The organism is Aliamphritea spongicola (assembly GCF_017051665.1).
GTDB classification, from domain to species: Bacteria; Pseudomonadota; Gammaproteobacteria; order Pseudomonadales; family Balneatricaceae; genus Amphritea; species Amphritea spongicola.
In genome coordinates, this window is record NZ_JAFIDL010000001.1 from 1277476 (window position 1) to 1335146 (window position 57671).

Annotated in this window: 55 protein-coding genes and 1 riboswitch (2 of these 56 only partly in view); of the genes, 16 read left to right on the forward strand and 39 right to left on the reverse strand. The window is 52.0% G+C overall.

Going from position 1 to position 57671, the window contains the following annotated elements; translation table 11 throughout:
* The 12 genes from JYB63_RS05920 to JYB63_RS05975 form a co-directional block, all read right to left on the reverse strand.
* Nucleotides 1-264: the beginning of a precorrin-6A/cobalt-precorrin-6A reductase gene (locus JYB63_RS05920; RefSeq protein ID WP_205656852.1), read on the reverse strand. 510 nt of this gene lie to the left of the window's left edge; only the first 264 of its 774 coding nucleotides appear in the window; the start codon lies at nt 262-264; its stop codon lies beyond the left edge, outside the window.
* The gene (locus JYB63_RS05925; RefSeq protein ID WP_205656853.1) at nt 261-1415 is read right to left on the reverse strand and encodes a cobalt-precorrin-5B (C(1))-methyltransferase; all 1155 of its coding nucleotides are present in this window, start codon (nt 1413-1415) and stop codon (nt 261-263) included. The genes JYB63_RS05920 and JYB63_RS05925 overlap by 4 nt, the downstream gene beginning before the upstream one ends.
* A 30-nt stretch (nt 1416-1445) precedes the next feature.
* A complete protein-coding gene (locus tag JYB63_RS05930; RefSeq protein ID WP_205656854.1) occupies nt 1446-2753 on the reverse strand; it encodes a cobyrinic acid a,c-diamide synthase CobB in 1308 nt (435 codons plus the stop codon).
* 14 nt (nt 2754-2767) lie between these two features.
* Nucleotides 2768-3376, reverse strand: coding sequence for a cob(I)yrinic acid a,c-diamide adenosyltransferase (cobO, locus tag JYB63_RS05935; protein ID WP_205656855.1), 609 nt, complete (start codon nt 3374-3376; stop codon nt 2768-2770).
* Nucleotides 3377-3413: 37 nt separating this feature from the next.
* Entirely contained in the window at nt 3414-5189 is a 1776-nt protein-coding gene (locus JYB63_RS05940; protein WP_205656856.1) for an ATP-binding protein, read from the reverse strand.
* 34 nt (nt 5190-5223) lie between these two features.
* Entirely contained in the window at nt 5224-6606 is a 1383-nt protein-coding gene (locus JYB63_RS05945) for an MFS transporter (RefSeq protein ID WP_205656857.1), read from the reverse strand.
* 41 nt (nt 6607-6647) lie between these two features.
* The gene (locus JYB63_RS05950; RefSeq protein WP_205656858.1) at nt 6648-7334 is read right to left on the reverse strand and encodes an energy-coupling factor ABC transporter ATP-binding protein; all 687 of its coding nucleotides are present in this window, start codon (nt 7332-7334) and stop codon (nt 6648-6650) included.
* 59 nt (nt 7335-7393) lie between these two features.
* On the reverse strand, nt 7394-8176 hold the full coding sequence (gene cbiQ / locus JYB63_RS05955; RefSeq protein ID WP_205656859.1) for a cobalt ECF transporter T component CbiQ: 783 nt from the start codon (nt 8174-8176) through the stop codon (nt 7394-7396).
* A gap of 23 nt (nt 8177-8199) precedes the next feature.
* The gene (locus tag JYB63_RS05960; RefSeq protein WP_205656860.1) at nt 8200-8781 is read right to left on the reverse strand and encodes a NikL family nickel/cobalt ECF transporter subunit; all 582 of its coding nucleotides are present in this window, start codon (nt 8779-8781) and stop codon (nt 8200-8202) included.
* On the reverse strand, nt 8774-9394 hold the full coding sequence (gene cbiM, locus JYB63_RS05965) for a cobalt transporter CbiM (protein ID WP_205656861.1): 621 nt from the start codon (nt 9392-9394) through the stop codon (nt 8774-8776). The genes JYB63_RS05960 and cbiM overlap by 8 nt, the downstream gene beginning before the upstream one ends.
* 56 nt (nt 9395-9450) lie before the next feature.
* Nucleotides 9451-10257: a DUF4198 domain-containing protein gene (locus JYB63_RS05970; RefSeq protein WP_205656862.1), complete on the reverse strand. Its 807-nt coding sequence runs from the start codon at nt 10255-10257 to the stop codon at nt 9451-9453.
* A 110-nt stretch (nt 10258-10367) separates the two neighbouring features.
* Nucleotides 10368-10657: riboswitch (cobalamin riboswitch) on the reverse strand.
* Between the two features lie 127 nt (nt 10658-10784).
* Nucleotides 10785-12641, reverse strand: a complete 1857-nt coding sequence (locus tag JYB63_RS05975) for a methyl-accepting chemotaxis protein (protein ID WP_205656863.1) — start codon at nt 12639-12641, stop codon at nt 10785-10787.
* 317 nt (nt 12642-12958) lie between these two features.
* On the opposite strand from JYB63_RS05975, the gene queE reads away from it, so the two are divergent.
* Nucleotides 12959-13600 carry a 7-carboxy-7-deazaguanine synthase gene (gene queE, locus JYB63_RS05980; protein ID WP_205656864.1) on the forward strand — a complete coding sequence of 214 codons (642 nt, stop codon included), beginning with the start codon at nt 12959-12961 and terminating at the stop codon, nt 13598-13600.
* A gap of 478 nt (nt 13601-14078) precedes the next feature.
* Nucleotides 14079-15146, forward strand: coding sequence for a histidinol-phosphate transaminase (hisC, locus tag JYB63_RS05985; RefSeq protein ID WP_205656865.1), 1068 nt, complete (start codon nt 14079-14081; stop codon nt 15144-15146).
* 67 nt (nt 15147-15213) lie between these two features.
* Here hisC and JYB63_RS05990 read toward each other — a convergent pair whose 3' ends face one another.
* The 8 genes from JYB63_RS05990 to JYB63_RS06025 all read right to left on the reverse strand — a co-directional run bounded on the left by JYB63_RS05990 (nt 15214) and on the right by JYB63_RS06025 (nt 23048).
* Nucleotides 15214-16122 carry a sensor domain-containing diguanylate cyclase gene (locus JYB63_RS05990; protein ID WP_205656866.1) on the reverse strand — a complete coding sequence of 303 codons (909 nt, stop codon included), beginning with the start codon at nt 16120-16122 and terminating at the stop codon, nt 15214-15216.
* A 241-nt stretch (nt 16123-16363) separates the two neighbouring features.
* Nucleotides 16364-17353, reverse strand: a complete 990-nt coding sequence (rlmF, locus tag JYB63_RS05995) for a 23S rRNA (adenine(1618)-N(6))-methyltransferase RlmF (RefSeq protein WP_336510854.1) — start codon at nt 17351-17353, stop codon at nt 16364-16366.
* Nucleotides 17354-17516: 163 nt separating this feature from the next.
* Complete coding sequence (locus JYB63_RS06000) at nt 17517-18464, reverse strand: alpha-L-glutamate ligase-like protein (RefSeq protein WP_205656868.1); 948 nt, start codon at nt 18462-18464, stop codon at nt 17517-17519.
* On the reverse strand, nt 18461-20005 hold the full coding sequence (locus tag JYB63_RS06005) for an inactive transglutaminase family protein (protein WP_205656869.1): 1545 nt from the start codon (nt 20003-20005) through the stop codon (nt 18461-18463). Before JYB63_RS06005 ends, JYB63_RS06000 begins: the two co-directional genes overlap by 4 nt.
* A gap of 8 nt (nt 20006-20013) precedes the next feature.
* Nucleotides 20014-20736 carry an ATP-dependent zinc protease family protein gene (locus JYB63_RS06010; RefSeq protein WP_205656870.1) on the reverse strand — a complete coding sequence of 241 codons (723 nt, stop codon included), beginning with the start codon at nt 20734-20736 and terminating at the stop codon, nt 20014-20016.
* 225 nt (nt 20737-20961) lie between these two features.
* Nucleotides 20962-21414, reverse strand: a complete 453-nt coding sequence (locus JYB63_RS06015) for an NfeD family protein (protein ID WP_205656871.1) — start codon at nt 21412-21414, stop codon at nt 20962-20964.
* Between the two features lie 9 nt (nt 21415-21423).
* Nucleotides 21424-22356: an SPFH domain-containing protein gene (locus JYB63_RS06020; protein WP_205656872.1), complete on the reverse strand. Its 933-nt coding sequence runs from the start codon at nt 22354-22356 to the stop codon at nt 21424-21426.
* Nucleotides 22357-22508: 152 nt separating this feature from the next.
* Complete coding sequence (locus JYB63_RS06025; RefSeq protein ID WP_205656873.1) at nt 22509-23048, reverse strand: hydrolase; 540 nt, start codon at nt 23046-23048, stop codon at nt 22509-22511.
* Between the two features lie 210 nt (nt 23049-23258).
* Between JYB63_RS06025 and JYB63_RS06030 the strand changes: the two genes are divergently transcribed.
* The 5 genes from JYB63_RS06030 to JYB63_RS06050 all read left to right on the forward strand — a co-directional run bounded on the left by JYB63_RS06030 (nt 23259) and on the right by JYB63_RS06050 (nt 30490).
* Nucleotides 23259-24107, forward strand: coding sequence for a DMT family transporter (locus tag JYB63_RS06030; protein ID WP_205656874.1), 849 nt, complete (start codon nt 23259-23261; stop codon nt 24105-24107).
* A 279-nt stretch (nt 24108-24386) separates the two neighbouring features.
* Complete coding sequence (locus JYB63_RS06035; RefSeq protein WP_205656875.1) at nt 24387-25010, forward strand: TetR/AcrR family transcriptional regulator; 624 nt, start codon at nt 24387-24389, stop codon at nt 25008-25010.
* Nucleotides 25007-26068 (forward strand): efflux RND transporter periplasmic adaptor subunit, encoded by a 1062-nt coding sequence (locus tag JYB63_RS06040; RefSeq protein WP_205656876.1) that lies wholly within the window; start codon nt 25007-25009, stop codon nt 26066-26068. Before JYB63_RS06035 ends, JYB63_RS06040 begins: the two co-directional genes overlap by 4 nt.
* Entirely contained in the window at nt 26068-29157 is a 3090-nt protein-coding gene (locus JYB63_RS06045; RefSeq protein WP_205656877.1) for an efflux RND transporter permease subunit, read from the forward strand. Before JYB63_RS06040 ends, JYB63_RS06045 begins: the two co-directional genes overlap by 1 nt.
* A 31-nt stretch (nt 29158-29188) precedes the next feature.
* Nucleotides 29189-30490, forward strand: coding sequence for a TolC family outer membrane protein (locus JYB63_RS06050; protein WP_205657045.1), 1302 nt, complete (start codon nt 29189-29191; stop codon nt 30488-30490).
* A 174-nt stretch (nt 30491-30664) separates the two neighbouring features.
* On the opposite strand, the gene fabV is transcribed toward JYB63_RS06050, so the two are convergent.
* The 4 genes from fabV to JYB63_RS06070 all read right to left on the reverse strand — a co-directional run bounded on the left by fabV (nt 30665) and on the right by JYB63_RS06070 (nt 34564).
* The gene (fabV, locus tag JYB63_RS06055; RefSeq protein WP_205656878.1) at nt 30665-31858 is read right to left on the reverse strand and encodes an enoyl-ACP reductase FabV; all 1194 of its coding nucleotides are present in this window, start codon (nt 31856-31858) and stop codon (nt 30665-30667) included.
* Nucleotides 31859-32180: 322 nt separating this feature from the next.
* Nucleotides 32181-33110: an FAD-binding protein gene (locus JYB63_RS06060; RefSeq protein ID WP_205656879.1), complete on the reverse strand. Its 930-nt coding sequence runs from the start codon at nt 33108-33110 to the stop codon at nt 32181-32183.
* Between the two features lies 1 nt (nt 33111).
* Entirely contained in the window at nt 33112-33861 is a 750-nt protein-coding gene (locus JYB63_RS06065; RefSeq protein WP_205656880.1) for an electron transfer flavoprotein subunit beta/FixA family protein, read from the reverse strand.
* A gap of 442 nt (nt 33862-34303) precedes the next feature.
* Complete coding sequence (locus JYB63_RS06070; RefSeq protein ID WP_205656881.1) at nt 34304-34564, reverse strand: DUF1127 domain-containing protein; 261 nt, start codon at nt 34562-34564, stop codon at nt 34304-34306.
* 158 nt (nt 34565-34722) lie between these two features.
* On the opposite strand from JYB63_RS06070, the gene JYB63_RS06075 reads away from it, so the two are divergent.
* A complete protein-coding gene (locus JYB63_RS06075) occupies nt 34723-35664 on the forward strand; it encodes a LysR family transcriptional regulator (RefSeq protein WP_205656882.1) in 942 nt (313 codons plus the stop codon).
* Here JYB63_RS06075 and JYB63_RS06080 read toward each other — a convergent pair.
* Entirely contained in the window at nt 35661-37217 is a 1557-nt protein-coding gene (locus JYB63_RS06080) for a methyl-accepting chemotaxis protein (RefSeq protein ID WP_205656883.1), read from the reverse strand. The two genes, JYB63_RS06075 and JYB63_RS06080, sit on opposite strands and share 4 nt — an antisense overlap.
* Before the next feature lie 622 nt (nt 37218-37839).
* On the opposite strand from JYB63_RS06080, the gene JYB63_RS06085 reads away from it, so the two are divergent.
* The 3 genes from JYB63_RS06085 to JYB63_RS06095 are packed head-to-tail and all read left to right on the forward strand — an operon-like array spanning nt 37840 to nt 40533.
* Complete coding sequence (locus JYB63_RS06085) at nt 37840-38802, forward strand: ABC transporter substrate-binding protein (RefSeq protein ID WP_205656884.1); 963 nt, start codon at nt 37840-37842, stop codon at nt 38800-38802.
* Between the two features lie 16 nt (nt 38803-38818).
* Nucleotides 38819-39733 (forward strand): ABC transporter permease, encoded by a 915-nt coding sequence (locus JYB63_RS06090; RefSeq protein ID WP_205656885.1) that lies wholly within the window; start codon nt 38819-38821, stop codon nt 39731-39733.
* Nucleotides 39730-40533 carry an ABC transporter ATP-binding protein gene (locus JYB63_RS06095; protein WP_205656886.1) on the forward strand — a complete coding sequence of 268 codons (804 nt, stop codon included), beginning with the start codon at nt 39730-39732 and terminating at the stop codon, nt 40531-40533. Before JYB63_RS06090 ends, JYB63_RS06095 begins: the two co-directional genes overlap by 4 nt.
* 77 nt (nt 40534-40610) lie before the next feature.
* Here the strand turns inward: JYB63_RS06095 and JYB63_RS06100 are convergent, their stop codons facing one another.
* Entirely contained in the window at nt 40611-41039 is a 429-nt protein-coding gene (locus tag JYB63_RS06100) for a GNAT family N-acetyltransferase (RefSeq protein ID WP_336510860.1), read from the reverse strand.
* A gap of 187 nt (nt 41040-41226) precedes the next feature.
* Between JYB63_RS06100 and JYB63_RS06105 the strand changes: the two genes are divergently transcribed.
* Nucleotides 41227-41514 (forward strand): TfoX/Sxy family DNA transformation protein, encoded by a 288-nt coding sequence (locus JYB63_RS06105; protein WP_205656888.1) that lies wholly within the window; start codon nt 41227-41229, stop codon nt 41512-41514.
* A 199-nt stretch (nt 41515-41713) separates the two neighbouring features.
* Here the strand turns inward: JYB63_RS06105 and JYB63_RS06110 are convergent, their stop codons facing one another.
* Together JYB63_RS06110 and JYB63_RS06115 are read right to left on the reverse strand one after the other, a co-directional pair.
* Nucleotides 41714-42055, reverse strand: a complete 342-nt coding sequence (locus tag JYB63_RS06110) for a hypothetical protein (RefSeq protein WP_205656889.1) — start codon at nt 42053-42055, stop codon at nt 41714-41716.
* Between the two features lie 151 nt (nt 42056-42206).
* Nucleotides 42207-42683 carry a GNAT family N-acetyltransferase gene (locus JYB63_RS06115; RefSeq protein ID WP_205656890.1) on the reverse strand — a complete coding sequence of 159 codons (477 nt, stop codon included), beginning with the start codon at nt 42681-42683 and terminating at the stop codon, nt 42207-42209.
* A gap of 275 nt (nt 42684-42958) precedes the next feature.
* Here JYB63_RS06115 and JYB63_RS06120 point away from each other — a divergent pair, with 275 nt between their 5' ends.
* From JYB63_RS06120 to JYB63_RS06130, 3 genes are all read left to right on the forward strand, one after another.
* Entirely contained in the window at nt 42959-43495 is a 537-nt protein-coding gene (locus JYB63_RS06120) for a TetR/AcrR family transcriptional regulator (protein WP_205656891.1), read from the forward strand.
* 159 nt (nt 43496-43654) lie between these two features.
* Entirely contained in the window at nt 43655-43912 is a 258-nt protein-coding gene (locus tag JYB63_RS06125; RefSeq protein ID WP_205656892.1) for a YjhX family toxin, read from the forward strand.
* Nucleotides 43913-43969: 57 nt separating this feature from the next.
* Entirely contained in the window at nt 43970-44476 is a 507-nt protein-coding gene (locus tag JYB63_RS06130; protein ID WP_205656893.1) for a GNAT family N-acetyltransferase, read from the forward strand.
* A 173-nt stretch (nt 44477-44649) separates the two neighbouring features.
* On the opposite strand, the gene JYB63_RS06135 is transcribed toward JYB63_RS06130, so the two are convergent.
* The 9 genes from JYB63_RS06135 to JYB63_RS06175 form a co-directional block, all read right to left on the reverse strand.
* Nucleotides 44650-45141: a hypothetical protein gene (locus JYB63_RS06135; protein ID WP_205656894.1), complete on the reverse strand. Its 492-nt coding sequence runs from the start codon at nt 45139-45141 to the stop codon at nt 44650-44652.
* Between the two features lie 272 nt (nt 45142-45413).
* On the reverse strand, nt 45414-45731 hold the full coding sequence (locus tag JYB63_RS06140; protein ID WP_205656895.1) for a hypothetical protein: 318 nt from the start codon (nt 45729-45731) through the stop codon (nt 45414-45416).
* A gap of 309 nt (nt 45732-46040) precedes the next feature.
* Nucleotides 46041-46802 (reverse strand): SDR family oxidoreductase, encoded by a 762-nt coding sequence (locus JYB63_RS06145; protein ID WP_205656896.1) that lies wholly within the window; start codon nt 46800-46802, stop codon nt 46041-46043.
* A 46-nt stretch (nt 46803-46848) separates the two neighbouring features.
* Nucleotides 46849-48750 carry an AMP-binding protein gene (locus JYB63_RS06150; protein ID WP_205656897.1) on the reverse strand — a complete coding sequence of 634 codons (1902 nt, stop codon included), beginning with the start codon at nt 48748-48750 and terminating at the stop codon, nt 46849-46851.
* Nucleotides 48751-48878: 128 nt separating this feature from the next.
* Nucleotides 48879-49769, reverse strand: coding sequence for a 3-hydroxyisobutyrate dehydrogenase (mmsB, locus tag JYB63_RS06155; protein ID WP_205656898.1), 891 nt, complete (start codon nt 49767-49769; stop codon nt 48879-48881).
* A 63-nt stretch (nt 49770-49832) separates the two neighbouring features.
* The gene (locus tag JYB63_RS06160; protein WP_205656899.1) at nt 49833-50942 is read right to left on the reverse strand and encodes an enoyl-CoA hydratase/isomerase family protein; all 1110 of its coding nucleotides are present in this window, start codon (nt 50940-50942) and stop codon (nt 49833-49835) included.
* Nucleotides 50943-50951: 9 nt separating this feature from the next.
* The gene (locus JYB63_RS06165; RefSeq protein WP_205657046.1) at nt 50952-51728 is read right to left on the reverse strand and encodes an enoyl-CoA hydratase; all 777 of its coding nucleotides are present in this window, start codon (nt 51726-51728) and stop codon (nt 50952-50954) included.
* Between the two features lie 31 nt (nt 51729-51759).
* Entirely contained in the window at nt 51760-52917 is a 1158-nt protein-coding gene (locus JYB63_RS06170) for an acyl-CoA dehydrogenase family protein (protein ID WP_205656900.1), read from the reverse strand.
* A gap of 97 nt (nt 52918-53014) precedes the next feature.
* On the reverse strand, nt 53015-54508 hold the full coding sequence (locus tag JYB63_RS06175; RefSeq protein ID WP_205656901.1) for a CoA-acylating methylmalonate-semialdehyde dehydrogenase: 1494 nt from the start codon (nt 54506-54508) through the stop codon (nt 53015-53017).
* Nucleotides 54509-54711: 203 nt separating this feature from the next.
* On the opposite strand from JYB63_RS06175, the gene JYB63_RS06180 reads away from it, so the two are divergent.
* Nucleotides 54712-55638 carry an AraC family transcriptional regulator gene (locus JYB63_RS06180; protein WP_205656902.1) on the forward strand — a complete coding sequence of 309 codons (927 nt, stop codon included), beginning with the start codon at nt 54712-54714 and terminating at the stop codon, nt 55636-55638.
* A gap of 8 nt (nt 55639-55646) precedes the next feature.
* Here JYB63_RS06180 and JYB63_RS06185 read toward each other — a convergent pair whose 3' ends face one another.
* Together JYB63_RS06185 and nhaA are read right to left on the reverse strand one after the other, a co-directional pair.
* Nucleotides 55647-56588 (reverse strand): GGDEF domain-containing response regulator, encoded by a 942-nt coding sequence (locus tag JYB63_RS06185; RefSeq protein WP_205656903.1) that lies wholly within the window; start codon nt 56586-56588, stop codon nt 55647-55649.
* A gap of 473 nt (nt 56589-57061) precedes the next feature.
* A protein-coding gene (nhaA, locus tag JYB63_RS06190; RefSeq protein WP_205656904.1) for a Na+/H+ antiporter NhaA crosses the window boundary here: on the reverse strand, nt 57062-57671 show its 3' portion. It continues 608 nt past the right edge of the window; 610 of the gene's 1218 nt are visible here — the last part of the coding sequence; its start codon lies off the right edge, out of view; it ends in the stop codon at nt 57062-57064.

Below are 57671 nucleotides of genomic sequence, written 5' to 3' on the forward strand. Positions count from 1 at the left end.
TGCCGTGCGGCTCATGTTTGCCGCAAAAGGATGTGTCACATCGAACACACCGCTGATCTGCTGATCCTGCAAATAATTTTTCAAACCGCCGAACTGGGTAAAACCGCCGCTGATCACTTCACAATCCAGCTTCGGAATACGCACCAGACCCGCAACGCTGTATACCAGCGATAACGGCCCGGCCGGAGCCAGTAATCCGGCATCTGCCAGCGCACCGACTAAATGACGGGCATCAGCAGTACCGCCGAGAATCAGCCACTTCACGACAGCTCTCCACGGTTCATGTCGGCTTGCAGGTTTGCCGGATAACAGCCGACAAAACCGCCTTTACGGTCTACCGCAAAGATATCCAGCTGCAGATTTTCCAGCGCCGGTACGTTCATTACATCTCTGGCCTTTTTCCAGGCTTCTTCACACACCCGGGAGGCCAGATCAACACCGGCATCCTGACAGGCTTTCAGCGCCTGCATACTGGTGTTGGCTGCTTTGATTTCCTGCTGCAGGGCTTCATCCGCTCCCACTTCAGCCGCCAGCCCCGCCAAATGTTCCAGATCAATACTGGAGGCACGGCTGTTCAGATCAAGATGGCCATTCGCCAGCTTGGTTAATTTGCCGAAACCGCCGCAAATGGTCAGTCGTTCAACCGGCACCTTTTTCAGGTACTTGAGTACCGCACCGACAAAGTCTCCCATTTCGATCAGGCCCATTTCCGGAATGTCGTAAATGCCGGTAATCGCCCCTTCACTGGTACTGCCTGTGGTCGCTGCAATATGAAACACACCGTTGGTGGTGGCTACATCAATCCCCTGATGGATTGACGCAATATACGCTGCACAGGAATACGGGCGTACTATGCCGGTCGTCCCCAGAATCGACAGGCCGCCAAGAATCCCCAACCGGGAGTTCATGGTTTTGAGGGCTATAACCTCACCCCGCTCGACTCCGACAGATACTTCAAAACCACCGCCGTAACCATACACTTCAGCGGCGTTCAGCAAATGATCGGTCATCATTTTGCGGGGCACCCGGTTAATTGCCGGCTCACCCACAGGTAATGCCAGCCCTTCCCGAGTCACAGTGCCGACCCCTTCAGCTGCCTTAAAGCGAACCCCAGGTTCACTTTCCAGGCGCAATTCCACATAAATGGTCGCGCCGTGGGTGGCATCAGGATCGTCACCGGCATCCTTAATGGTGGCGGTGCGCATACCCTTGCCGGCTGCCTTATCATCCAGTGGCTGATAGCCCTTAATGGTCATGTTGACCACCTTGCCCTTCGGCAGGGTAATTTCAACAGACTCAGGCTGACGGCCGGCCAGTAATGCCTGTGCGGCCGCTACACTGCAGGCAGTCGCACAGGAGCCTGTGGTTAAACCACTGCGTAATGGCTGAGGCGTTTCACTGGTTTCCGGCCACATATTTCTCTGCTCGCTACTGGGTCAGTCTGCTCAGCACTCTGCGCCAAACACCCGGGCAACGGCCTCAGGGTTGGATGCAAAGAACAGATGCAGATAACTGGCGGTTAAACCGCGGGACTGATAAATCGCTTCGCCCGGTGCCGGGTGACGCTGACGGCGACCATGACCCACAGGCTCAGGGGTGCTTTCACTGCGGGAACGGTGGTGGGCATGAGCGCGCACTTCACCTTCCGGCAGTACTGCCGTTTGCATGCCCTGACAACCGCGCTTACCGCGCATTGCCCCGGTGCCCTGCAGAATGCCCAGCATCGGGTGGGACTCCCCTTCCAGGTCAACCAGATCATTCAGGCTGTACAGGAAGCCACCGCATTCCGCCAGAATGGACTTGCCGGCATCGAAAAAACCACGGATCTGATTGTGCATATCGACATTGGCCGACAGCGCTTTACAGTGCAGCTCCGGATAACCGCCCGGCAACCACATGGCATCCGCTTCCGGCAGCTCAGAGTCATGCAGCGGTGAGAAGAACACACAACGGGCGCCCATCTCTTCCAGCAAACGGATATTGGCATCATAAATAAAACTGAAGGCTTCATCTTTAGCTACCGCGATGGTCTTGCCTTCCAGCAGGACAGGAACTTGTGGCGTTTCAGCGCTGTAGAACGTCACCGGTGCCGGTAACTCGGTAATCAGCTGGCCATCTACCCATTCTGCACCGGCGGTGAATCGCTGCTCCAGTTCTTCAGATACTTCAGAGGCCTGTACCAACCCCAGATGACGCTCCGGCAGCGCCACTTCTTCTGAGCGCGGCAGGGTTGCCAGCAACGGCAGATTTTCCGGCAGTGCATTGCGGATCAGCTCAGCATGGCGCTCAGTGCCACAGTGGTTGGCAATCAGACCGGCAACCTTCACGTCATCACGGAAATTCGCCAGACCACCGGCAATGGCAGCAGCGGTCTGGGCCATGCCCTTAACACTCATCACAATGGCAATCGGGATATTAAACCGGGCCGCCAGATCCGCACTGGAAGGATCACCGTCAAACATGCCCATGGCACCTTCTACAATGATCAGGTCAGCCACCTGAGCCGCTTCAAACAATTTCTGCTGGCAATACTCTTCGCCGGCCATCCACATATCCAGCTGCTCAACATCTTCACCGGATGCCTGCGCCAGAATTTGTGGATCCAGATAATCCGGACCGGTTTTGAAAACCCGCACCACTTTGCCCTGATTACGGAAATTCCGTGCGATCGCGGCAGTAATGGTTGTTTTACCTTCACCGGAGCTGGGTGCCGACAGGAAAATTGCCGGGCAGCTGACACTCTGAGTGGTCATATCGACGTTGTCTCCTAGTACTCAATACCTTCCTGAGCTTTGACACCCAGACGGAAAGCGTGGCGTTCATCACGGATGCTGCTAATAGTGTCAGCAATGTCTTCCAGCCCTTCAGGCATTACCCGGCCGGTAATCATCACGTTCTGCTTCTCAGGACGGTTCTGCAGCGCCTTAATAACCGGCTCAAGCTCCAGATACTTGTACTTGAACATGTAGCTCATTTCGTCAAAGATCAGAATGTCGTAAGTGTCATCCTGCAACAGCTTTTCCGCCAGTTCCCAGGCTTTTTCCGCTGCCGCGATATCCTGGCTTTTATCCTGAGTTTCCCAGGTGAAGCCATGCCCCATAACATGCCAGTCAATCTGAGGATGATCTTTAAACAACTTGAATTCACCGGTCTCTGTACGGCCTTTAATAAACTGAATAACCGCCGCACGCTGACCGTGCCCCACGGAACGGGCCATGGTGCCGAATGCTGAGCTGCTCTTACCTTTACCGTTACCTTTCAGCAGGATCAGAACGCCGCGTTCTTCAGTCGCTTTAGCAATTTTCTGATCAACCACAGCCTTTTTACGGGCCATTCGCTCTTCATGGGTTAGCTTCGGTTTTTCCTGATCTGTCATGGTGCTGCCCTCTTGTTTAGCCCTGCTTTTGTGTAAGCTACAGAGCAATATATTCTGCGTGTAACTGCTGCGCCAAAGCCTCACCCCGGCCCCGCTTTACACTTGCCTGTTCGGTATCCAGCCAGAAAGTTTTTCCCGGCAGGCTGATATCGTTTAACTGTGCCTGACTGCGGCCATCAGTTAACACATAAGTATGGATTTCCAGTGCCGGAAACTGCCGCTGGACCTGCTGCAGGTAACCGGCCACATGGCTGAAAACCTGACGCATCGGTGTACCGCCGCCGGCGCTCAGATTTTCCAGCCAGCGCTGTAATTCTTTAGGTGCCCGGATTTGCGGCAGCAGGTTTTCCACCCGGTTATTGCCAAATCCGAAAATGGCCAGTTGCTGGCGTTCCAGATATGCCCGGCGGGCAATTTCCACCATTGCACCTTTTGCCCGGGCAAATACGCCTTCCGCCAATGTTGAGGCAGAGGTATCTAACAGCAGACAGTGCAGCTGGCTGCGCCCTTCCGGCTGGCGCTTAAACACCAGCTGAGGGGGCCATTCCCCAAGGCTTTTACCCAGGGTGGCAAACCAGTCCGGCCGGTTTGTTTTCGTATTCCCGCGAGCCGCTCCGCTATGAGCCGCCGCATTCCCCTGACGGCTGGCCGATGGCGCTGCCAGTGTATTACCTTTCAGCGGCACTGCCTGCTCAAGCTGAGCCGGCAATGCCACATCAATCTGCTGATCAGCCGCATAGGCCTGCGGCGCCATACTGCCCCAGTCCCCCTGCTGATCTTTATCTGACTGACTTTGCTGATCCTGCTGTGATGACTGCTCTGCAGATTGCCGCTGGCTGTCATCCGGACGCTTAAAGCCATTATTACGCGGGGGTTTTGGCGGCAGCTTTGGCTGCTGATCTGAATTCTGTTCTGCCGGCGGCGGATTGCTGTTATGTCCGCCATCGTCCTTACGGCGGTGAGCCAGTACCAGCTCTGCAACCGCATCAATATCCTCACGGATAACCGCATTACGCCCCTGTAAAGCAGCATGGGCAACCGCCGCACGGAACCAGACAATGTCACCGCGCAAACCGTCAACGCCGGCAGCATTACAGGCTTCAGCAATCACAATCCGCAGCTCATCGCTGCAGGTTACGTTGGTGAGGATTTGCCGTGCAGTCACTATCTGTGCCAACAGGCTAGCCTGAGTGCCACGGTACTGCTCGCAGAACCCTTCAGGGTCCGCATCAAAGGCTTCCCGGTGACGGACAATTTCCACCCGCTCAGCAACCGGATACTGGTTACTCAGATTCACCGCCAGACCAAACCGGTCCTGTAACTGTGGCCGCAGCGCCCCTTCATCCGGGTTCATGGTGCCCAGCAACAGAAAACTGGCAGCATGCTGATGGCTGATACCATCACGTTCAATACGGTTCACACCGCTGGCAGCCACATCCAGTAACTGATCCACCAGATGGTCGTTAAGCAGATTCACTTCATCCACATACAGCACACCCTGATGGGCCTTGCTCAGCAAACCTGGCCGGAAACTGACCTGCTTGTCATTCAGCACCTGTTGTAAATCCAGCGACCCCAGCAACATTTCCTCACTGGCACCCAGTGGCAGGGTCACAAATGGTGCAGTGGCATCGTCCGTTTCCCGGTGCGGCAGGATATCCACCAGACCCCGTGCCAGAGTAGACTTCGCGCAGCCCCGTGGCCCGCTGACCAGCACCCCGCCAATGGCAGGGTTAACGGCAGCCAGCATCAGCGCCAGCTTAAGGTTTTGCTGACCGGTGACTGCTGCAAATGGAAACTGCTGTTCATTCATTGTCTGTGTTTTTCCTGTTTGCCACTCGGGCTGTTTATTGCTTCGGCCAGTGTGCATGGTGCTCATCAATCACAAACCGGTGCCGGTGCCGGTGCTTGGCGTGGTAGTGAGGATGTACATGGGGTTCCGGGCCTTCCCAACCTTCATGTTCATGCTGATGATGTTCATCATGGGTATGGGGATGCAAATGTTCCTGCGCCGGATGCACATGCCAGATATCTTCCTGATCATCATGCCGCCACAGTTTAGCCGCCAGTACCGTTGCCAGCAGCGCGACCACACCCAGTGCAGCAAAGCAGGCTTGCATGCCCCATGCACTGCCGATACTACCAGCCAGTAAATATCCCACCAGCCACATACCATGCGTTAGCGCAAAGTTTGCTGAAAAATAATCGTTGCGGTCCCCGGCATTGCAGGAATCACGCACTACCCGGCCGGTGGGTATCAGCACCATTGAGGTTGCCCCGCCAATTAAAAACCAGATTGGGAACAAACCGACATACCCCGGTCCGCTCAGCCCGGCAAACAGCGCCACACTGAATAACACGCCACCGGTCAGCATTACCGAACGGTTAGAAAAGTGATCCAGCATTTTCGGCAGCATAAATGCCGCAACCATTGAGCCAACACCGGCCGCAGCCATCAGTGTCGGTACTGCCGACTCACTCATACTAAGTACGTGCCGTACATACACCACGGTGTTTACAATGATCATCGCACCGGCGGCAGAAAGTGCCAGATTCAGTGCCAGAACGCCCCGTAAGCGCGGCGTTTTCAGATAACTGATGATGCCAAAACTGACATGCTGCCAAACACCTCCGGTACGTTCGCTGGCCGCAGCAGCAGGTACTTTCACCAGGAAAATACAGCCCGCCGCCAGCGCAAAGGCAACCGCGTTCAGCTGAAACAATAATTCATAAGAGGTGATCAGCAGCAGACCGGCTGCCAGTGCCGGACTGAGGAGACTTTCCAACTCCATCGCCAGACGGGACAGCGACAGTGCTCGGGTATACTCATCTTCATCCGGCAGGACATCCGGTAACAGCGCCTGATACACAGGGGTGTAACCGGCAGCCAGTGCATTGAGGAAAAAAATCAGTACAAAAATCTGCCAGATCTCGGTAGCAAACGGCAGCAGGATAACAATCACTGCCCGCCCCAGGTTCAGACCCGCCAGCCAGCTTCGACGGGGAAATGCATGGCTGTAGCCACCAACAACCGGGGCAACGCCCAGATACGCCACCATTTTTACCGCCAGCGCAGATCCCAGCACCAGCCCGGCCTGTAAAGGACTCAGTTCATAAACCATCAGCGCCAGCGCGACCGTCGCCAGCCCGGTCCCCAGCAGGGAAACGACCTGACCAAAAAACAACCAGCGAAAAACCGGATGGGCTAACGGACTGAAAAAACTGCTCATAGCGTATCTGTTTTACCTTTACTTAAAAGGTGCCTCCACAGTTAAGCTGAAACGGCGCTCAGGCTGGTCTGGTAATCCACCAGGCTGGCATCCTGCAGACGTACCCAGCGGGTAGCCAGTTGCTCAAGGAAACTATCGTCATGGGAAATAATAATCATCGCCTGAGGCAGGTTCTGCAAGGTTGTCAGCAGTCGCTCCCGGGCTTTGGAATCCAGTGCGTTACTTGGCTCATCCAGCAACAGCACCTCCGGCTCCATCGCTAACACCGACGCCAGCGTGATCATGCGTTTTTCACCGCCGGATAACTGATGGGTCACCCGCTCTTCAAAACCGGCCATCCCCAGTGACTCCAGGGTTTTGCTGGCGATTGCCATCGCTTCTTCACGGCTCTTACCGAGATTAAGCGGGCCAAAGGCAACATCTTCAATAACCGTCGGGCAAAACAGTTGATCATCAGGATCCTGAAACAGAAACCCCACCTTACCGCGAACTTCTACAAAATCAGGCTCTTCGCGGCGGGCTTCACCAAAAGCAAGAATGTCGCCCTGCTTGGCTTTTTTCAGCCCCATCAGCAAATGGAACAGCGTAGTTTTACCGGCACCGTTTGCACCGGTCAGGGCAACCCGCTCACCGCTATGCAAACTGAAATCAACTGCATCCAGTACCACACCCCGGCGGGGGTAGCGGTAGCTGAGACCACTGACTTCAAGTAATGCGGTCTTATTCATGTTTGTCATAGCTTTTTTCAACCCGTATTTCATTTCTCAGCCAGCTGAACACACCGGCCTTAATAAAAGTTCAGCCCAACCAGTATGGCTAAACAGAAGCCGCTGAGCACCATGAAGTAATAGTCATGGCGCACGATCTCCATGTTATCCAGCAGATACAGCTTGCCCTGATAACCCCGGCACTTCATAGCCGCCATAATTCGCTCGGAACGTTCCAGTGAATGCACCAGCAACATGCCCACCAGATACCCGATAGAACGCCAGGTGTGCATATTGCTGCGTAATACAAATGCCCTGGCCTGCATGGCCCGGCGCATACGTTTATATTCTTGCCCGATGACATCCAGATAACGCACGGTAAACATCAGCAGATGCACCAGTTTCTCCGGCACTTTCAGATGCGCCATTGCATGCCCGAGGGTCGTCGCTCCCATGGTGCCCACCAGCGCCAGCAGAGCCAGCACAACCGCGTTAGCCTTCAGAGCAATTTTGCAGGCATGCAGTAAGCCTTCAATGCTGGCAGCAAAGCCAAACACACTGAACATTTCCCGCCCCGGCGTAGTAAAAGGCAACATGATCACCAGGAAGATCATGAACATGTCCATGGCGATCACCCGTCGCAGGGTGCGCTTAAAGTTCAGCTTGGCCAGCGCTGCGACCAGTAATGCCAGCAACAGTCCGAAGATCAGCACGGCAAAGTTATGGGACAGTACAACGGCAAAAGCGAACAGCATTGCCGCCGCAACCCGCACCCGGGGATCGAGGATATCGATCACCGAGCGGTGGTGCTTAAGCTGCTGTCCTTTCCAGGACGTACCGCTATGTTCCAGATTCTGAGGCAAAACTGTCTCCTTGCCGTTTCAGATCAGACCGCTTTCGCAGCCTGAGCCTGTTTACGCTGACGCCACCACATACCAATGCCACACAGGCCAAAGATATAGCCAATACCGCCCAGAATATCCTGCAAGCCGGCTTTTTCCTGATAGGCCCGCAACTCTTTACGTAACGGCTTTACCTGTTTGGCAACTGCCTTTTCAATCATGCCCTGCATGGCAGCTTCGTCATACTGAACTGCAGTACCGCCTGCTGCCTTTGCTGCGGGCGCTGCTGTAGTTACTGCCCCAGCCGCCAGTGAAGACGGCAGCTCATCTGCTGACAAAACCATTTCCAGAACATGACCACTGCCCATTTCCATCCGGAAAAGATGATCAACACGGGTCGTGGCTTCAAACGTAAAGAAACCTTCTTCATCGGTTTCAGTTTCCATCAGCACATTACCTGCCGGATCCGTCACCAGTACCTTAGTCCCGGCCTGAGCCATATCGCCGTTTGAAAAACCCGCTTCACCTTCAATGGTGCTGCCAATTGCGTATACACCGCCCACAACGTTGTGAGCACTGGCCGGCAATGCAAACAGCATCGCCAGTAAAATCATATACTTACGCATTATCCCAATCCTCCGCGAGGTGCAGAAACTCCGGTTTAACCTTACGGATCAGCAATACCGCCGCAGCAGTGACGAAACCTTCCACCAGCATCACCGGAATGTGCGCAATCAGGGTTGCTTTAGCCGCCAGCCAGAACGCTTCTCCGGATAACGCCAGGGAACCCGCAACCATCACCGTAGTCACGGCCACCGCTCCGGCACCGCCGATTGCGCCCCAGATTGCAGCCACCCGTGGTGAAGATGCCGCAATGCCATGCCTGCAGAGGAAATACACCATCACCGCCGGCAAGGCTATATTGAAAGTATTCACCCCCAATACCAGAAAGCCGCCGAAACCAAAGAAAACCGCCTGCAGAATCAGCGCAACCAGTAACGCCGGAAACGCCGCCCAGCCCAGTGCCAGGCCAATCAGGCCATTAAGAATAAGGTGAACACTGGAGAAGCCGATGGGTAAGTGAATATAAGAAGCAATGAAGAACGCAGCGGACAGAACCCCCACCTGTGGCAGATGCTCGTAGTCCATCTTTTTCAGACCGTATGCCACACCGGCCAGCGCCAGTAATGCACCACCGGCCAGAACCGGTTCGGAAAGCGCGCCGTCTACTATATGCATAGCTGTTCCTGATCTGTTAAACCGGCAACCCTGTACAGAGTTGCCGGTTTAAGTGTTTATTTAACTTCGTGAGCCTGAACCCAGATAACCGCATCCTGAGACAACTCTTTACCTTCGTACTCAGTATCCGGACCTACACCCAGAGCAGCAAAGCCCCAGTGGCCAGCTTTAGGGATACCGAAAGTGAAGGTACCGTTAGCATCTGCAAAGATAGTCATGGTGACAAACGCTTCTGCCGGCGGTGTAATTTCGCCTTCAGCTGCAAAGCGGTTATTTTCCATATCCGGCTCGTAGTTCATGTATTCAACTTCGATTTCCGCAAACGGAACCGGCTCGCCATTACCTTTAACTACACCGGTAAAGGTACCGCCTTCATAAATTGCATATGGCTTGGTCAGCGGCACGATTTCCGCCTTCAGACCCAGCTCTTCATTCCAGTCCGTTGGCAGGCTGCCAACGTTCACAATGTTCTTGGTGATTTGCTGAATGTAGATATCTTCTTCCGCCTCCAGGTACGGTTCCGGCGTCATGACAAATACATTGTCACCCAGGCCACGCAACTTAACAGTTGCTTCATATGCCGGGCCGGTATCCACTTCGCTGGTCCACTCAATCGCTTCCAGCTTATCCATCAGATCAGTCTTCTTGCCCTTACGGACCATGAAAAACTCCTGAGGCTCGCCCATTTTCATGACGTGACCGCTGGCAGCAGGGTGAGTAAATGGCATTTTCAAAACCACTTCACCACCTTTTTCGCGCAAGGACTCAGGGGTATAGATCAGTTGGAAATGCGCCTGCGCTGTGCCGGCAACCAGGGAAGAACCTAAAACTAAAGCGGCAGATAACTGCTTGAAATTGAACACGTTTGATTTGCTCCGTCTGAAAAAAAATACAGCCAGAGTTGGGAGGAATCAGCGCAGCACCCTGTGGGAAGAAATAAACTGCACCTCGGTGAAGCCCTCCGCAACACCCAGTTATTACAAGTTACCAAGCCGGTATCCGGACTCATCGACGGATTCTCATCCCCTGTTTCGCCTTCCCACTCATCTGATTCACGGGAATCATTTGCTCGCAGTGGCCAATGAAACAGTTTTATCGATTTACCGTTGCGGGGGCAGTGTTGGGATTGTCTTAACCAGGGGCTGTAATATTTGGCAATACTGCAACAGCTTCAAAGCCTTAACGCACCAACTTCCCGGAGAGCGCTTAAAATCAGCACTTTCCTGCGTGGTTTAACACGCAACTCAATAACGTGAACGCACAATACCTGCACCGCTCAAAGCTTGTCAATCAGCGCCTGTTAAATGTCGCAATTTAATAAAATAAGGTCTTTAGAAGGGAAAAAAACAGCCGCAGAACAGCGGCTGTACAGATAACTTAAGGGAACACTTCAGGTAACAAACTGCCCCACCGCCAGCTTCAGCTGCTGAGCCTGAGCGGCTACTTCATCGCTGGCGGTAACATTCAGTTGTGTCTGGGCACTGGCATCATCAATAATCAGGCGGATTTTATCGACATTCTGATTGATTTCCCCTGCCACATTCGCCTGCTCTTCTGTTGCAGCCGCCACCTGGGCAGTCATATCCACAATGGTTTCAGCATCCTGAGTGATCGTATCAAGCATATCAATGCTGGCCTCCGCATGCTCAGCGCTTTGCTGGCTCCGGCTGAGACTCACCGACATCAGTTCAGTGGCACGGTTGGTACGGGTCTGTAACTGAGAAATCATCCCTTCAATTTCACTGGCCGAATCCTGAGTCCGTTCTGCCAGAGAACGTACTTCATCAGCAACAACTGCAAATCCCCGCCCTTGCTCACCGGCCCGGGCAGCCTCAATAGATGCATTCAGCGCCAGCAGGTTTGTTTGCTCAGCAATTGACTTAATGACTCCCAGCACTGAGCCGATCTCTTCACTTTCTTTCTGCAGTGTCTGAACCTCGGTGTCAGTTTCACTGGCCTGATCCGCCAGACTTCTGATACTGCCAATCAGCTCGCCGTTGCTGGTTTTACTCTGCTCTGCCTGCTGCAAAGAATTCCGGGCGGTTGCCGAAGTATTCTCAGTATTGCCGGCAATTTCGGCCATGGCGGCTTCCATCTCGTGAACTGCACTGGCAATCTGCACGACTTCATCCTGCTGATTCTGAAGATCTACTGCGGCAGAGTTAGCACTCCTGGCCAGCTGTTCTGAGGAGGACTGCAAATGCCCGATAGCTTTAACCACATCCCCTATCAGCGTCTGGAAGATGGCCATCATGGCATTAAAATCACTGCCCATTTTACCCAGCTCATCCCGATTACTGCCTTCATAGCGTAATGTCATATCCTTACTGGCACTGACTTTTTGCATACAGCTGGCCAGCCGGGAGATTGGCACCAGAATACTCCGGGAAATAAGTGCAACAGCGACACCCACAATCAATGCCACAGCAATGACGATGGCCACCGCCAACATCTGCACCCGGGAAACCTCAGCCGCCACATGGGCCTGCAACGTGACATTAATCTCATCCAGTGTTGCCTGGGTCTGATTCCCCTGTTGCAACATAACGCCCCGTAAACCGGTATCAGCAGTTAACCCGAGAGTTTTACGTGCCGCCACCAGGGCTACAAACTGGCGCTTATAGTCGTTCAGCAAATCAAGGGTAGTTTGCCGCTGAGACTGACTGAAGTCTACCTGCCGAACCACCGCAACCGCTTTATCAAAGTTGCCGTTAAACTTGGTCAGGTATTTTTCGTTAGAACGGATAATGAAATCTTTTTCATTACGGCGTAGCTGTAATATGCGCACATACAGTTCGTTACTGTTTATGGTCTGCACATTTTTTTCAGCCGCATGCACTGCACCACGCAAGCCACCCCTTAAGCCTTCTTTTTCATTCAAGCCAATGGTTTTAAGCAGATTCGCCACCTTAATAAAGCTGGCATCATATTCCATAAAATAGCTGTTAAGATTCTGCAGTGAACTCTGGGTATCACCATCTAACTGTCCGATTGCTGTAACCAGATGTTCACTAAAGCGTGTTTTTGCCTGCACAAAATTTGCTTCAGCATCTGTCTGCAGGGTAGTGACAAAGGCCTGCTCATACAGCCCCATCGCCAACTGCTCCTGTTTAAGTTTACCCACCAGGGACTCACTCTCACGCAGATCATTCAGGGTATTAAGGGAATACATCAGCAAACCGAACAGCGCTGCAACCGACATCAGCACGATCGTCAGCAATAGAATAAGTTTGTTCTTGATAGTCATACAACACTCCATATTAAGACAACTGATCAGCCGGCTGACGCTTCCTGCGGCAGCCGGGCGAAACTCTGGTCTGGTGCACCGAATGACTCCTGCACACATCAGTCAGTGGTATCATCACCAGTCGGCCGGATAATCTCCTGCGACCAAAATCCTTTACCAGATCATTCTAAACTAGCCGGTGGTTACCAATTATCCAGAAGGTTTTCCCCAGTTTGGGGATTAATCGCAACCGCTAATCCGTTGCGGATTCTGCAAAAACCATTGCACAAAAATCACCCCGGTGTAGACTTGCCCGCTGCCATTCAGAGAGATTAGTTATGCGTTCCGTTTACAGTGTCAAAGAGATGTTTTACACCCTGCAGGGCGAAGGTGCTCAGGCGGGCCGTCCGGCGGTATTCTGCCGGTTTACCGGCTGCAACCTGTGGTCCGGCCGGGAACAGGACCGCGCTAAAGCGATCTGCGATTTCTGTGATACTGACTTTGTAGGCACTGACGGCCAGAACGGTGGTAAATTTCGCAGCCCGGAAGAACTGGCTAAAAAAGTACGCAGCTTCTGGCCACTGAACAATGAAGGCGTGCCCTATGTTGTCTGCACCGGCGGTGAACCCTTACTGCAGCTGGACGAAGCCCTGATCACCGCTTTTAAAGCAGAAGGTCTGGAAATCGCACTGGAAACCAACGGCACTTTACCGGTTCCTGAAGGCGTTGACTGGATTTGCGTCAGCCCAAAGGGCGCATCTGAAATTGTCCAGACCCGCGGCCATGAACTGAAGCTGGTCTACCCGCAAAGCCAGGCCATGCCGGAACGCTTCAGAGACCTGGAGTTTGACAACTATTACCTGCAGCCACTGGACGATGCCTTACAGACCGCCAACACCAAAGCCGCTGTTGAATACTGCATGGCACATCCGCAGTGGAAACTGAGCCTGCAGACCCATAAATTCATCGGAATTGACTGAAAAATTGCGGATTTCAGAAAGTTTTTAAAAAAATCTGAAATTTTTTTGCCCTCATAGGGTCTGTTATACAGAGACAGAATACAGAGCATTTTCAAATATTTGCCTGACATAGTTAAAAACTGCATGAAATATGACATGCAGCGAGTACATTTTTTTTGCGAAAAAATGCAAAAAAATCGAATTCGCACTGAACTTATTGAAAACTCCCTTCTCTAACTCTGTACATCAACGTTCTTGCAAGACCCCTTTATGTAGTAAAAGTAGTTTCTTCCCAGAGCTTCCCCTCTCTGGGAAGAAGCTGCTCCCCCTTCCCCCACTTACATTTATCATTCAGTTCCAAGCCACTTTTACACAATCTTCGCACCCGTTTTTTCAACCTCTGTCAGCTGCCCACATTCTTTGCTATCCTAGCCGGCCTGTTTATGTGCGCGACTTATGCGTAATCAGGCGTAATCAACCTTCTGAATAGTGAATCAAGATGAGTAAGTACTGGAGCCCGGCAATCAATTCGCTCACCCCTTATGTACCCGGTGAGCAGCCAAAGCAAAGCGGTTTAATCAAACTCAATACTAACGAGAACCCGTATCCGCCATCGCCCCATGCTATCGCTGCTCTGAATGATTACCCTAAAGAGCGGCTGAAACTTTATTGCGATCCTGAAGCCACGCTGCTGAAGAATGCCCTGAAGGATTATTTCAGCCTGGACTATAAAAATGTCTTTGTGGGCAACGGTTCTGATGAGGTACTGGCGCTGGCATTTATGGCATTTTTCCGTCAGGAACATCCTATTCTGCTGCCGGAAACCACCTACAGCTTTTACGATGTGTACTGCAACCTGTACGACATTGCCTACACGCAGTTACCACTGGATCAGGACTTCAACATTGACCTGAAGGCATATGAGCAGCCAAACGGCGGCATTATTTTTGCCAACCCGAATGCCCCGACAGGCCGGGTACTGCCACTGGAACAGATTGAAGCGCTGTTAAAGGTGAATACTGAGTCACTGGTTATTGTTGATGAGGCTTACATCGACTTTGGCGGCGAATCTGCCGTTGAACTGGTCCGTAAATATGACAACGTACTGGTCATTCAGACGTTCTCGAAATCCCGCAGCATGGCTGGCTTACGGGTAGGCTACGCACTGGGTCATGAAGATCTGATCGACGGCCTGGAGCGGGTTAAAAACTCATTCAACTCTTACCCGCTGGACAGTCTGGCAATTGCCGGCGCAGTCGCGTCTATTGAAGACGAAGCCTATTTTCAGGCCACTACGCAGAAAATCATCAACAGCCGTGAATGGACAACAGCACAGCTGGAAGCGCTGGACTTCAACGTTATCCCATCGGCCAGTAACTTTGTGTTTGCCAGCCACCAGCGGATTGCCGGTGCTGATCTGATGACCTACCTGCGCGGTAAAAACCTGCTGGTCCGGCACTTCAAGAAGCCGGGCATTGAAAATTACCTGCGTATCTCCATCGGAACCGATGAAGAAATGACCGCCCTGGTCAACGCCCTGAAAGATTACCCGGGAATCACCGGTTAATCACTCCGAAAGGGATACAAAAAAGGCGCCACCCGGCGCCTTTTTTAATGCTTAAAAATCAGTCTGATCAGGATTCCAGATCACCGATAATACTATCTCCCAGAGCTTTCGCTTCACGCAGATAGCCGTCAGCACGGGCGTACATGACTTCAGCGTTGTCATCCTCATCATTCAGGGTTGCCACCCCGACACTCAGGGTAAACGGCACACTGGACACCTCTGCATCCTGTGCCAGCTCAGCAGCCATCTTCTTCACCCGGTCTGCCGCCAACACACCCTGTGCTTCGTTGGTTTCCGGTAACAGAATGGCAAAGTCATCTTCACCCACACGAGCCAGGAAGTCTGCGGTACGCTTCATCTGATTCAGTGAAACAGCCATTGCTTTAAGAATGTCATCACCGGCATCCCAGCCATACTTATCATTAATATCCTGCAGGTTATCCACGCTGATAATCATCAGGCTGCAGATCCAGTCATAACGCTGCGCCTGCGCCATAGACTGTGCCAGCACCGGCATTAAGGCCTGTTTGTTATACATGCCCGTTAACAGATCACGGTGTACCCGGGAACGCTCCCGTTCAGATTTTTTACGCTGGGAGATATCTTCAATCCGGCATACGACACTCGGCTCATCACCGGCAGACGGGGCCAGCCGAGCTTCAACCCAGCAGGCAGTCTTCATGCCCTGATCTCTAAGATAAGGAATATGGGCAGGATCCAGGAGAATCTCTTTCGTCAGCACCTTGTTGTGGCTGAGGGCCTGATCGATCATGCCCTGCAAGGATTCGGTAATAGAGTCCGGGAAGATATCTGCAAGATTTTTACCCAGCAAGGCATCATCGCCACCCCAGGGTAACGAAGAATTGCTGTGAGAAGAAAAGATAATGGCTCCGGTCTGACTCAGTACCAGAACATCCTCAGAGAGTACATTCAATAGCGCATCAATACGTGACTGAAGAACATTCGATTTGTGCATTTAATCGCCTCTTATCCCTGAACAGTATACCTAAGACCTTACATTCACTTGCTAGGCAGGTGCAACCGCTTCCCTCTTCTGATCACGGTTATGCAGCACACGATATCCCATTATGGGTTTTGTAATTCAGATATTTATCGCCGACCTGAAATATTTTCACCCATCAGGTTGATCCGCAGATACTAAATTACTCAGGTTTTCCATCAGTTAGGCAACGTTTACCTGACGTAATACTATGTCTTCAAGACCAGTCTTTCGTCCATGCCTGCTGCTGATCTTTATTCAAAAACGTCCAGGCAATAAAGCGGCTGATTTTTTGCCCCTGCGCCATTTCAACAACCCGTACCTGAGCAGCCCCTGCTTTTTTAAGCTGCTGCTTAAGGCGGGGCAAATTATCCTGCTTTGAAACAAGACTGGTAAACCACAGGCATTGCCCGGCAAAATCTTTGCTCTCCCGGATCATCCGGCCTATAAACTCAGCCTCGCCGCCTTTACACCACAATTCATTGTGTTGTCCGCCAAAGTTTAACGGCGCGGCTTCGGCAGCAGACGGACGCTTGCCGGTGACAGATGATTTCTGCCGGGACAGATTAGCAACCTTACGCCGGGTACCAGCCTGCGCCTCTTCCGCTGAAGCATGAAATGGCGGGTTACACATCGTAAAATCGAACACATCGTTCCCGGTTACCAGCCCCTTAAAGATATTCCCTGCACTGGGCTGCAACCGGTATTCAATCAGCGCTTTGACTCCGGGATTTGACTGCGCAACCAGGGTCGCAGCCTGAACGGAAAGCGGATCGATATCACTGCCAAGCATTTTCCAGCCATACTCGCGGCTCGCCAACAGCGGATAAATACCATTCGCCCCGGCTCCGATATCGAGCCCCCGTAACTGCCGGCCTTTCGGAGGCGTTTCCAGGCCGGCGGTTTCAGCCAGCAGATCCGCCAGATGATGGACATAATCGGCCCGGCCGGGCACTGGCGGACATAAATACCCCTCCGGCAATTCCCAGAAAGCAATGCCATAGTGATATTTAAGTAACGCCTGATTCAGACAACGCACTGCCTGAGGATCGGAAAAATCAACGCTTTGTCTGCCACGGATATCGGTCACAAATCCCGCCAGTTCCGGCAGCACCTTTTGCAAGGCGTCAAAATCATAGCCGAAGCGATGTTTGTTGCGCGGATGTAATCCGGACTTTACCTGTTTGCCGATCTGGGATCTGGACACTGCACCTTTCCTGTTTGCTAACATGCGTTCTGGTTTAAACAACAGACTATGAAAATATCAGCGGCTGGCACAAAGGCCAAAATAAAGCCGCGCATTGTTATGGTATTCCTGTCCGGCGTCCAGCACTTTTTATAAGCACTTTTTATAAGAGCTGTTTTATGAGCTATGCAGCGAACGAGCGCTGTACAAATGCCACCCTTTGCTCAGGTGACATATGGGTGTCTTCCAGCGCAGAAATAGCATCAAAGCGCTTCAGTAAGCCCTGGTTATTGGCGATCTGAATCGCTAACCCCGGACGGGCATTCAGCTCCAGCAACATTGGCCCCTGATGGGCATCCAGTACAATATCGACACCTAAATATCCAAGCCCCGACATTTCATAACAGCGGGCTGCCATGCTCAGCAGATCAGGCCAGCCCTCAATACTTATATCAGACAACAGCATGCCGGTGTCAGGGTGCTCCGCAACAGGCCGGTCGTGCTGAATGGCATAGCTGGCTTTACCGCTCACAATGTCGATACCGACACCCACCGCCCCCTGGTGCAGATTCGCTTTACCGTCTGAAGCCGCCGTCGACAACCGCATCATCGCCATCACAGGAAACCCTTTAAAGACAATAATGCGGATATCCGGCACACCTTCGTAACTGTAATTAGCAAACGACTCATCAAAATGTATCAGATACTCAATGATCGCCTTGTCGGGCTGACCGCCCAGAGAAAACAACCCCGCCAGAATATTCGACGTATGCCGCTTGATATCGGCCAGCGATAAAGACTGGTTATTCGGTTTGAAATACGCCTGATCATCATGATCATGAATCACCAGAATGCCTTTGCCACCGCTGCCTTTAGACGGCTTAATGCAAAACGCATCCTGTGACTTCAGTAACTCACCGATGGTACTCACCTGATGCTGGTATTCAATCACCCCCACCAGCGGCGGGACTGTCAACCCAGCTGTGATCGCCAGCTGTTTAGTTTTCAGCTTGTCATCTACCAACGGAAACAGACGCCGGTCGTTATAGCCGGAAATGTATTCAATATTGCGCTGATTCATACCCAGCACACCCTGCTCCCGCAGGCGCCGGGGGGATATAAACCAGTTCATTCTGAAGAGCCCCTGCTACGTCCGTGCAGGGCACTGAACCTGAACAACTCAATCAGCCGGTAACCGGTATAGCTGCCCAGCAGCAACACCATCGCCAGTAACACCAGCTGCAGCCCCGGGAAATTGAACGTCAGATGCTGTACATACTGATTCGACATAACCACATACGCCAGCAGCGCCACCAGCAGAGAACCACCACCCTGCTTCATCACTTCACCGCCACCTTCTTCTTCCCACAGCAACGACATCCGCTCAATGGTCCAGGCAATGATGATCATCGGGAAGAAGATAATATTCAGCCCTTCCACAATGCGCAGGTTGTAGGCAATCACAGAGAAGGTCGCCGTCAGCAATATAACGATAATAATCACGGCACTGATCCGCGCTACCAGCAGCAAATTCAGCCGGGAAAGATAACTGCGCACCATCAGCCCGGAGACCACCAGTAACACAAAGCCGGCAAGGCCTGCCCCCAGCGCCGTTTGCATCAGCGCCAGCGCAATCAGTACCGGCATAAAGGTACCGGAAGTACGCAAACCAACCAGCACCCGCATCAGCATCACCATCATGACGCCCACCGGAATCAGTAGTAAGCCACGGAACAGCTTTTGTTCTTCCAATGGCAGGCTATGCAGGGAAATCTGCATCGCACTGACATCAGAGTACTTCTGCTCCAGCGCTTGTTGTACCGGGGCAACATCCCGCTGCATCGAGAAACTGATCCGGGTATTGCGCCCACCTTCCAGATCGATCAGTGGACGGTCTCCCAGCTCCCAGACAAGCAAACGCTGGGGCCGGCCTTCTTTACCGGTTGCCAGATTGAAAAAAGCAACCCGCTGATTTTCCGTTTCCACTTCATGGACCGTGTCATAAACCATCAGATAGGCCCGGCTATCCTGATTCCGGCGGCTGTTTTTCAACTGTAACGCCGTTACCTGACGGGCCGGAATCGCTGCCAGCTGCATCAGCAGCATGGCGACCTCTTCAACAGAGCGCTCCTGCAACAACAGCTGTACTTGCTGATCATCGGACTGCAGCACATTCAGTAGCTGTGCCGCCATGGTTATCTGATCCGCTGACTGTTGCCGTGCCTGCTCAATCAGACGTTCCGCCACCAGCGCAGTGGTTTCAGACAGAATGGGAGCTGCCAGCACCTCCGGCGCATCCGGCCAGGGTCGTTGTTGCTGTTCATCAAGTAAAAACTGTGCCCGATAATAAAGCACCTGCTTACCCGCAGCTTCCTGGGTAGACCAGCGGACCGCCGGAATATCTTCTTCTGTGAGATAACTCAGACCAAATCCGGGAGACGCCGTACTTTGCTCAAGCAGAGTAAATCCCTGCTGAGTTTCGGGAATGGCCATCTGCGCGATGACCGGCTCATCCAGTGCGGTAAATTCCACCCGCGCCTCAACACTCCAGACTTCCCGGGTTTCACCGGGCAGCCAGGGTATTTCAAGATTAATATGCCGGTATACAGCGCTGCCCATGCCCAGACAGATCAATAATATGACCAACAGATAAAACGGAATTTTCTGTTGCATACTATCTCCTAGTGCGTCGGCGGAACATTGATGGCAAGCTCAGGCTTTTTCCCCAACACGTAACGCCGGGCTACATCCACCACCATCAGATCCTTAAGCAGATTTCGCCCGACCAGCACATCGTAGTTAAGATGACTGCGGTCTTTCAGGGTAAACTCAGCGATCTGGGTAATATTGCCCAGCTTGATCCCCAGCTTTACCACCCAGCGCTTATCTTTCTCGGAAGATGCCTGACGAATATTCGCGTAACGCACCAGTTTGAGAGAAACCTCTTCATCATCCGCCAGAGTAAACCGTACCCAGCGCTCGCCGTTGCGTTCAAACTCTGAAATGTTACGGGCACTGATCGACGAAGTGGTGGCGCCGGTATCCATGCGGGCCTTGGCAACACTCTGATGGCTGCCATAGTCAATCTGAGACCACTCAACCGCCCCCACCACGGTTTTATTATTCAGCGACTTTCGCAGCTGGCCGCAGGACTGTTCGGCACTGGCTGCAACGATCATCGCCTGACGGTCTTTAGCATCCTGTTGCAGCGCTTTGGTTTCACGCTGTAACGCTTTAAGCATTTTATTCTGTGCGGCAAACTGCTCATCCATGCGCGCCTGGGTGTTGCTGCACTGCTCAGCAGCCTGTGCGGCCAACTGATTGGTTTCTTCCTGGAACTGCCGGGTAGCAATACATCCTCCAAGTATGAACACCGAGAGCAGGAGACATAACCCTCTCATCATAACGCGCCTCTTTCTAAATCTGTGTTAACAAAACTGCCTGTCAGATGTCGGCCACTTACAAAGAATAGCCGCCCCGTTTACATCCGTCATTCTGCGACGAACATTCAGGCAGACACGTTGGGACACCCCTTTCAAACAAACGTTCACCTGAATCAAAAAATCCGCCCATAAAAAAACGCCGGCTCCTGTGAAGGAAACCGGCGTTTTTACCGAAACTAAAATCTGTCAGTCAATCTGCCTGACAACCAGCACCATGCCCTGACTGTCGATGATCTCAACCTTACTGCCTGCCGGGATATTCGCATCCGCCTGAGCACGCCACAGCGTGTCACCAATCTGGATTTTACCCAGCCCGTTCTCGATCGGACCGGCCAGCACTAACTGCCGGCCAACCAGCTGCGCCGCACGGTCATTCAGCAATGGCTGATCACTGCGATCATTAAAGCGGCGGAATAAACGCCAGTACAGCAGGGTAAAAATGACCGATGACAGCGCAAAAATCAGCAACTGTACATGCCAGGCCATATCCGGCACCACAAATAAAATAACCGCCTGTAAGAGTGCACCGAGGGCAATTCCCAACAGAAAGCCAGCGGTACCAAGTACTTCAAATCCCAGCAAAACCATGCCCAGAATTAACCAGTGCCAGGGACTCAGTTCAGTCATAAACTCAGACATTACCAACCCTTACCCTTTGATCTTAGTGGCGTTCAGCAATTCACTGATGCCGGCAACAGAACCGATTACATTACTGGCTTCCAGCGGCATCATAACGACTTTGCTGTTTTCAGCCGAAGCCACACCCTGTAAAGCTTCCACATACTTCTGTGCCACAAAGTAATTCAGGGCCTGTGGATTACCCTGGGAAATGGCATCCGATACCATCTGTGTCGCCCGGGCCTCTGCTTCAGCTTCACGCTCACGGGCTTCCGCTTCACGGAACGCCGCTTCTTTTTCGCCTTCTGCCCGCAGAATAGCAGCCTGCTTTTCACCTTCGGCCACGGCAATTGCAGCCTGACGTTCACCTTCGGCATTCAGAATAGCCGCACGCTTTTCCCGTTCAGCCTTCATCTGGTTCGCCATCGCTTCGACCAGGTCAGCCGGCGGAGAAATGTCGCGAATCTCAACCCGGGTCACCTTCACGCCCCAGGGATCAGTCGCTTCATCAACTTTAGATAACAGGGTGCCGTTGATTGAATCCCGGTTCGACAGCATCTGATCCAGCTCCATGGAACCGACAACCGCACGGATATTGGTCATTACCAGATTCTGCATTGCCCGGTACAGGTCATTCACTTCATAGCTTGATTTAGCGGCATCCAGCACCTGAAAGAAACACACCGCATCGGTGGTTACCATTGCGTTATCTGAGCTGATAACTTCCTGTGGCGGAACATCCAGCACTTGCTCCATCATATTCTGACGGTGGCCGATGGTATCGATGAACGGGATGATGATGTGAAGGCCCGGTGGCAAGGTGCGGGTATAACGCCCAAAACGCTCTACCGTCCAGCCATAGCCCTGCGGAACAACTTTAGCACCCATGAAAATGATCAGCAGCGTCAGCATAACCAGCACAATTGCCGTTACGCCGCCCTGAGTAATACCTAAATCAAACATTTATAACTCCATTTAAACATTGTCTGAATCTGCACCGGCCCGATGGCAAAGGCACAGAACACGTATAACTTTCGCCGCAGCATACTACCAGTGTCTGTCAGCACTTGGCAGCTTTATCACCGCAACGGCTCAAGATAACAACTGAAAGTCAGCTACTTAAATAAGGGTAGCAGCTGTCTGAAAGAAGGACTGGCAGCATCCTGTACCAGATCAAACAGACACATCTCCACAGAGGTTGCCCGCGCACCGGCCGCCTGCATCCGCTCCAGACCCAAAGTACGGTTTTCAGCGGTACGGGAAGATATCGCGTCGGTGATCAGCTCCACCTCATAACCCTGCCCCAGCAGGCTGCGTACTGACTGATACACACAGATATGCGCTTCAAGCCCACAAACCAGCAGGTTTGGCCGGTCCATCCCCCGGATGGCTTCAACAATATCCGGGTTGCCGCAACAGTCAAATGTGGTTTTCGTCATCGCTACCTGATCAGAGAGCAACTCAGCCACTTCCGGCAACGTATGCCCAAGGCCCTGGGGATACTGCTCAATATGCAACACAGGCATTCCCAGAATCTGTGCACCCCGGACAGCTGAGGTTATCCCCTGCAACATCGCCTCAGCGTTATACATGCTGCGGGCCAGTTTGCCCTGTACATCAATGACAATCAGTGCGGTTGTTTCAGCAGTAAACATATACCCTCCTGTTTTTCCCCCATTATACTGTAACTCTTCCCGGTCACGGGGAGACTCTTCTGCCCCGTACGGGACTTAAACCTGATAAAAATGATATAAAACAGTCTTTAACGTATTTCCGGATAATGACACTCAGACAGGGAAGTAATACCGAAGTGCCACCAGTTTCCAAGCAAGCCTCCAATCAGCATTACCCGGCAATCCGTCAGTATGCATAACGAATACCTCAAAGGTGCATTGCTGACCGCCCTGGGAGTCACCATTCTAAGCTTTGACGCCCTGCTGATCCGGCTGATCGACGCCCACTCATTCGGACTGATTTTCTGGCGCGGCAGCCTGCTGAGTCTGGTGGTATATATCTGGTGTAAAACCTACCGGCCCGCTGACAGAATACTGCAGTTTGATACTGCCATGCTGCGCTCTGCAATCCTGTTTGCCATCAGCAGCTTTTCATTTGTCACCGCCATTAAAATCACCTCGGTGGCCAACGTACTGGTCATTATCAGCGCGACGCCCATGGTCTCAGCGGTACTGGCACATATATTCCTGAAAGAAAAATCCCCGCCCGTGACCTGGATTGCAATACTCATCTGCATGGGCGGCATTGTCTGGGTGCTTAAAGACGGCTGGCACAGCGGCAAAATGCTCGGTGATATGTTTGCAGTGCTCTGCTGCCTGGGCATTTCAGCCAAGTTCGTTAACGACCGGTACGCACGCTCCCGGGACATGACACCGGCACTCATCCTCGCAGGTATCATCATGGCCGTGATCGCCGCCGGGTTTGCCAACCCGTTTATTATGGCGCCCCGGGACTGGCTGTGGATCTTTGCACTGTGTGTGGTTGTCCTGCCTGCCGCTTTTATTCTGATTACCCTTGGCCCCATGCGAATTCCGGCAGCAGAGGTCAGCATGATGATGTTATTGGAAACCGCACTGGGGCCATTATGGGTCTGGCTGATTCTTAACGAGATACCGCCCACGGCCACCCTCCAGGGCGGATCAGTCGTTGTTTTCACCCTGCTGGCTCACAGCCTGCTGAGATGGCGCAAACAGCCATAACAGGTACCTCACTACATATTTTTATCAGGTTCATAGCAGACCGAATCTGTTCACTTAACAAATCGTTACAAATCTCAGCTCACAGTTGAAAACACCTCTGATTAAAATCCCCTATCAGGATTATTAAAGTTTCAAATCGCGACTAGACTTGGCAAGGCTATTACCCTGATATAGAATCGACGCACAGTTTTGAGACGACCGGTCTAATTAATAATAAAAAACTAATAATTACAACACAGTGCCGGTTAAGAAAAAGTTAAGAAGAAGTAAAAACACACCATGAACCGACCAAAACGCAACGAACACAACCGCGAAACTATTTTGCAAAAAGGCATGGAGCTGTTTAACCGGCGTGGTTATCACGGCACCGGTATCAAAGAGATCCTTGATGCCTGCCAGGTGCCTAAAGGCTCTTTTTACAATTACTTCGAAAGCAAGGAACAGTTTGGCGTTGAAGTGCTGAACTATCATCACGCGCAGGAAATTGCTAAATGGCGCGATCACTTTGCCACCACCGAAGGCCGGCGCCTGCAACAGATCCGCGTCATGATCGACAGTTTTGTTGACGATTACAGACAGGACCCAAACCTGTGCGGTTGCCTGCTCACCAACCTGATGGGAGAAGTAGGTAACCTCAGCGACTCCTTCCGCAAAGTTGTCCAGACCTCGTCTGATGAAGTTATCAGCTTCATGACAGAAGATCTGATCATTGCCCAGAGTGAAGGTGATGTGCGCACAGATATTCCGGTTGAAGCCATGGCAAAGATTTTCTGGGACAGCTGGCAGGGTGCCCTGCTCAGAACAAAAGTTGGCGGTTCAACCCAGCCCCTGCATGAAACCGTAGATACTCTATTTTCCCTTTTTAAAGCCCCTGAAGGCGCAAGCCAGGAGAACAACGCATGAAGCCGATACAACATTACCTGCTGGCCTGTGCCACCAGCCTGATACTGACACCGGGTATCAGCCTGGCCGCCGATGAGGCCCCTCAGGGACTGCCGGCTGAAGTGGTACATGCCACCACCACCCAGCTAGATGACACCATCGAAGTCGTTGGCAACCTGACGGCTAACGAAGCCGTCATACTTCGCCCGGAACAAAGCGGAATCATCCGTGAAGTACTGTTCGAAGAAGGCAGCCACGTTGAACAGGGTCAGCCGCTGATTAAACTGGACACGGCGATCTATGCCGCAGAACTGCAACAGGCGAAAGCCCGGGTCGCCCTGAGTCAGATCGCGTTTACACGGGCTGACAGCCTGTCTAAAAAACGGGTAGGTTCTCAGCAGGACCGCGACTCCGCCCTGGCCCAGCTGCGGGTTGATCAGGCCCAGCAGGCGCTGGCCGAAACCCGCTTGTCCAAAATGACCATTACCGCCCCTTACCCAGGTAGCATTGGCCTGCGTCAGGTAAGCCCCGGTGATTACGTCAATGCCGGCGACGACCTGGTAGAACTGGTGGATAACCACACCATGAAGGTTGAATTCCGGGTGCCGGAAAAGTTCTTTGCCCGGCTTAAGCCCGGCCAGACCATCAAGCTGAACAGCGACGCCCTGCGCGGCGAATCTTTCAGCGGTGAAATTTATGCTATTTCTCCAAGCATCAACGACCGCAGCCACAACGTACTGGTCCGCGCCCGGGTACCCAATCCGGAGCTAAAACTGCGCCCGGGTCTGTTTGCCAAAGTACAGATTCTGCTGGACAGCCTGGACGCCGCCGTCATGGTGCCTGAAGAAGCCATCATTCCGAAGAACAACAAGTTTTTCGTCTACAAGGTGGTGGATAACAGCATCGAAATGGTCAACGTTGAAATTGGTCAGCGTCGCGGTGCTGAAGTACACATTGCGAGCGGTCTGAACGCTGATGATGTCGTGGTTACCGCCGGACAGCTGAAACTGTTCCCGGGTATGCCGGTAACACCTATCTTTGTGGATGGCAGCCAGCCTGCTGCCGGGGAGTCTGAGTAATGGTCCTCTCTGATATCAGTATCCAGCGTCCGGTACTGGCCAGTGTAATGAGCTTGCTGATCCTGCTGATCGGCGCCATTGCCTATGACCGGTTAACCGTACGGGAATATCCGAAAATCGATATCCCGGTGGTGACTGTTGAAACCAAATACCCCGGTGCCAGTGCGTCCATCATCGAAAGCCAGGTTACCCAGATCATTGAGGACTCGCTGTCCGGTATCGAAGGGGTTGATTTCATCAGCTCTATCAGCCGCTCCGAGACCAGCCAGATCACCGTGACCTTTAAGCTGGACCGCGACCCGGATGATGCAGCCAGCGATGTCCGCGACCGGGTTGGTCGGGTTCGTGGCGACTTACCTGACGATGTGGATGAGCCGGTAACCAGTAAATCTGAAGCAGATGCACAGCCGATTATCTGGCTGGCCCTGTCCTCCGACCGTCACGACCCGATGCTGATGTCGGATCTGACTGACCGTCTGGTGAAAGATCCGCTGCAAACCGTATCCGGCGTAGCTAACGTTCTGCTGTTCGGTGACCGCCGCTACTCCATGCGGATCTGGCTGGACCCGGCACGCATGGCCGCCTACAAGGTTATCCCTCAGGACATTGAAGACGCCCTGAATAAACAGAACGTAGAAATTCCTGCCGGCCGGATTGAAAGCTCGCAGCGGGAATTCAGTGTCCTGTCACGTACGGATCTGAATACTGTTGAACAGTTCAACGACATCATCATCCGCAACGATAGCGGCTATCCGGTACGGATCCGTGATGTTGCCACGGTGAATATCGCCCCGGAAGACGACCGTAATCTGTCGCGCTTTAATGGCGAGACGGCAATTGCACTGGGTGTGGTGAAGCAGTCCACGGCAAACCCGCTGGATGTTTCTAATGGCATCAAGGAACGCCTGCCACAGATTCAGTCCAACCTGCCGGAAGGTATCAAGGTGAAGATCGCCTATGACTCATCGATCTTCATCGCCAAGTCGATTGACTCAGTATTCAGCACGATTCTGCAGGCTAGCGGCCTGGTAATACTGGTAATATTCTTCTTCCTGCGTAACCTGCGCGCCACCCTGATTCCGGTGATTACTATTCCGCTGTCACTGGTAGGCGTGTTTGCCATGATGTACTTCATGGGCTTCAGTGTGAACACCCTCACCCTGCTGGCCATGGTACTGGCGATTGGTCTGGTGGTGGATGACGCCATCGTGATGCTGGAGAACATCTATCGCCACGTGGAAAACGGCATGTCACCGATTCAGGCAGCCTTTAAAGGCAGCCGGGAAATTGGCTTTGCGGTTATCGCCACCACGCTGACGCTGGTCGCAGTATTTGCACCGGTAGCCTTCACCCCCGGCCGGACCGGTAAACTGTTTACCGAGTTCTCCCTGACCCTGGCTGGTGCAGTAGTGGTTTCAACCTTCATCGCCCTGACCCTGTCACCGATGATGGCTTCACGCCTGCTGAAGCATGAAAAACGCCACAGCGCCCTGTTTAATCTGGTGGAAGGCTGGCTGGTTGCCCTGAACAACGGCTATGCCGCAACGCTGAAGTTTGTCCTGCGCTCCCGTGTTCTGGCACTGGCCATTATGGCCGGCAGTGTCTTTGGCAGCTGGTATTTCTACACCCAACTGCCACAGGAACTGGCGCCAACCGAAGACCGTGGCGACATTCTCGCCATGTCCATCGCCCCGGACGGTGCATCTGTTGGCTTCGTCGACAAATACGCCCGCCAGGTAGAAGGCATGCTGAGCGCGATTCCTGAAGGCCGTCATAACTTCAGCATCGTCGGCTTCCCGACCGAAACCAACTCCATGGCCTTCATCTCTCTGAAGCCCTGGGAAGAGCGGGAACGGAGCCAGCAATCCATTGCAGCAGAACTGACACCGCAACTGTTCGGCGGCATTACAGGCACCATGTCATTCGCCATGAACCTGCCGTCTCTGGGCCAGAGTTTTATCTCACGTCCGGTTGAGTTCATCATCAAGTCCAACAGTGACTACGCCGAGCTACAGGGTATATCTGATCAGCTGATGGGCCGGATTCTGCAGAATCCGGGCTTTATCCAGCCGGATGTGGATCTGAAACTCAACAAGCCTGAACTGGCGATTGATGTGGACCGTAACAAGGCCTCTGAAGTGGGCGTGGATATCAACCTGATTGGCCGGACGCTGGAAACCTATATTGCCAGCCGTCAGGTAACCCGCTTCAAAAAAGGCGGCGAGCAGTACGATGTAATCGTTCAGGTACAGCCTGACGAGCGCAGCAACCCTGCGGATCTGAGCAACCTGTACCTGCGCAACCAGAATGACGAAATGATCCAGCTGTCGAACCTGGTGGACGTACAGGAAAGTGTTGCGCCGAAGGAACTGAACCACTTCGATAAAATGAAATCAGTGACCTTCCAGGCAATTCTGGCACCGGGTTACAGCGTCGGAGAAGCACTGGACTTCATTGAACAGGCTATGGCCGAAATCAGCCCTCAGACCCTGTACGATTACGGCGGCCAGTCCCGGGAGTTTAAAAACTCCAGTAACAGCCTGCTGATCACCGCTGCACTGGCTGCTGTCTTTACCTTCCTGGTACTGGCGGCACAGTTCGAAAGCTTTAAGCATCCGCTGATCATTATGCTGTCGGTGCCGCCTGCCATCTTCGGTGCAGTGATGGCCCTGCATTTTGCCGGTGCCTCTCTGAGCATCTACAGTAAGATCGGCCTGATAACCCTGATAGGCCTGGTGACCAAACACGGCATACTGATCGTTGAATTCGCCAATCAGCTGCAGGAAAAAGGCGCCAGCGTCAGCGATGCGGTTCTGGAAGCAGCAATTCTGCGTCTGCGACCAATCCTGATGACCACCGCGGCAACCGTATTAGGTGCCTTCCCGCTGGCATTCGCCTTCGGTGCCGGTGCAGAAAGCCGCCAGCAACTGGGCTGGGTGATCGTCGGGGGAATGACCCTGGGTACAATTCTTACGCTATTTGTAATACCTACGGTATACAGTTATCTTGGTAAGCGCCTGTTCAAACAGGTTTCTTACCAGGAAACAGCCGAAGATACCGATAGCACAATTAACAGCGCCACCAAGTAAACGCTGACAGGAAAGGAAAACGAACGTGAAAATGGTAACTAATCTTTGCCGCCTGACACTGCTGGCAGGCTGTATTCAGGCCGCGACTGTACAAGCTGGCAGCCTGGCAGATATCTACCAGCAAGCTTTACAGCATGATCCGCAGCTGAAAGCCTCTGCATCATCTGCACTGGCCGGTGCTGAAGCGATCCCACAGGCAGAAGCAGGTCTGCGACCGACAATCAGCCTGAGCGCCAACGCCAGCCGTAACGAAACAGAGACCCGCGACTTTAACAACAGCGGCTACACCGTCAGCCTGAGCCAGCCGATCTACGACTCAGCAGCCTGGCACGGAGTAAAACGGGGCGAAGCTCTGAGCCGTACCGCCCAACTGCAATACGATCAGGCTCAGCAGAACCTGATAATCCGCAGCGTGGAAAGCTACCTGAATGTGTTACGGGCCAAAAACACCCTGGAAACTACTCAGGCAGAAGAACGGGCTATCAAGCGCCGCCTTGATCAGGTAAACGCCCAGTTCGACGTCGGCCTGATTCCGGTCACCGATGTTCATGAAGCACAGGCTTCTTACGACAACGCCAAAGTTGCCCGAATTCTCGCGGAAGGTGAACTGGATAACAGCTTTGAAGCCATCGAACGGCTGTCTGGCCAGAGCTACAGTGACGTAGACACACTCAGCGCCAAATACCCGATTGAGAATCTGGAATCGAACGACGCTAACGCATGGCTGAACAAGGCCCGGGACGGCAACCTGTCACTGCAAGTTGCAGACAGCAATGTAGAAGCCAGCCGTCAGCTGATCCGGGTAAACCGCAGTGGCCACAAGCCAACGGTCTCCATCACCGCCAGCCACGATCAGGACAAGGGCAACACCCTTAACGATGACCGTAATGAAACCAATCAGATTGGCCTGACATTCAGTCTGCCACTCTATTCCGGTGGCGGCACCAGCTCCCGCGTCAGAGAAGCGGAATACCGTCTGGATGAAGCACTGCAAAACCGTGAAGACGTTTATCAGGGCATCAAGCTGGATACCCGCAGCCTGCTGCGTGACCTGTCTACCGACGTGCTGAGCGTTGCCGCCCGTAAGCAAAGCATCCGCTCCAGTGAAACCGCCCTGAAAGCCACTGAAGAAGGCTTCAATGTCGGTACCCGTAACGTAGTAGATGTACTGCAGGCAGAGCAGAACCTGTACCGTGCCCAGCGTGACTACGCCGAAGCCCGCTTCAACTACGTACTGAACCTGTTCCGGTTCAAGCAGGTCATCGGCACCCTGAACCCTGAAGATATTCAGGGACTGGATATCTGGATGGTATCCGGCAGCGATCAGGGCTGAACAATCAGCCGGTGAACACAAAAAACGCGCTGACCAGCGCGTTTTTTATTGCCGCCTTTCAGGAATGACAGCAAACACCTTCACCCTCTTTTAAGCCTGCCGTCCTGAATCCCCAACACACAGACACAAAAAAACGCGCCAGAGGGCGCGTTTTTCATAAGTCGTTTATGTGAATCAGATATCGATTACATCAAACTCAACTTCAGGGCTAACGTCTGCTTCGTAATCCACACCGTCAACACCAAAGCCAAACAGCTTCAGGAATTCATCTTTATACAGCTGATAATCAGTCAGATCGAACAGATTTTCAGTGGTTACCTGAGACCACAGTGCCTGACACTTCTGCTGAATGTCATCACGCAGTTCCCAGTCATCCATCCGCATGCGGTTTTCATCATCCATCTGACCGGTAGAGCCGGCGATAGCGGTCTCAAACAGACGGTATACCTGATCCATACAACCCTCGTGAACACCTTCTTCACGCATGATCTTGAAGACCATGGACAGGTACAAAGGCATCACAGGAATCGCAGAACTTGCCTGAGTAACCACAGACTTCAGTACCGCAACGTTAGCACTGCCACCGGTCTTGCCCAGGGTTTCGTTCAGGGCAGCCGCGGCGCGGTCTACGTCTTTCTTCGCCTGACCCAGAGCACCGTCCCAGTAGATCGGCCAGGTAATTTCAGTACCGATATAACTGTAAGCAACGGTCTTACAACCTTCCGCCAGAACACCGGCTTCGTTCAGCTGGTTAATCCACAGTTCCCAGTCTTCGCCGCCCATAACAGTTACGGTGTTAGCGATTTCTTCGTCAGTGGCCGGCTCAACTTCAGCATCGATAATCACGTCTTTGTTGGTATCGATTGCAGTTGAACGGTAAACCTCACCGATTGGCTTCAGGCAGGAGCGAACAACTTCACCGGTTTCCGGCATTTTACGGACCGGAGATGCCAGCGAGTAAACCACCATATCAACCTGACCTAGATCTTCTTTGATCAGCTCAATGGTCTTTTGCTTGGCTTCATTGGAGAACGCATCGCCATTCAGGCTCTTTGCGTACAGACCCGCTTCATGAGCTTTCTTATCGAAAGCAGCCGCGTTGTACCAACCTGCTGTACCGGTTTTACGCTCAGTACCCGGTTTTTCAAAAAATACACCGATGGTAGCTGCACCACAGCCAAACGCTGCGGCAATCCGTGAAGACATGCCGTAGCCACTGGAGGACCCAACAACCAGGACTCGCTTAGGACCGTTTTCGATCGCACCCTTAGCCTTGGTCAGATCGATCTGCTCCTGGATGTTTTGCTCACAACCGGTTGGGTGAGTGGTGGTACAAATAAAACCGCGAATCTTTGGTTTGATAATCATTAGCTATCCACTTTGGTAAGTGCACGCCGGGCGGGCCCCGCCTTCCCGCGGGATGCCCCTAAAACGTACGAAACTTTAAAACAGCGGCTAAAGATACCTGATTTTGCCATTTTAAGGAACCTTTAGCGTGCGATAGCAAGACCCGCTTCTTGCCTGAGCGCGTCATTTCTGTGCACCCACAAGTGACTGATATAAAAGTATATCGCCCTGTTTTACAGCCCCTGCATCTGGCCAGACACGCAATCAGTACACCCCCCGCCCTTTCACAGCCAACAAAAAAGCCGCGCGGTCTCCCGGGCGGCTTTTTTCAGTTCAGCTGTAATTACAGCTTGCTGTCCAGTTCAGGAACAGCTTCAAACAGGTCTGCTACCAGGCCGTAATCGGCAACCTGGAAGATAGGCGCTTCGTCATCTTTGTTGATAGCAACGATGTACTTAGAGTCCTTCATACCTGCCAGGTGCTGAATCGCACCGGAGATACCAACAGCAACGTACAGATCCGGAGCAACGATCTTACCGGTCTGACCAACCTGCATATCGTTAGGTACGAAACCTGCGTCAACCGCCGCACGGGATGCACCAACAGCTGCACCCAGCTTGTCAGCAACAGAATCCAGCATTGCGAAGTTTTCGCCGTTACCCATACCACGACCACCGGAAACGATGATTTTGGCAGAAGTCAGTTCAGGACGGTCGCTCTGAGCAACTTCGTCGCTTACGAAAGAAGACACGCCAGCATCGTGAGCAGCAGAAATCGCTTCAACCGCTGCGCTACCACCTTCAGCAGCAGCTGCTTCGAAAGCAGTACCACGAACAGTGATTACCTTGATAGCGTCCAGAGACTTAACAGTCGCAATCGCGTTACCCGCATAGATAGGACGGCCGAAAGTATCAGCGCTGTCGACACGCAGGATGTCAGAGATCTGGCCTACGTCCAGCAGCGCAGCAGCGCGTGGCAGAACGTTCTTCGCTTCCGGAGTAGAAGTCGCCATGATGTGGGAGTAACCGGCACCTACTTCAGCAACCAGCTTAGCAACGTTTTCAGCCAGCTGATTCGCGTAAGCAGCGTTGTCAGCAACCAGTACTTTAGAAACGCCTGCTACTTTAGCAGCTTCATCAGCTGCTGCCTGACAGCCGCTACCGGCTACCAGTACGTCAATGTCACCACCAACTTGCTGAGCAGCAGTTACCGCGTGCAGGGTAGATGCTTTCAACGTTGAGTTATCGTGTTCTGCAATGATTAAGGTAGCCATATCAGATCACCTTCGCTTCGTTCTTCAGTTTGTCTACCAGCTCGTCAACGCTCGCCACCTTGATACCTGCCTGACGTTCTTCAGGAGTATCGACACGCAGTACTTCAGAGTGCGCCTTGATAGTTACACCCAGCTCTTCCGGCGTAGTTGTATCCATTGGCTTCTTCTTCGCCTTCATGATGTTAGGCAGAGACGCGTAACGTGGTTCGTTCAGACGCAGGTCGGTTGTAACCAGAGCAGGCATTGCCAGCTCAACAGTCTGCAGACCGCCGTCAACTTCACGGGTAACCAGAGCTTTGTCACCTTCGATCTTAACTTCAGATGCGAAAGTACCCTGTGCCATACCTGTCAGTGCACCCAGCATCTGACCAGTCTGGTTGTTATCGCTGTCGATCGCCTGCTTACCCATGATAACCAGACCAGGCTGTTCCTGTTCGATTACTTTAGTCAGCAGCTTAGCAACGTTTAAAGATTCCAGAACTTCATCAGTCTGAACCAGAATGCCACGGTCAGCACCCAGCGCCAGAGCGGTACGGATCTGTTCCTGTGCAGCCTGTGGGCCCAGAGACACAACAACAACTTCACTGGCAACACCTGCTTCTTTCAGGCGAACCGCTTCTTCTACAGCGATTTCACAGAAAGGATTCATCGCCATTTTTACATTGGTTAGATCAACATCAGTGTTATCAGACTTTACACGTACCTTTACGTTGTAATCGATAACCCGCTTGACAGTTACCAGTACTTTCATTCGTACACCGTCCCTATCTTATATTTTGGTTTGTGACCGCTAAAAAAAACAATTACCCCGATTGAGCCAACGACACATTAGGGAATTCACTTATTTTACATAGCGCCTTTTAATAAGCAATCACCTGAAAAGGTAATAAGCAATCGCCCGAAATAAGGCTAATAAAAGAAAGCTCATAAAATCGAGAACTTCTTATAAGACAGAGTACAGCCAATTTCAATAAGAAACCTGACTCAGGTCGCATATAGACCAGATACAGGACGAGTCTGCACCAGAAACGTCATCGCCCCGCGAGCTGTCTGCTGGGGCGAATTTCAGAGATATTTTTTAATGTGCTGCAAAGCGACCGGAAAACGTCCCTCTGAATAACAAAATACCCTGCCGGAAATCCGCCAGGGTATTGCGCAATTGTAAGAAGCCGGAACGGCCCCGGATGACATTTTCAGCGCCAGAAAGGCTTATCTGCTTCCGCCAGCGCATCCGCCCGGCTCAGGCCAACATCCTTAAGCATCGCTGTATCCAGCTGAGCCAGCTGACGGCGGCTGCGCCAGTTATGCAGCCATTGCTTAAGCAGGCAGTGAACACGCTCTTTAAACGACTGAACACCATCGTGCTGCGCCTTCCGGTTAACGACAACCTGTTTCAGGCAATCCGCATTCAAATTAAGTTTTTCTGTCTTATAGCATGGGTTATATACGCTCATCTTCTGCACTCCTCATACAGGCTTGATTTGTACATCACCCCTGTATTTATGTTTTTGTATGGGAGTATTCTTGCCTGTGCAGGCAGCAGCGACAAACGATTAGTTTTTACATATACTTAAGAAAAACTTACCTATAGAACATTCAGGACGTTCTTCTGATGAACAGACTACCGCCCCTCAAAGCCCTGCAGGCATTTCGCCATGCCGGTGAATGTGGCAGCTTTAAAGAAGCCGCTGAGCAACTGCACGTCACTCAGGCGGCCATCAGCCAGCAAATTCGTAGTCTGGAAGAGCATCTTGATGTACGCCTGTTTCAGCGTAAAACCCGGGAAGTAAGCCTGACACCGGAAGGGCAGACACTGCTCAGCCACATCAGTAAAGCATTCCGGCATATCGAAACCGGCGTACTGGAGCTCAGTAAAGATCCCTATCCGGATCAATTAACCCTCAGTGCTCTGCCCTCTTTTGCCGCCCGCTGGCTGGTTCCCCGGCTGGGCTTCTTTCAGCAGCACGCTGAAGATATCAATATCCGCCTGACCCCCAGTCTCGGGCTGGCCAGCTTTGATGATAAATCACTGGACCTGGCCATTCGCTTTGGCACCGGGGATTACCCCGGACTGGAATCACGATTATTACTGGAAGACTACTTGTTGCCGGTTTGCCACCCTTCCCTGTTTGACCCTGAACAGCCCATCAGGCCACAGCTGACCCGCATGCCCATGCTGATTGATCAGGCACCGGATGTGCAGTTCATCAGTGCGGAAGTAGAAGAAGCACTGGGATTTTCCATGGAGAAAAGTAAATCCAAGCTCTACGTTTCAGATGCCAACATGCTGGTTGAAGCCCTGCTCAGTGCACAGGGCCTGGCCATGATGCGGTTCAGCCTGGTATATGAATTACTGCAACGGGGACAACTGATATGCCCCGAAGCAGTGGCCGTAAAATCAGCCTACAGCTTTTTTCTGGTTGCCCCGCCAGCGCATTTTCAGCGGGATAAGATCATCCGCTTTGAGCACTGGCTAAGGGAAGAGCTCCGGGTGATTGAAGCCGGCTGGCTCGCGTTCAGCCAGCAACATGACCTGCAGGATCTTTACGGCTAAACATTCACACACTGCACCACTTCCCGGGCAGTTTCTGCCAGCGCCTGGCTGGACGAGAACGCCCGGCCGGCAGCATCCTGCGCCCCCTGCGAAGAATCACGGATACCGTTCAGGTTTTCCGTCAGCTCCGTCGCCGCAGCACTCTGTTCAACCGCTGCGGCAGCAATCATGCCGCTCATATCCGCAATTTTATGCACCGACTGCAGAATCTGCTCCAGCGACTTTCCAGCCACACCCGCATGCTCAACGCAGCTTTGCGCCTGACTCTGACCTTCAGCCATAGAAGCCGCCACCTGACGGGATTCCGCTGCCAGACGGTCAATCACCGCATCAATGGTCCGGGTAGTTTCCTGAGTTCTCTGGGCCAGGGTTCTGACTTCATCTGCGACAACCGCAAATCCCCGCCCCTGATCACCGGCCCGGGCGGCTTCAATGGCAGCATTCAGTGCCAGCAAATTAGTTTGATCAGCAATGGCTGTAATCTCCCCGGTGGCATCAGCAATATCCAGCGCCGATGCCCGTAAAGACTCTACCTGCGTAACCGCCTGCTCAACCCGTGCCGCCAGATCCATAATGGATGCGACGGTATCATCGACCACCGCCTTACCCTGCTCGACAACCAGATTTGTCTGTGCAGTTTCATCGGATGTCCGGGTCGCGTTGGCGGCTACTTCTTCAATCGCCTGGGACAATTCTTCAATATGAACCGCAACCCGGTCGATTTCCTCCGCCTGCCGTAACATTACTTCACTGACATGCTCGGCAATTTCCAATGAGTCATTACTGTGGGAATGCACCCGCATCGCTGAATAACCAACCCGCTCACCGGCGGAACGGATCCTGGCCTGATGTAATTTATCCGCCAGTTCAATCTGGCTGATCTCATTCACCGAACCTATATACATCTCCTGCAGAACCGGGCTGTTGATTACCGCTTCCGCCCGGGACCGAAGCTCTTTAATGCGCTTCATGACCCGCCAATTCAGCAACAGTGCAAGCCCGCTGGCCAGTACACCGCCGCCAATCAGGGCAATACTGTTCCAGCCGCCCTGCCAGGCAATCAGCAGTGCCAGCCAGGGGAGCAATACGCCCATCAGATTCAACCTGGCGGTCATAGAAAGATCAGACAATTTCAGCCGCCGCCGGCCTCTGGCAACCCGTTCATAGGTCTCCTCAGCCATCCGCTTTTGCTGCTCGGTAGGTTTGCTGCGGACCGACTGGTAACCGATACACTCACCTTCTTCCACAATCGGCGTTACATAGGCGTTTACCCAGTAATAGCTGCCATCTTTACAGCGGTTCTTTACGATTCCCATCCAGGGTTTGCCGGCCTGCAGTTTGCTCCACATATCCGCAAACACCGCCGGCGGCACTTCAGGGTGCCGGATTAAATTGTGAGGCTGGCCAATCAGCTCTTCACGTTCATAACCGCAGATCTCAACAAAGGCATCGTTAACAAAGGTAATGCGACCTTTCTTATCCGTTGTTGATACCAGCGGGGTACCTTCCTGACACAACACTTCCTGATCAATTATGGGCTGGTTATTCCTCATGCGTACTTCCCCTGCACTGCTCTATATCATTTCGCTCCGGAACCTGGACACGGCAACATATATTTTAAATACATGTTAATAAGCCGAATATGTAACCCCTAAGTGACCGATAATTAAACAGACAAACGGCAGAAAAACTGACCCAGATCAGCTTGTACAAAATTTAGACAGCGCTAATATACTATTGAAATTTATAGCCTTTTATTACAAACAAAACACTACCTGCTCACATTATTCTCGGGAAGATATAAACAAGCTCCTCTTCAGCTCTACCCTGCACCGTTCAGCGCTGTACAGAGCACAGGGGCAAACCGACAGGCACTTGAACTGGCGCAGCTTTACACAGCCATTACCTGCTTCAGCAGCCCCGGCAATTATGCACCCGGTTAACCATGATCAAACCCGGTGCTTTAAAAGTCCGTAAAATACACGCCAGACAACCGCTGAGAACAGTTAAAAAAAGGCTAATACAGGCAACTGAAATGCGCGCATTTTTACTTTGAATAGCAATCCGGTTAAGGTAGGCACTTTCTGCGCGAATACGGCTTCTTTCAGCCCCGCCAGACACCTCTTTACAATGCTTTTATATAAGCGCGACCCCGTTAAATTTGGAGTTAACACCATGAAATTCACCACCTTTGCCAAGGCAGCTGCTTTGGCAGCCGGCGTATTCTGCACTGCTGCACAGGCAGCTGATCAGACCTACATCGCGACCACCGCTATTGTTGAACACCCGGCACTGGATTCAGTTCGCGCAGGCATTAAAGACAGCCTGATGGAAAACGGCTACAACGAAGAAAACCTGAAGTTTACCTTTGAAAGCGCACAGGGCAGCCCGGCAACCGCCGCTCAGATCGCCCGTAAGATGGTCGGCTCTGAGCCGGATCTGATTGTTGCCATTGCCACTCCTTCTGCTCAGGCAGCGGTATCTGCCAGCGAAAATATTCCGGTTATCTTCTCAGTGGTTACCGACCCACTGGGTGCCAAGCTGGTAAACAACGTTGAACAGCCTGGCGGTAACGTCACCGGTCTGTCTGACATGCTGCCACTGGCACAGCAACTGGAACTGCTGCAGGAAATCATGCCAAACCTGAAAACCCTGGGTGTACCATACAACCCAGGTGAGCCAAACGCGGTTTCCAGCGTTGAAGCCCTGAAAGTTGTTGCTAAAGAAAAAGGCATCAAGATCATTGAAGCACCGGCACCTAAATCATCTGATGTGGCGCTGGCCAGCCAGAAGCTGATCGGTAAAGCCGATGCGATTTACTGCCCGATCGACAACACCATTATTTCTGCACTGGAAGCGGTGGTTAAAACCGGTATCGACGGCCAGATCCCGGTATTCGCTGCAGACACTGATTCCGTTGCCCGCGGTGCTATCGCTGCTCTGGGTTTCAACTACTACGACCTGGGTAAACAGACCGGTGAACTGGTACTGCGTGTCCTGAACGGCGAAAAAGCCGGCGATATCCCGGTTAAATTTGCTGAAGGTACTAACCTGGCAATCAACCCGAAAATGGCAGCGCGCATGGGCATCGAACTCCCTGCCAGCGTTACCGAACGTGCGACCCAAGTGATCGAGTAAGGAACCTACCCTCACAATGTCTTTATTTTCATTCATGGGTACCCTGGAGATCGGCCTGATATTCGGGCTGGTCGCCATGGGCGTATATCTGACGTTCCGGGTGCTGGACTTCCCGGATCTGACGGTAGACGGCAGTTTTACCCTGGGCGCAGCAGTCACTGCAGCCCTGATTGTTTCCGGTATCAACCCTTATCTGTCTACGCTGGCCGGCTGCTTTGCCGGTGCGGCAGCCGGTGTTGTTACCGCCTGGCTCAACCTGCGGTTTAACATTCTGCACCTGCTGGCCAGTATCCTGACCATGACCGCGCTGTACACCATCAACCTGCGGGTGATGGGTAAGCCAAACCTGGCGCTGATTACCGACCCAACCGTACTGACTCCGTTTGAAGGCCTCGGTCTGGCAAACATGTATATGAAACCTCTGTTTGTAGGCGTCTGTGTGATTACTGTCGGCATTCTGCTGGCGCTGTTCCTGAAAACTCAGTATGGCCTGGCCATGCGGGCTGTCGGTGCAAACAAGCGGATGGCACAGGCCAACGGCATTGTGGTGAAGGAAAAGGTCTACGCAGGCCTTGCTCTGTCTAACGGCCTGGTGGCACTGGCCGGTGCTCTGTTCGCGCAGACCAACGGCTTTGCTGATTCCACCATGGGTATCGGTACCATCGTTGTGGGTCTGGCAGCGGTAATCGTCGGTGAGACTCTGCTCAGCAGCCGTAAAATGCTGATCATTATTTTCAGCTGTATTGTCGGCTCGATCCTTTACCGGCTGGCCATTGGCTTCGCCCTGAATGCTGACTTCCTGGGCTTCAACGCCTCGGACCTGAACCTGATCACCGCACTGCTGGTTGGTCTGGCACTGGTACTGCCTCAGCTGCGTAAAGAATGGAAAGCCAAACAGGCGGCAATTAAAGCCAACGGAGGTGACGCATGATCCGCTGTGAACAACTCCGGGTAACCTTTAACGCCGGCCTGCCCACTGAAAAGAAAGCCCTGCGGGGAATTGACCTGGAAATCCCTCAGGGAGAATTCGTTACGGTTATCGGCTCCAACGGTGCCGGTAAATCCACCCTGCTGAACGCCGTGGCCGGTGACATCCCTGCCAGCGGCGGCAAGATTCTGTTTGGCGATAAAGACGTCACCAGAATCCCGGCAACCGGACGTACCAAAGAAGTTGCCCGGGTATTTCAGGACCCGCTGGCCGGCACCTGTGCCACCATGACGGTGGAAGAAAACATGGCCCTGGCGTATGGCCGTGGCTCACGGGGCAAGCTGTCATTCGCCCTGAACGACAAACTGCGGAAGATCTTCCGGGAACAACTCAGCCGCCTGAATCTGGGGCTGGAAAACCGTCTGGATGCGGAAATGGGCCTGTTATCCGGTGGTCAGCGCCAGTCTGTCAGCCTGCTGATGTCTGCTCTGCAACCAAGCAGCATCCTGTTACTGGATGAACACACCGCAGCGCTTGATCCGAAGACGGCGGCACTGATTATGGACATCAGCGCCCAGATCATCGCTGAAAAGCAACTGACGGTCATGATGGTCACCCACTCCATGCGCCAGGCACTGGATTTCGGCAGCCGTACGCTGATGTTGCACGAAGGTAAGATTGTCTTTGACCTGTCCGGTGAAGACCGCAGCAACTATGAAGTCAGTGACCTGCTGGAACTGTTCGCCAAAGCCCGCGGCGGCGATGAAGCACTGGACGACGATAAACTGCTGCTCGGCAGCTGATCAGCGCTGAATACAGACATCCTGTCATACGCTAAACGCCCCGCTCTGCCGGGGCGTTTTTATTTCAGACGCCTTGTTTAGCTGCCTGATTTATCAAACCTGTAATGATAAAAAACCGGATTATCGTCTGCTGCTGTCTGGCGAATAAAATTCAGTTTTTCCAGTAACCGGGCAGATGCCACATTCGCCGGATCAACACCAGCCACCAGACACTCCCAATTGGTATTTTGCTCAGCAAACCTGACCAGACCATCCAGCATCTCACTGGCAAGCCCTTTGCCCCATTCAGACTGCTTCAACAGATAGCCAATATGAACCGTCTGCGCCTCAGTACCATAGAGAAAAATAAAACCAGTAAGGTCATCGCCGTGCTTATAACTGACCGACAACACCCGCCCTTCAGCCAGAACCTTTTCAAACCATTCAGCGGCTGATTCCGGTGTGTTAATGCCATGAAAATATCCCGGCAGATTTTCCACTACCTCAGGCGACAGCAGGCTAACCACTTGCTTCAAACTAACAGCATCAGCTTTAACATCAGCCCAAAATACTTCATTCACTTGCAGCCGATATGTCTCATATACCGTTGGCATCTCTATCCTCATTACAACCAGAACTATGTACGTAAAGCTTTTAAGCACAGTTTTACAGTATGATGGCAGCCAATCAAACCTGAAGGCACCAACTGCACATATGGACTCCCCCTACCCCAAAGCACCAAAACGTCTTCGCGACCTGAACGGCTTCGGCCCCCGCAGTGAAGAAATACTGGCCGAAGTGGATATTCATACGGTTGAAGACTTCATGGCCACCGACCCCTACGAGCTCTACGCCAGAATCAAACCGATGAAAGGTATGGGGATGAATTCAATCTATGCCATTATCGGTGCCCGGGAAAACCTGCACTGGCTGGATGTGGCCAAAACCCGCAAAACGGAAATTCTGATGCAGTTGGATGATCTGGGGCTGGCACCTAAATAGTCTATGGCTCTGCCAGTAACCACTACCTGGCCATAAATAAGTGATTATTCGGCAAAGCTAACTGACCAGCGGCAGAAGTTATAAAGCACCAGAAACAATAAAACCTGCCGGACGGCAGGCTTTGATTGTTTAATGCCCGGGACTCACGGGCAGATTCCATCTATCGCTTGTCTTACAAACATCGCTGATAAATAAGTAATCAGTCTTTAACCACCTCAACCGGCCCATGATCATCACAGTGACCGTCATGAACATGATGTAACCTGCCATCTACCAGGTAATCAATATGATCGCCGTGGGGAATAGCCTCATGACCGCAACCGGGCCCATGCACGTGTTCACCACAGTTATGAACAGGATGACAACCGTCCGGGTTTCCGGCACTGATTTCGATCGTATGCTCATCGTAATGATCCTGATGCGGATGATGCAAATGCCCGTCATGGAGATAATCAATATGGTCTCCGTGACGAATCGCTGTATGACCACACTTCGGGCCATGCGTATGATCAGGATGAGAAGAAGTATTAGTGCATGCCATGAATCTGTCCTCTGAATATATCAGTCAGATAAGTCTAGTTCAGATTCCAGGATTTATTGCCCGTTTGAGGCCAGGGTATTCTGTGCCCCCCTGCTTCATTCACTGTTATACCCGTAAAGGTACTGACTCTGACCTCCAGACCTGTCAGAAATCATGCGTTAAACCACTTATCTACCGATATGAAATAGGTCGTAAAGCTTCTGCCCAACAGTTCAGTTTTCTGAACTTTATTGGCTTTTCTTTTCAGAGCTCTGTATTCAGGGCGGGTTTCAAGAAGATGAAACATCACTTCCTGATGCCCTAACGTTTTAGCCCAGCCCATCATCGAAGTGAATATTGCTATACCGCATCCCCAAAACCTTTTAGAAATAACAATCGCGATTTCAAAACCGTCTTCGTCCGGCTGAATCCCACACCAACCGGCAAGTGCCCCATCAATGTATACCGCCCGAACCCGGCAGCCCGGAAGAGCATCTGTCCAGATCTTCTCACTCATCCATTCCCGGATGCTGGCAGAGCCGAATAACGGATGGTCAACCAGATGGGTTCTCAGGGACGGTTCATTAACAATGGGCAGCAGATCATCCGGATCTGTCTGGTTGAAACTTACAAACTCAATTTTATTCATGTTTAAGCACATCCATGGCTCAGCGGCACACTCTGATTATCTGTGGATAACCAAAATAGAGCTGAATACAATTTTACTTTGCGCTCAATTATACATACGGCCCCTGCGCGGAAGGTGGTCAAACCGCCGGATTAATTAATTTTTAACATTATCCAGCAGGAAACAGGCAGTGCCTGAAAGCATTTCATTCGCTGTTTGTTGACTTCAGTCCAGGTGCAGCGTTAGCATAGCACTCAGACTGACCGGCCGGTCAGTCAACACCAAGTAAGACACCGATGAATAAACGAGAACTGATTTTAAATACGGCTATTGATCTTTTTACAAAGCATGGCTTTGAGAAAACACCTGTTTCCGCGATCTGCGAAAGCGCCGGTGTTTCAAAAGGTTTAGTTTTTCATCACTTCAAGAACAAGGATGTATTACTGAGAGAGATCTTTCTGCGCACGACAGAAATTATCGGCAATATAGGTAAGCCACATGAAGAAATATCCGATCCGAACAAAAGGCTTACCGCGCTGATTGAGGCCATTTTTATTTCAATGGCTGAACACAGGAAGCTATACCGGTTTAACCTGAACGTGATGTTGCAACCTGCAACACGGGAGATTCTGAGCGACCTTATTGATGATAGAAACGCGATGCTGTTCGAAACAACAGAGGATATTTTTAAGAAAATATCAGAAGACAACAGTACCGTTCTGACACATACATTTGTTGCTGAAATCAATGGTATCGCGCTGAACTACCTATATTTTTATGATGACTTCCCGCTTGAAGACATCAAAAAGCAACTGATTCATAAATACAAATAGCATTAAACACCCATACGAGGGCCCAGCTTTTTTGAGCGTCAATAGCGTTATTCCCACCTAAAAACTGACCGACCAGACGGTCAGCAATCTGCAGATATGTATTTAAGCATCTTGCTTAAGGTATCTGTGTGCACGGTACAAAATCATTGAGGTATTCACGTGAATATATCAAAGCAGGAACAACGCGTTCTCCATATTCTCGCGCTGGGTGGATCGATTCGCTATCTGCGTAAAGAAAGCGGCAAAGTCCATGAAATCACATGCTATACACGGGAAGGTAACATTCTTTCAAACTGTACGATTGATACGTTCCACCGGCTAAAACGAAAGAAACTGATTAACTCCAAAAAAAGCCAGCCCTACCGCATTACAAAGCTTGGGGCACTTTCAGTTCAGTCACAGATGATGCAGCGATAACCATCGCAGCCTGAACGGCTAATCAGATATTCAATACAGATCAGAAGGAACATTATTATGACGACACCTTACCGGATACAGTTTGAAGCATTCGCAGCAGAAGGCGGTGTTTATGATGAAAGACACGCCAGGCTCTATGCAGAGCTGGCCGATGCATTAATTAAAGATGGTAGCTTTTCTATCGTGTACGAGGGAGTAGCACATGCCTGCTATACACCGCTCATTATCGATAAAGCGCCCCACCTGAGATGTTTCGTATTAGCACCTCTTTCAGTCCTCCCTGACTATCAGGGCAAAGGCTACGCCACCAGGCTAATGGAAGAGGCGGAAAAAGAATTGGGGGCCGACGCTATATTCGTGCTGGGCGATCCGAAGCACTATGCCCGCCGGTATAACACCCCTCACAAAATCGCATTGCCGGTAGAAAGTGACGCCCCACTGGAATGCTGGTTTGCACGGGAGCTGACCTCTGGAGCTCTCAGTAAAGCTGGTGAGTCTTCATCAACAATATCCGGCCCGTTCGCTTCTCCTGTCATGTGGCAGGAACCAAGCAAGCAGGTGTAAAACCGGCATACTCTGGCTTCTTTCCTTAGGGAGAAGTCAGAGTCTTTGTTTTCAGAACCCCCTTTTTCTTCTCCTTCTGTAAAGACAAAAAACAAGACCTGACCCCAAACTTTTTGTGTTCGAGCGAATAGGAGCATCTAAAACCGATCCGACTTCTTGTTTTTGTTATGCAATTAAATCGATAATTTGTTAATACGTATATATACCCAAACAATAAAAATAGCTATTAACATACTAGGCAAAGTAAAAACTCCAGCGGTCATAACTAACGGAACTACTACATCTATATAGTAACCTGTTGTACAACCACCAAAACCACCGCAAATTGAAGCCACCCCCCAATGCGTATAGGTCGGAAACGACAGTATGAAGCAAGTAATAGCTAAAACTTTTATTAATTTTGACTTGTTACTTCTTAATACTATTGCCGAAGCATAACTTAGCACTATGAAAAGAACCGAATAAGTAACGTATGATACTATTCTAAGCTCTTTATCCCATTCAAAATATCCACATGAATACGACGTCCCATATGAACAACTATTAGTGATACTAGCGGCAAAGAAACTGACCACGTCATAAGCTAACTGTCGTGTAACAACAATCAATATTAACCAAATCAAAAGTGCTCCCAATACAAGACCCGCATATTTAAGTATTGTCATTGCCTCACCTGTAGTAATATCATTTCATAACAACTTTAATGTTACCCCCTTGCAAGGTTGGAAAGCTTGCAAGCTTTATTCCCTTACGAAGTATATTCACGGGAACTAATCTAACAGCCAGTTACACAGGATCAGGTCTTTTTTTCTAGCTCACCAAAAAACCTTACCCTGTTAATTCTCATGGGCATCGTAGCTGCAAAGCAACACTTTTATCTGTCCAGCTGCAGGCATTCATTGAGCAACTTGCCACGCCTATTGTGAGTAATGTATTTTTAAATCCCATACAGTTGAATTTTTAAAACCATTAGAATTACCAATAAATAAAGAGCCGTATAAATACTAATTTCACAACACCTACCAATTATATTTTTCTGAAAACCAAGAAGAGCCCTATTCATTAAGAGAATAAATACTTTTATTCCAAAATGTAACGACAGAATCAACGAGATTAAAATAGCTGCTCTTAGTGTGTATATTGATGGATCCCCTGAGCATCCACCAGCTGTACAAGCCCCAACTCCAGCAGCAATCAAACCAAAACAACAAATTGCTGCTAGCATGCTAATAATAAAAGGCTTAATTAATTCCATATTTTTATGATATCTAGATAATAGACCTAACATTTTAATAATGATCGTGCGCGCTTTTCTGCCAAAACAGAAAACAGGCATAGCTGTAACAATTTTAATTAAAATAATTTTTAGACAGCACCGTTATTTTCTTCCGATAAAAACAAGCATGCGCGTTTTGATGACTGACTGTGCACATACATCTGCACAGCGAGATCCTTAAGGGCCCAATATGTAACTGATTTAAGGAAAAAGCAAGGGTAACAGAACGTTACGGGAGTTGTCGCTTTGCACGATAACTCCCCATCAGAGATGATAAAACAGCAGTTGTTAAATCCTTAACCCGCCATCCATTTCGATGATCCGGCCGGTGAAGAAGTCGTTTTCGATGATGTATTGTAAGGTGTGGGCCATTTCTTCCACTTCCCCTAAGCGGCGCAGAGGCACGGCTTTCACCATTCTTTCTACTGCTTCCGGCTTCATTTGTGCAGTCATATCCGTGGCAATAACGCCCGGTGCGATACCGCCTACCCGGATGCCGTGCCGGGCCAGTTCACCGGCCCAGGTGACGACCATGGTTGCCACCGAGGCTTTAGTGGCAGAGTAATTGGTCTGGCCCATATTTCCGGCACGGGATACGGAGGAAATGTTGACGATGACACCGCCCTCGCCCTGCAGCGCCATAATGGCGGCTGCTTCACGGGTACAGAGGAAAGTGCCGGTCACATTTACATCAAACACAGAGCGGAACTGATCCAGCCCCATTTTGGCCTGTAGCTCGCCGTCTTTTACTTTAATCAGCATGCCGTCACGCATCAGGCCGGCATTGTTCACCAGCCCGTGTACGCCACCACAGGCCTCTTTGATCTGTGCAAAGGTCGCTTCAACTGCCGCTTCATCGGTGATGTTGCAGACAAACCCGTGGGCGCTTCCCCCCAGGTTCTGGCACTCAGTTACCGCAGCATCCAGCACCTGAGCATCCAGATCAATCAGCGCAAGAATGCCGCCCTGCTCAGCCAGATGGCGGGCCATGGCCAGCCCCAGACCGCGGCCACCGCCGGTGATGACAAATACTCTGTCTTTTATTTGCATAACATGCGTCTCTTATCTTTCAAATTTGTCTTCAATTTACACGCGCTCAGATCATCCCCGAGCGCTGCATGATGTCGGTAATTTCCCCAAGGATGCTTTCGTCATCAATGGTGGAAGGCATTTTGTAATCCTGATTGGCAGCGATCTTACGCAGAATGGCCCGCAGGATTTTGCCGGATCGGGTTTTCGGTAACCGCTGCACTACCACCGCTTTACGGAAGCAGGCCAGTGCGCCCACCTGCTCACGCACCATTTGTACCAGTTCGGCTTCAAGCACGTCAGGGTCAATATCCACATCCCCTTTCAGGACCACCAGCCCCACCGGCAACTGGCCTTTCAGTGAATCCTGCATGCCAATCACAGCACACTCAGCCACTGCCGAATGGGCCGATACCACTTCCTCCATCTCCCCGGTGGATAACCGGTGGCCCGAGACATTAATCACATCATCCGTACGGCCAGTGATATACACATAGCCGTCATCATCTTTAAAGCCACCGTCACCGGTGTGATAGAAGCCCGGGAAGGCCGTGAGATAGGAATCGGTAAAGCGCTGGGGCTGGTTCCAGATATCCCAGGCGACACCCGGCGGCATGGGCAGGCTCACCACAATATTGCCGGTTTCATTGGCTTCAACCGGCTGACCGGCACCGTCCACTACCTGAATGTCATAACCGGGAATGGGTTTGTTCGTGGAGCCCAAACGGGAGGCGGACGGATTATCCCAGCCCATCATCGGCGAGGTCATCGGCCAGCCAGTTTCAGTCTGCCACCAGTGGTCAATTACCGGTACACCTAACAAATCATCCAGCCAGTGATAGGTGGAAGAGTCCAGCTTTTCACCGGCCACAAATAAACGCTTCAGGCTGCTGAGGTCGTACTGCTTACTCAGGGTGCCATCAGAGTCTTCCTTACGGATCGCCCGGAAGGCTGTGGGTGCGCAGAACATGGCATTCACACCATATTCGCTGATTACCCGCCAGAACGCCCCAGCATCCGGGGTGCGAATCGGCTTACCTTCATAGAATATGGCACTGCAACCGCCCATCAGCGGGCCGTAAACAATGAAGGAGTGGCCGACCACCCAACCGATGTCTGAGGCGCCCCACCAGACATCACCGGCCTGCATGCCATACACATTATGCAGGGCGTAATTCAGGGCCACCGCATGGCCGCCGTTATCCCGCACGATGCCTTTCGGTGCACCGGTAGTGCCGGAGGTGTACAGGATATACAGCGGGTCTTTACCCTGCACCGGTACACAGTCTGCCGGTTCTGCGCCCTGCTGGCAGTCATACCAGTCCAGATCCCGTTCCGGGTTCATGTCCGCCTGCAGCATTGGCCGCTGACATACCAGCGTATGCAAAGGCTTATGGGTCGCCAGATCAACCGCCTTATCCACCAGCGGTTTATATGAAATCAGCTTATCGAATTCGATACCGCAGGACGCAGTAAGAATCAGTTTCGGCCGGGCGTCATCAATACGGATCGCCAGTTCATTCGGGGCAAAACCGCCGAAGACCACCGAATGCACCGCGCCGAGCCTGGCACAGGCCAGCATAGCCACAGCGGCTTCCGGGATCATCGGCATGTAGATAACCACGGTGTCGCCTTTGCTGACGCCCAGGCCTTTCAGAGTGCCGGCAAACCGCGCGACCTGTTCATGCAACTCGCTAAAAGTGATGGCCTGTTTTACGCCGCTGGCGGGTGAATCATAGTAAAGTGCGACCTGATCACCCCGGGTTTCCAGATGCTGATCCAGCGCCAGATAACAGGAATTCAGTTCACCGTCCGGGTACCAGCGATGGCTGCCGTTAGGCAGGGCTTCAAGGGTTGTTTGTGGCGGGCTGAACCAGTTGATATTACCCGCCTGCTCCGCCCAGTAAGCTTCCGGGTTTTGCTGAGCTGCCTGATACTGCACCGCATAATCAGTTTGCTGATTTGCCATTTCTCACTCCATGAAGCCCATAGCACGCCATCGGTCAGTTCGGACCGGAAAAAGGGCTTTGTTATTTTTATTGGTAGCCAGTCCACCGGCATAGCCGGTGAACAAAACAGGTTTGTAACGCTCAGGAATTACTGATCCTGATAGAGCTTAAGCACGCTGGAAAAGTCCAGCCCGCCGTTGCCCTTGGACTTATGCAGGCTGAATAACGCCCGGGCCTGCGACCCCATCGGAATCGGTGATTCACTTTGCTGGCTCAGCCCCATGGCCAGCCCCAGATCCTTGTACATCAGATCCACCTGGAAACCGCCCTGGTAATCATTGGATGAGGGAACATTTTCCATCACCCCCGGTACCGGGTTATAGACGTTCAGCGCCCAGTTACCGCCGGAGCTCTGCTTCATGATTTCTGACAGTACTGCCGGATCAAGGCCATTTTTCATACCCATGTTCAGGGCTTCACAGGTGCCTGTCATCAGCACCGCCAGTAACATGTTGTTACAGGCTTTGGCGATCTGACCCGCGCCGTGATCACCGGCATGGAAGATGTTCTTACCCATGCATTCAAGCACAGGTTTTGCCCGGGCAAACTGTGCATCATCGCCACCGACCATGAATGCCAGCGTGCCAGCAACGGCGCCGCCTACACCGCCGGAAACCGGTGCATCAATAAAACTCAGCCCCCGTTCGGCAGCGATCGCCGCAACCTTTTTAGCCGTTGCCGCATCAATGGTAGAAGAATCGATAATCAACGCGGAGGCCGAAATCACATCAAATAACGGCGTATCACCGTTGAGATACACCGCTTCCACATGCTGCCCTGCCGGCAGCATCGAAATAACAAACTCACTGTCACGGGCGGCATCAGCTGCACTGCCCATCACATTACAACCGTGTTCAGCCGCAGCCTTTAATGCTGCTTCTGAAAGGTCAAATACCTTAACCTGATGGCCGGCCTTCGCCAGGTTAGCCGCCATCGGGCCGCCCATATTACCTAATCCAATAAATCCGATTGTTGCCATCTTTCTGTCCTCTTCTTAACCTGTCTGAACAGGCAAAACTGTCATTATTATTCTGTTTGTACGCTATGATTCTGTACCCAGACGCGCCAGCGGGTTTACTTCCCAGGGGCTGGTGAAGAACTCGTCCACCAACGCCGGGTCGACATCGGCAAGGGTTTTGAACGTCCATTGCGGCGCACCGTCTTTATCCACCAGCAGTGCCCGGACACCTTCCGGGAATTCCCGGTGCCGGCAACACTGTACCGACAGCGCCAGCTCCTGCTGAAACACTTCTTTCAGGGATAAATGCCGGCAGCGCTGCAGCTGACGGGCAATCAGATGAACCGCCAGCGGGCTGCCATGGCTGATGGCCTGCTGTGCACGCTGTAACCATTTATCGTCGGTTTCCAGTGTCTGCAGCGCAGTCACCATATCCGCGACTGAGTCCTGATCCATCAGCTGATTAATGACTTCAAAATGATCCCGTACCGGCGAATCCGCCTGCCATTCATTCAGGGAATTCTGCTCCAGCTGACGCAGCACAGAAGCTACCACCGCCTGGGCATTCCCCTGCCAGTCGGCCTCACACAGATCATCCAGCAGCTGCTGCCGGCACTCGCTGGCGATGAAGCGGTCCGCCAGCCCCAGAAACAGTGCATCAGCAGCATTCATGGAATTCCCGGTCAGGCCAAGGAATAAACCGGTGCGGCCCGGCATACGGTTAAGGAACCAGCTGCCACCCACATCCGGATACAGGCCGATGGTCACTTCCGGCATTGCCAGCCGGCTGCGCTCGGTAACCACCCGGTGACTGCAACCGTTCATCAGCCCCATACCGCCGCCCATGACAATGCCATGGCCCCAGCAAATCAGTGGTTTGCTGTAGGTATGTAACAAATAGTCCAGCCGGTATTCCTGGGTAAAGAACCGTTCCGGGAAAAACTCATCCCCGTCACCGGTCATTGATTTATACAGATTGACTACATCCCCGCCGGCACAGAAGGCTTTTTCACCGGCGCCATCCAGAAAGACGCAGACCACAGCATCATCCTGCTGCCATTGCTGTAACTGCGCCAGCATCAGCTCGATCATGTCCATTGTCAGGGCATTAAGGGAACGTTCCGCATTCAGCGTCATCTGGCCAACCTTATGGCCAGACGCAGTGGTCAGCTCGTTAAACAGTACACAACTCATCCGGTACTCCTACTTGTTCTGCCACACAGGTTTGCGCTTATCCAGAAAAGCATTCACCCCTTCACTCTGATCTTCCGTAAAGAACAGGTCGACAAAGAGTTCACGTTCAAGAATGTAACCCTGATCCCAGTGCTGGGAACGGTTGTTCTGAATCAGTTGCTTACAGGCAGCAATGGCAGTCGGGCTCTGATCGGCAACCTTTTCAGCCATTGCCAGCGCGGCTTCCAGCGCCTGGCCCTGTTCAACCACCTCTTCAACCAGCCCGATCTGCAAAGCTTTATCGGCTTTCAGCCGTTCCCCGCAAAGAATCATCCGTTTGGTCCAGCCTTCGCCAACAAGCATGGTCAGGTTCTGGGTACCGCCGGCACAGGGCAGAAGGCCAACTTTTGCTTCTGGCAGAGCCATTTGTGCCTGGGTTTCTGCAATACGGATATCACAGGCCAGCGCGACTTCCAGGCCACCACCCATGGCGAAACCGTTAATGGCAGCAATGGATACGCCGCGGAAACGGCTCAGAGTTTCAAATGCCTCGCCAAAGTAGCGGGCCATGTCCCGGGCAACGCTGCGGTCCCCTTCAGCGAAGAGCTTCAGATCCGCCCCGGCAGAAAAGAACTTTTCTCCCTGCCCGGTAATCACCAGGCTGTAAATCTGCTTATCCTGATTGAGTTCCTCCACCAGCTTTTTCAGCCCTTTCAGGCTTTCTGCTGTCCAGGTATTCGCCGGTGGATTATTCATGGTCAGCACGGCAATGTTGCCACGCTTTTCCAGCATCAGAGCATCGGTCATCATGATCTTCCTTCTGCCTTATGGATATCTGTTAAACAATTGCCGCCGCATCTTCGACTAACAGCCGGCGGGCAATAATCACATTCATTATTTCGTTGGTACCTTCAAGAATCCGGTGAACCCGATTATCTCTCACATAGCGTTCCAGCGGATATTCCTTGATATAGCCATTACCGCCGAAGATCTGCAGGGCTTCATCCGCTGCGCGGAAGCCGACATCGGTGGCAAAACGCTTGGCCATAGCACAATACGTGGTTTTATCCGGATGATCCGCATCCAGCCGGGCAGCCGCCATACGCACCATTTGCCGGGCGGCTACCAGTTCCGTACTTGCCTCCGCCAGCTTGAACTGTAATGCCTGAAAGTTCGCCAGCGGCTGGCTGAACTGTTTACGTTCATGCATGTAATCCCTGGCCTGATTCAGTGCCTGCTGGGCCGTACCTACTGAACAGGTGGCGATGTTTACCCGGCCACCATCCAGCCCGCGCATGGCAATCTTAAAGCCGTCACCGGGCTTACCGAGCATCGCCGTGGCAGAGACACGCACATCACTGAAACTGATCATGCGGGTTGGCTGACTGTTCCAGCCCATCTTGTCTTCTTTACGGCCGTACTCGATCCCTTCTGACCGGGCATCCACCACAAACGCGGATATACCGGCCGCACCTTCACCACCGGTCCGGGCCATCACTACCAGGCAGTCGCTGCTGCCGGCCCCGGAGATAAAAATCTTGCTGCCATTAAGGATGTAATCACTGCCCTCCTGCCGGGCAGTGGTTTTCAGATGGGCAGCATCGGAACCTGCATTCGGTTCTGTCAGACAATAGGACCCCAGTTTCTGGCCGGAGGTAAGATCCGGGCACCACTGCTGGCGGGTATCTTCATTGCCAAACTCGCTGATCATCCACGCCACCATGTTATGTATGGTGATATACGCCGTGGTGGATGTGCAGCCCATGGCAAGCTGTTCAAAAATAATGCTCGCATCCAGCCGGGATAATCCCAGCCCGCCCACATCTTCATGACTGTACAGGCCACAGAAACCCAGCTCACCTGCAGCCCTCAAAACATCTACCGGAAAGATCTGCTGCTGATCCCATTCACCGGCATGGGGTTGCAATTCATTCTCTGCAAAGGTTCTGGCCATTTCACTGAATGCCAGCTGATCTTCGTTTAATTCAAAATCCATTGCCTGCCCCTTTTTCTCTTACCCACTATGTCTAACACGACATTACTGCATCACTGAAAACGGCCGGTTCGCCTGTAAAGCAAACCGGCCGTCAAACTCAGCGCAGGTTGATACTGGTATTCACGCCGGTATCAATATCGTCTTCAAACCAGCGTGCGGTTACCGTCTTGGTTTCGGTATAGAAACGTACTGCCTGCTTACCGTAAGCATGCTGGTCGCCGTAGAACGACTTACGCCAGCCGGTGAACGAGAACATTGGCAGCGGCACCGGTACCGGTACGTTAATGCCAACCTGACCGACCTTGATCTCATGCTGATACTTACGGGCCGCCGCACCGGATGCCGTAAACATAGACGTGCCGTTGCCGTAAGGGTTGTTATTGATCAGCTCGATGGCTTCATCCAGAGTATCCACTTCCAGCGCGATCAGTACCGGACCGAAAATCTCTTCCGTATAAATAGACATATCGGTAGTTACGTTGCGGAACATGGTCGGACCAACCCAGTTACCGTCCGGATAGCCTTCAACCACACATTCAGAACCGTCGAGAATACATTCCGCACCGGCCTCTTTACCCTGACGGATAAAGTCGAGAATACGGGCTTTAGCCTGCGGATTGATCTGCGGGCCATATCCGGCTTCCGGATCATTCCACGCACCGGGACGTACCTTCGCCAGCGCATCCCGCACTTCCGGAATCCACTCGCGGGCTTCACCCACAAATACCGCCACAGAAATGGCCATACAACGCTGACCCGCCGCGCCTACTGAAGCACCGGCAATGTTGTTAATCACCTGCTGCTTCTGGGCATCCGGCATCACTACCATGTGGTTTTTAGCACCGGCAAACGCCTGCACACGTTTCATATGATCCGTACCGGTGCGATAAATATGCTCACCCACCGCAACCGAGCCAACAAAGGAGATCGCCGGGGTATCTTTGTGGGTCAGTAACTGATTCACCACATCCTTGGTACCGTGAACAATCTGTAACAGGCCGTCCGGCGCACCGGCTTCTTTGAACAGCTCAGCCAGACGTATTGGCGTCAGCGGGTCCTGCTCAGACGGCTTCAGTACGAAGGTGTTACCGCAGGCAATCGCCATCGGGAACATCCACAGGGGAATCATGGCCGGGAAGTTAAACGGGGTAATCCCTACACAGACACCCAGCGGCTGAGTGATGCTGTAGCAGTCAATCTTGCGGGCAACGTTTTCAACGGTTTCACCCATGCTCAGTGACGCGATGTTGCAGGCATGTTCAACTACTTCGATACCGCGCCACACATCGCCTTTGGCATCTTCAAAGGTTTTACCGGTTTCCTGTGCCAGCAGAGTAGCAATTTCGTCATGGTTCTCTTTCAGCAATGCCTGGTAACGCAGCATCAGCCGGGCACGCTCTCCTACCGGGGTTTCTTTCCAGGTTGCAAAGGCATTACGGGCTGCAGCAATCGCCTGCTCAACCTCTTCTGAAGTTGCACAGGGTACCTGCGCCAACACTTCCTGAGTAGCCGGGTTGGTTACCGGAATCCATTCACTGGCACGGCTTGAAACTAATTCGCCATTTATAAGCAGTGGGACTTGCTGAGTCATTCTGATCACCTTTGATACGTGTTCCTGGTTAATGTTTTTGCCTGTTTCATTCACACCACCAGGCAAGGGATTGATTCGATTAAAGCACAGCTCAGCAGTTGCAAGGATTGATAAAGTTGCTGACTTAATGGATTATATTGTTAACAAATAAGTATTTACCCTTATATCTTAGTCTAACCTTATCGCAACTGCCGGAGTAAGTCATGAGCACGCCTTCAAACTGGCCACTTGATACGGCAAGTATCCGCTTTGTACTGCCCCACAAAATCATCCGCATGCTCAGCGATCACCCGCTTACCTCCCAGCTGTATCCGCTGGGTGCAGGCTACTATCAGGAAGCCGCCGGCCACCGGATGCAACGGCAGGAACACGACGATAACCTGGTGATATATTGTCTGGAAGGTGCAGGTAAGCTAACCGTGAATGGCCGTACATGGCGCATAAAATCAGGGGATCTGATTATTCTTCCCCGGGGACAGGCACATCAGTATGCCTCTGATCAGCAACAACCATGGAGCATCTACTGGAGCCATTTTTCCGGCAGTGAAAGTGGTCAGTTCATTCGTCTGATCAGCGAAAAACGCAACCGGCCGGTGGTGCATCTGGGAATTCACAGCAAACTGATCAGTGATTTTCAGGCCTTACTGGATGCCCGGCAAACCCAGTATCACCTCAATACATACCTGCATGCGGCTAATCAGCTTCGCCAGATACTGACACATATTGCTGTATTATTGCCCCTTAGCCGGGGCCAGATACATGCCGCAGAAGGATTTGATCTTGAGAAGGTGCACAGCCTGATGCAGGCCCGCTTACATGAACAGCTGGACCTGGACACACTGGCCGCCAGTGTTAACTTATCGAAGTATCATTTCATTAAGAAATACAAAGAACTGACAGATACCACACCGATCAGCCACTTCATTCATCTGAAGATTGAACGGGCCTGTCAGCTGTTAGACAGCAGCCACAGGAACGTCACTGAAATCGCCCTGCAGCTGGGATATGAAGACGCCTACTATTTTTCCAGGGTTTTCAAAAAAGTGATGGGAATATCCCCCAGCCAGTACCGAAAACTACAGACCGGGGCGTGGGCATATCCGGACTTTACCGGGAACAACGCCCGGTAACCCCGGTTTCAGGCCTGCTTAGCCGTTTCTGCCTCAATATCTGCAAAGGTAGCATAACGGTTACGGCCATTACTTTTGGCGAAGTACAGGGCTTTATCTGCCTGTGATAACAGCGCCTGACTGGAATTGGGACTGAACGCACTGGTGCTGATACCGATACTCGCTGTTACATAAGGTTTAACCGATGAATAAGCATGCTCCAGCGCGGCCTGCTCAAGTGCATGGATAATATCGCTGGCGATTTTCTCCGCACCGGCCAGCTCAGTATTAGGCAATAAGATAACAAATTCCTCTCCTCCGTAGCGGGCCACGAGATCTGCCGGACGGCGCAACTGCTGTTTCAGCACGGCACCGAATTCCTTGAGGCAGACATCCCCCTGCGGATGACCGTAATTATCGTTATAAGGCTTAAACTGATCGATATCGATAAACATCACACACAGTTCGGTTTTTTCCCGTTGGTGCAGCTTCCATTCCCGCTGTAAGGACTCCTCCAGACCACGGCGATTCACCGTCTCCGTCAGCGGATCAAGGTGGGTGAGTTTCATCAACTGATGATTCGCTTCTTCCAGATCCGCTTTCATCTGCGCAATGCGCGCCATCGCCCGGATCTTGGCCCCTAATACAATCGGGTTGATCGGTTTGGTCAGGTAATCGTCGCCACCGGCATCAATGGCATCGGCCAGGTGTTGATCATCACTTTTACCGGTGAGGAAAATAATCGGAATCCAGTTGTCACCCAAATGGCGGCGAATCTGTCGTGTCAGGGTAAACCCGTCCATTTTGGGCATTTCGACATCCATCAGGATCAGATCAATGTCTACAGTATTCAGTATGGTTTTGGCTTCTTTTGCACCATTGGCAAGAAAGGGAGTATCACCCGCGTCAAGGATGATGGATTCGAGTAAATCTCTGACTAGCTTTGTATCATCTACAACTAAAATCTGCATTCAACTGCCCGGTGCAAAACAACTCAAATGATAACTTCGCGTAACACACAACGGACTGTTACTGGCACTTTCCCGTTGCCTTTACACGCCTACAATACTTTTAGCTCAGATATCGTATCTGTCATACACAACCACATAAAAAAACAGACACGTAAAACCTTTAATCCGTGAGTCCCAGCCTAATGGATACACCCCGAAAAAGCCAATAAACTGCGTGCTTCAGGGGCGGTATAGATACCAAACTGGTTACAACATATTCCTGTAACGAACATCATTACATCAGGTACAGAGCATAGTCGAATACACTACCCCGGGTTGCCCGTTGGTAAACTGTCCGGGATCAATAAACCGCCCGGACAATCCATCAAAACAGCGATAACCACTATCTGTTACAAAAAAGAAGAAAGAATTCTCAAAAAAATAATCCGTCCCTGGATTAAAAGGTGAGAAGAAACTGAAAAGCCGGTTGCAGATTAACGTCGTTGTTCAGCCAGCTTGCGCCGGCGCAGTGATGACTTGGCAACCTGGCTGCGGCGTATTGCCAGCTTAAGCACCAGAAAACCGGTAATCGCTGAGACCAGTGACGCCATCAAAATCCCCAGACGTTCATCGATCAGCATATTGATGCCGCTTTCCTCGAACGCCAGAGAGCCAATAAATAAACTCATGGTGAAGCCCACCCCGCAGAGGATTGAAACCCCGTACAAGCTTAGGAAATCCATACCTTTTGGCAGTTCCGTCCGGGTAAAACGCACCACCAGATAGCTGAACCCAAATACCCCAACCTGCATACCAACGAACAGGCCAGCTGCAATGCCCATAGTGACCGGGTGAGTCAGGGAATCCATACTGATAAACGACAGATCCAGCCCCGCATTAGCAAATGCAAACAGCGGCAAAATTATAAACGCAACCGTCGGGTGCAGGCTGTGTTCTAAATGCCTGACCGGTGAATACCGTAAATTTTTCGGATCACGCATTGGAATAAAGAACGCCAGTACCACCCCTGCCAGCGTCGCATGCACACCGGACTTCAACAGCGCCATCCAGAGCAACGTGCCGAGCAGAATATAGGCAGGAATG

What these genes read in the sequence shown, in the direction of transcription:
- JYB63_RS06090 (WP_205656885.1), top strand. Translation starts at nt 38,819, where the DNA reads ATGTCTTTATTTTCATTCATGGGTACCCTGGAGATCGGCCTGATATTC.
- JYB63_RS06015 (WP_205656871.1), bottom strand. Translation starts at nt 21,414, where the DNA reads ATGTCTGAGTTTATGACTGAACTGAGTCCCTGGCACTGGTTAATTCTG.
- JYB63_RS06000 (WP_205656868.1), bottom strand. Translation starts at nt 18,464, where the DNA reads ATGAACTGGTTTATATCCCCCCGGCGCCTGCGGGAGCAGGGTGTGCTG.
- mmsB (WP_205656898.1), bottom strand. Translation starts at nt 49,769, where the DNA reads ATGGCAACAATCGGATTTATTGGATTAGGTAATATGGGCGGCCCGATG.
- JYB63_RS06095 (WP_205656886.1), top strand. Translation starts at nt 39,730, where the DNA reads ATGATCCGCTGTGAACAACTCCGGGTAACCTTTAACGCCGGCCTGCCC.
- JYB63_RS05940 (WP_205656856.1), bottom strand. Translation starts at nt 5,189, where the DNA reads ATGAATGAACAGCAGTTTCCATTTGCAGCAGTCACCGGTCAGCAAAAC.
- JYB63_RS06175 (WP_205656901.1), bottom strand. Translation starts at nt 54,508, where the DNA reads ATGACTCAGCAAGTCCCACTGCTTATAAATGGCGAATTAGTTTCAAGC.
- JYB63_RS06115 (WP_205656890.1), bottom strand. Translation starts at nt 42,683, where the DNA reads ATGAATAAAATTGAGTTTGTAAGTTTCAACCAGACAGATCCGGATGAT.
- JYB63_RS06070 (WP_205656881.1), bottom strand. Translation starts at nt 34,564, where the DNA reads ATGAGCGTATATAACCCATGCTATAAGACAGAAAAACTTAATTTGAAT.
- cobO (WP_205656855.1), bottom strand. Translation starts at nt 3,376, where the DNA reads ATGACAGATCAGGAAAAACCGAAGCTAACCCATGAAGAGCGAATGGCC.
- hisC (WP_205656865.1), top strand. Translation starts at nt 14,079, where the DNA reads ATGAGTAAGTACTGGAGCCCGGCAATCAATTCGCTCACCCCTTATGTA.
- JYB63_RS06170 (WP_205656900.1), bottom strand. Translation starts at nt 52,917, where the DNA reads ATGGATTTTGAATTAAACGAAGATCAGCTGGCATTCAGTGAAATGGCC.
- JYB63_RS06150 (WP_205656897.1), bottom strand. Translation starts at nt 48,750, where the DNA reads ATGGCAAATCAGCAAACTGATTATGCGGTGCAGTATCAGGCAGCTCAG.
- JYB63_RS05925 (WP_205656853.1), bottom strand. Translation starts at nt 1,415, where the DNA reads ATGTGGCCGGAAACCAGTGAAACGCCTCAGCCATTACGCAGTGGTTTA.
- JYB63_RS06050 (WP_205657045.1), top strand. Translation starts at nt 29,189, where the DNA reads ATGGTAACTAATCTTTGCCGCCTGACACTGCTGGCAGGCTGTATTCAG.
- JYB63_RS05975 (WP_205656863.1), bottom strand. Translation starts at nt 12,641, where the DNA reads ATGACTATCAAGAACAAACTTATTCTATTGCTGACGATCGTGCTGATG.
- JYB63_RS05990 (WP_205656866.1), bottom strand. Translation starts at nt 16,122, where the DNA reads ATGCACAAATCGAATGTTCTTCAGTCACGTATTGATGCGCTATTGAAT.
- JYB63_RS06030 (WP_205656874.1), top strand. Translation starts at nt 23,259, where the DNA reads ATGCATAACGAATACCTCAAAGGTGCATTGCTGACCGCCCTGGGAGTC.
- JYB63_RS06130 (WP_205656893.1), top strand. Translation starts at nt 43,970, where the DNA reads ATGACGACACCTTACCGGATACAGTTTGAAGCATTCGCAGCAGAAGGC.
- JYB63_RS06025 (WP_205656873.1), bottom strand. Translation starts at nt 23,048, where the DNA reads ATGTTTACTGCTGAAACAACCGCACTGATTGTCATTGATGTACAGGGC.
- JYB63_RS06185 (WP_205656903.1), bottom strand. Translation starts at nt 56,588, where the DNA reads ATGCAGATTTTAGTTGTAGATGATACAAAGCTAGTCAGAGATTTACTC.
- JYB63_RS06110 (WP_205656889.1), bottom strand. Translation starts at nt 42,055, where the DNA reads ATGGCATGCACTAATACTTCTTCTCATCCTGATCATACGCATGGCCCG.
- JYB63_RS06165 (WP_205657046.1), bottom strand. Translation starts at nt 51,728, where the DNA reads ATGACCGATGCTCTGATGCTGGAAAAGCGTGGCAACATTGCCGTGCTG.
- JYB63_RS06010 (WP_205656870.1), bottom strand. Translation starts at nt 20,736, where the DNA reads ATGATGAGAGGGTTATGTCTCCTGCTCTCGGTGTTCATACTTGGAGGA.
- JYB63_RS06080 (WP_205656883.1), bottom strand. Translation starts at nt 37,217, where the DNA reads ATGAGGAATAACCAGCCCATAATTGATCAGGAAGTGTTGTGTCAGGAA.
- JYB63_RS06105 (WP_205656888.1), top strand. Translation starts at nt 41,227, where the DNA reads ATGGACTCCCCCTACCCCAAAGCACCAAAACGTCTTCGCGACCTGAAC.
- JYB63_RS06160 (WP_205656899.1), bottom strand. Translation starts at nt 50,942, where the DNA reads ATGAGTTGTGTACTGTTTAACGAGCTGACCACTGCGTCTGGCCATAAG.
- JYB63_RS06180 (WP_205656902.1), top strand. Translation starts at nt 54,712, where the DNA reads ATGAGCACGCCTTCAAACTGGCCACTTGATACGGCAAGTATCCGCTTT.
- JYB63_RS06020 (WP_205656872.1), bottom strand. Translation starts at nt 22,356, where the DNA reads ATGTTTGATTTAGGTATTACTCAGGGCGGCGTAACGGCAATTGTGCTG.
- JYB63_RS05960 (WP_205656860.1), bottom strand. Translation starts at nt 8,781, where the DNA reads ATGCGTAAGTATATGATTTTACTGGCGATGCTGTTTGCATTGCCGGCC.
- fabV (WP_205656878.1), bottom strand. Translation starts at nt 31,858, where the DNA reads ATGATTATCAAACCAAAGATTCGCGGTTTTATTTGTACCACCACTCAC.
- JYB63_RS06045 (WP_205656877.1), top strand. Translation starts at nt 26,068, where the DNA reads ATGGTCCTCTCTGATATCAGTATCCAGCGTCCGGTACTGGCCAGTGTA.
- JYB63_RS06145 (WP_205656896.1), bottom strand. Translation starts at nt 46,802, where the DNA reads ATGCAAATAAAAGACAGAGTATTTGTCATCACCGGCGGTGGCCGCGGT.
- JYB63_RS06035 (WP_205656875.1), top strand. Translation starts at nt 24,387, where the DNA reads ATGAACCGACCAAAACGCAACGAACACAACCGCGAAACTATTTTGCAA.
- JYB63_RS06005 (WP_205656869.1), bottom strand. Translation starts at nt 20,005, where the DNA reads ATGCAACAGAAAATTCCGTTTTATCTGTTGGTCATATTATTGATCTGT.
- JYB63_RS06140 (WP_205656895.1), bottom strand. Translation starts at nt 45,731, where the DNA reads ATGGAATTAATTAAGCCTTTTATTATTAGCATGCTAGCAGCAATTTGT.
- JYB63_RS06135 (WP_205656894.1), bottom strand. Translation starts at nt 45,141, where the DNA reads ATGACAATACTTAAATATGCGGGTCTTGTATTGGGAGCACTTTTGATT.
- JYB63_RS06075 (WP_205656882.1), top strand. Translation starts at nt 34,723, where the DNA reads ATGAACAGACTACCGCCCCTCAAAGCCCTGCAGGCATTTCGCCATGCC.
- JYB63_RS06120 (WP_205656891.1), top strand. Translation starts at nt 42,959, where the DNA reads ATGAATAAACGAGAACTGATTTTAAATACGGCTATTGATCTTTTTACA.
- JYB63_RS06085 (WP_205656884.1), top strand. Translation starts at nt 37,840, where the DNA reads ATGAAATTCACCACCTTTGCCAAGGCAGCTGCTTTGGCAGCCGGCGTA.
- queE (WP_205656864.1), top strand. Translation starts at nt 12,959, where the DNA reads ATGCGTTCCGTTTACAGTGTCAAAGAGATGTTTTACACCCTGCAGGGC.
- JYB63_RS06060 (WP_205656879.1), bottom strand. Translation starts at nt 33,110, where the DNA reads ATGGCTACCTTAATCATTGCAGAACACGATAACTCAACGTTGAAAGCA.
- JYB63_RS06040 (WP_205656876.1), top strand. Translation starts at nt 25,007, where the DNA reads ATGAAGCCGATACAACATTACCTGCTGGCCTGTGCCACCAGCCTGATA.
- JYB63_RS05950 (WP_205656858.1), bottom strand. Translation starts at nt 7,334, where the DNA reads ATGAATAAGACCGCATTACTTGAAGTCAGTGGTCTCAGCTACCGCTAC.
- JYB63_RS05945 (WP_205656857.1), bottom strand. Translation starts at nt 6,606, where the DNA reads ATGAGCAGTTTTTTCAGTCCGTTAGCCCATCCGGTTTTTCGCTGGTTG.
- cbiM (WP_205656861.1), bottom strand. Translation starts at nt 9,394, where the DNA reads ATGCATATAGTAGACGGCGCGCTTTCCGAACCGGTTCTGGCCGGTGGT.
- JYB63_RS05930 (WP_205656854.1), bottom strand. Translation starts at nt 2,753, where the DNA reads ATGACCACTCAGAGTGTCAGCTGCCCGGCAATTTTCCTGTCGGCACCC.
- JYB63_RS06065 (WP_205656880.1), bottom strand. Translation starts at nt 33,861, where the DNA reads ATGAAAGTACTGGTAACTGTCAAGCGGGTTATCGATTACAACGTAAAG.